Source organism: Staphylococcus succinus (genome assembly GCF_029024945.1).
Taxonomy (GTDB): Bacteria; Bacillota; Bacilli; order Staphylococcales; family Staphylococcaceae; genus Staphylococcus; species Staphylococcus succinus.
In genome coordinates, this window is the sequence record NZ_CP118977.1 from 1 (window position 1) to 45,941 (window position 45,941).

The following is a 45,941-nucleotide window of genomic DNA, read 5'->3' on the forward strand; positions in this document are numbered from 1 at the left end:
TTAACGAGATTTTAGTTCGTCAGTTGTCATCCATTTATGATTTTTAACCATCTCATCGTTTTCTGTTGATTTATAATCCACCATATAAACGGTTGTTTTTTCTACATCATCAATTTGAGCTTCTGCACCTTTCATACCAGGCATATGGTCAGCTTCTAATTTAACTGTATCACCTTTCTTGAATCCATTTTCAGGGGCATCTGCAACTTCCTCATTAACGACCCATTTGTGATTATTAACTTTTTCATCACCATTTGTAGGTGTGTAACTCACGACATAAGCATAGGTTTTGTAAGCACCTTTAACTGTACCTTTAGCATTTTTCATACCAGGCATATGATCAGCTGTAATTGTTATTTTATCGTCCTTTTTATATTTACTGTCATCTGTACTTTTCATATTATCTGGGGCTTTACTTTCACTCTTATGATTCATATGTTTTTCTTGTTTTTGATCTTTAGAATTTTCTTCTTCTTCGTTACCAGTTGAACAAGCTGATAATACTAATCCTGAAGCTACTATAATTGAGCTCAATTTTTTCATCATATTGAATTCTCCTTATAAATTATTTTGTTACTTTTATTTGTCCCATCATTCCATTATCTTCATGCTCAAGTATGTGACAATGGAACATGTATGTCCCAGTATTTTTAAAAACCACTTCTATTTTGGCTTTTTGTCCAGGTTCCAGAGATATAACGTCTTTTTTGCCTCTCATATCTTCTGAAGGTTTCTTCCCATCCACTGATAAAACTTTAAATTGCGTTCCGTGGATATGGAACGGGTGCTTCATACCACCCATTTTATCTTTGACGTTTTCAATTTCCCAAGTTTCTTTCCGGTTTACCTTTTGTGTGAAATCTATTCTGTTAGGATCGAATTTTTTGCCATTAATAGTAACATTATCGTCCATACCTTCTAATTTGATTTTTTTATCTACTTTTGGAGTAGTGTCTTTGTTAGTACTTTTTTCTTTGTTAATAATTGGTAAAATTACTGTTTCATCATTATCAACAAGATTGACTTTTTCTTCTTTCATTTTAGATAAATCTATTACTATTTCTTTTCTTGCTGAAGGAGCTAAATTAATTTCTTTTAACTTTTTAGTCTTTTCTAAATGGCCGCCTTCTGAAGCAATATATTCAAAACTTTGATTATTACTTAGCTTAAGATTTAAATCCCGAGCATTGGAGCCATTTAAAAGTCTCAAACGTATTTTTCCTTCTTTTGTTGTTAATTTAGGATCTACTTTCCCATTCACAAGGACTGTATCACCTTGAGTACCATCTTCATCTTTCGTTTTTGTATAATTTAATTTTTTAGATACAAATGTTTTATCTTGGATTATTATAGGCAAATCATTTTTCCCATAATTGCTAGGATAATTATTCTTTTTGTCATCCTCTATATATAATAACCCTGATAAACCATTATAAACTTGTTTAGCTGTATTTGGGGAGGGGTGGGGATGATACCATAATGTAGCAGCCTCTTGTTTAACCTCAAATTTTATTGTTTTTTCTTTTCCTGGTTTTATAACTTGAGAAGGGCCTCCATCCACTTTTCCATCTATTTCTAACCCATGCCAATGAAATGTTGTATTTTCATCTAAGTTGTTGACTAACTTAATTTTAACCTTATCTCCTTTTTTTAATTTTAAAGTTGGCCCAAGTAAATTTCCATTGTATCCTAAAGTGTTAGAGAAATTACCTTTGTAAAATTCTGTCTTTCCTTTCTGCGCTTTTAATGTATAACTTTTATAACCATTGTTACCTTTTTTAGGATCTAAAACTTTGGGAAATGTTATTTCATTTTTTCCTTGTGAAGAATTCAAATTTTTTCTTTCGTCATGACTTTTCATATCCATCATATCATTTCGCTTTTGATCATTTTCTTTCATGTCCATCATGTTGTGCTTACCTTCTGCAAAAGTATCATTAGGAACCATAAACATTATAGAAAATAACGTAATTAAAATTGTGAACATTTTTTTATACATTATATTTACCTCTTTTATTTTAATTTTAATGTAAATGCATTAATTGCTACGATGATCGTACTTAAAGACATAAGTATTGCACCCACAGCAGGTGATAATATTAAACCAATAGAAGCTAATATACCAGCTGCAAGAGGAACTGCAATCACGTTATATCCTGCACCCCACCATAAATTTTGAACCATTTTTTTCATCGTATTTTTTGAAAGGGACAAAAAATTGATAATATCAGAAGGATTACTTTTAACGAGTATGACATCCCCCGATTCAACAGCTACATCTGTCCCTGCGCCAATTGCCATACCAATATCTGCTCTAATAAGGCTTGGCGCATCATTGATACCATCACCAACCATCATGATTTTGCTACCATTGCTTTGATAATCTTGGATAATACTTTCTTTATCTTCGGGCATCAATTGCGCGTGGACATCACTAATACCTAATTCTTCAGCCACTGTTTGTGCCACTTCTTTATTATCGCCTGTAAGCATGACTGGCGTAATGTTTCTCGATAATAAATCCGAAACCATTTGTTTTGAACTTTCTTTAATTTTATCGCCTTGTGCAATAATACCAATAACTTGTCGGTCATGAATTAGATAACTAATAGAATTCCCTTGTTGAGCGAGATTCGTAAATTGTTCTTTATTATAATCAAAATTGCTTTTATCGAGATAAGAAACATTCACTATTTTGAGTTTTTTATTATCAACTGTGCCTTCTAAGCCTACACCTGGAATATTATTAACTTCTTGAGGAGTAGCATATGAAATATTTTTGCCTTTAGCAAAATCAACAATACCAGTGGCAAGTGGATGATTAGAGTTACTTTCTAATGAAGTAAATAGACTCAATATTTCTTCATTATTTAGCTCGTTCGTAAAACTTTCATAGTGATTCACTGAAAAGTTACCTTCAGTAAGTGTCCCAGTTTTATCCATCATGATGTAATCAATGTGTTGTGCGATTTCTACAGATTCTCTGTTTTTTATGATTAAACCATTATGTGCGCCTATAGAAGTAGAACGTGCTGTAACTAAAGGTATTGCCAATCCCAATGCATGAGGACAAGCAATAACTAATACGGTTACAAGTCGTTCGAGTGCGAAATCAACGTTATTTTGAATAAGCATCCATACAATAAATGAAATCAGCCCAATTCCTACGGCAAAGTAAAACAAATAACCTGCGACTTTATCCGAGAGGAGTTCAGCTTTTGACTTATCGTTTTGCGCTTGGTTAACAAGACCCATAACTTGAGATAGGTAGCCGTTTTCACCCGTAGCTGTCACTTTAACTTGTACTGTGCCTGAACCATTAATTGAACCCCCAATAACATCATCATTATGAGTTTTATGAACTTTTTTTGATTCGCCAGTAACTAATGATTCATCAATTGATGTTTCTCCTTGAACAATGATTCCGTCTGTGGGTATACTTTCGCCTGCTCTGACTTCCACAATATCGTCAATATAAATATCTGATATTTTAACTTCTTCTCGTTGATTATTATCAATCAGTTTCACTGCAGTATTAGGTAAAAGTTCTGCCATTTTCTTCAGTGCATTGCCTGCATTACCTACTGCGTTCATTTCAATCCAATGACCTAATAACATGATTAAAATTAAAGTCGCTAATTCCCAGAAAAAGTCCATTGTATGTGTGGATGAACCACTGAAATTATTCATATAAAAGGCGTATAAACTATAAATATAAGCAACTGAAATACCTAGAGCAACAAGCGTCATCATTCCAGGTTTTTTAGTTGAAATTTCATCTTTAGCCCCTGATAAAAATGGCTTTCCTCCATAAAAGAATAAAATAGTAGCAAGAATTAATACAATCCAATCTGACCCTGTAAATGAAAATTGAAACGGTAATTTAACCCCCATCATGGGTGATAAAATAATAATCGGTATCGCAAAAATCAAAGAAATAAAGAATTTACTTTTAAAATTCCCATGATGATGATGTGCATGATCGCCATGACTAGCGTGATTCTCATGTTCTTGATGGCTATGATTCTCATGATTTTGATGTTTTTCATTATTCGGCAAAATAAAACCTCCTAATTTTATATTTTTAGAGATAGTAATAAGATAATGTGAGTATAACATATACCCCCTGGACGTATATATTATTTAGTATTTTTTATTTTTCAGCGTTCAGAAAATTTGATAGCCATTTAAATAGAAACTTTAGTCTTGGTTTGTCCATCGCCAAAGAAATTGTGGCATTGCATGGGGGAATATTGAAGTTGAGAGCAAACTAGGCAAAGGCGCTGGTTTTATACTTGATATCCTGATTATCATTATGACTGTGGTAAACCGACGTCCAAGAGGTATATTCATATTGCTGGGTTAAATTGCTGTGTTTCCAGGCACATACTTATTTTATATTCGTTTCTTTAGTTGCAAGAAATAAAAACGTGGCACATGGGGGCTTTATCTCCAATGTGCCACTCCTTATATTATTTGGTTTTGTTTACGCGATTTCTTTACAAGCTTCTACACATTTAAAGCACGTCTCTGCACAATTTTGACAATGGTCATGGTTATGCTTCTGACATTCATTACCACATGCTCCGCATACTTTGGCGCATATTGTCGCCAAATCAGAAGCAAATGGTGAATTTCTTGTTAGCGATTGTTCTAAAAATGCACAGATGTCTGCGCATTCACGATCCAGACGGATGCACTCTGCCATCATTGTCATGTCTTTTTCCTTCAAACAGGCATCGTAACAATGATTACACGCTTCCATACATTCATGTAGCGTTTGAACCAGATTGTAATATTGTTTATCAGTCATTTGATACACCTCCAATGAAATCTAAATCTCTTAAATTAATTCCCATTCTATTTAGTAAATAAACCGATAATTGCTGAACTCCATAGAAACTGCGCAGGATTTTAATATCAAATGTACTTCTCTTAATATTTTCTTTCTTTTTTAATTCTGTATATAGTTTGCCTTGTTATACCGACTTTTTTAGCTATCTTACTAATTGACATTTCTTTATTCAGTAGTTCAACAATACGATAATAAACAAGTCTTTTTTGAGGGTCTTTAGCATCGGGAGAATACAGAACAGGTCTTCCTTTATAAATACCTTTTTCTTTGACTACTTTAATACCTTGAGCTTGTCGACGTTTACTTTCATTTCTTTCTTGTTCTGAAATCATTGCCAATATTTGAATGATTAAATCTTTCATAAACTTATCTAGTAATGGATTACCAATCACTTCATTCATCATGGGTAAACTCGTTATCATTAATTGAACTTCTTTATCTTTTAAATAATTAACTGTTTGGATTATTTCATCGTAATTTCTTCCTAGTCTATCAATAGACTCAATAATTAAACGATCTCCCATTCTTAAAAAATTTAATACTTCTTGAAATACAGGTCGATTTTCTATAGATTTCCCTGATTGTTTTTCAGTGAAGATTTTCTCAGCACCAAAAGATTGCAAATTTTCAATTTGTCTATCCAAATTTTGATCAACGGTAGAAACTCTTGCATATCCAACTATCATTTTTAACACCCTTTCTCATACACCCTAATCATACAAACGAATGTAGCATGTCAATTTACTTGCTATATGAGAATTTTTTAACTTTATAAATAAGAAAGAGAAGTACAAATATTAGTTGTACTTCTCTTTCTTATTTATAAAACAATTTGAATAATCGCAATAATAATTAAAATACTGATGATCCACTTTTGTACAAAACTAGGGACTTTTTTACCTAATTTTAAACCTAACGGAGCGAAAATAATACTCCCTATTATTAAAAATAACGCATCTTCTAAAGGAATGTAACCTTGTATAAGTTTAATGATAAAGGCGCCAATTGAAGATATAAAAGCAATTACTATACTATTAGCAACCACCGTATTCATTGGTAATTTGAATAAAACTAATAATATAGGAATAATAATAAAGGCGCCGCCTGCTCCAACTATACCCGAAATGATGCCAACAAAAAGACCCACAATAACCAATAAAGGCTTATTAAAGGAAGATTGGTCTGAACTAGGTTTTACGTTAATAAACATTAATATTAATGCAAGTAAAGCAATGATAATATACACCATATTTACAAATGTAGCATCAAATAAATTTGCTAGCAAAGCCCCTAACATGCTCCCTATAATCATACCTCCTCCCATATAAAGGACCAACTGGGGTGAGAATTCTGGTTTTTTTCTTGCTTTCAAAGAGCCACTTAAGGTACTGAAAAAGACTTGGCTAGAAGTAAGTCCTGATGCGATATACGCGCTATATGCAGGAGCCCCAAATAGTGGCGGTAACAATAAAATGGCTGGGTAAATAATAATAGCGCCACCTATACCTACTAGACCAGATATAAATCCTCCGAACACTCCGATGAGCAACATAATGATAATATTTATAATATCCATTATTTACTTTTCACCAATAAGTTAACAGCTTCATTAATGATTTCTTGTGAATCTTCATTGTTGTCATCAGCTGAATTGACGCATTCAATTAAATTTTCGCTAATAATAATCCCCATTAATCTTTGTAATGAACTTTTTGAAGCACTAAGTTGCGTAATCACATCTTTACAATGCTTTTCTTCTTCCATCATTTTTACAACGCCATTTAATTGCCCTTGTACTCTATTAATACGATTGATCATGTTTTTATCATAATTCATAGTAATTTCCTCCACTTTTAATTGAATAGAGTCATAATAATAAATTAAAACAAGTTTGTCAAATACGTGCGGGGGTATTTGACAAAAAGAGTTATATCTTTTAACATACCCTTATAGGTATTTAACAGGAGGTTATTATGAAACAATATAATGAAAAACATATTAATGATTTAAGTAAATCAGAATTAGAAAAATTAACTTCTCAAGGTCAATTGATTGATGTAAGAACACAAGAAGAATATGAATTGGGGCACATCAATGGTTCCACACTGCATCCTGTAGATGAGATTGAGTCGTTCAATAAAGACAAAAATAAAACCTATTATGTACACTGTAAAAGTGGTAACAGAAGTGCTAAAGCTAGTAAATATTTAGCTGAACAAGGTTATGACGTTGTAAATTTAGACGGCGGCTATAAAGCTTATGAAGAAAAAAACGTCAGCGATGATACAAAAGAAGAAAACACAAATGTAGAAATTAAAGCAGAGCGTAAACAATTAAACTATAGTGGTCTTCAATGTCCAGGCCCTATTGTAAATATCAGTAAAGAAGTAAAAAATATTCAAGAAGGTGACCAAATTGAGGTTACAGTCACAGATCCAGGATTCGCAAGTGATATTAAAAGCTGGGCGAAACAAACGGGACACACATTAGTAAAACTTGATGGGGGTGACAATGAAATTAAAGCGATTATTCAAAAAGAACAACCCAAAGATTTAGAAGTGAGTCATACGTCTAAAGGCACTACAATTGTACTATTTAGTGGAGAATTAGATAAAGCAGTGGCAGCAATGATTATTGCGAATGGTGCTAAAGCTGCAGGAAGAGATGTAACCATCTTTTTCACTTTCTGGGGACTTAACGCGTTGAAAAAAGCGCAAACAGCTAACGTTAAAAAGAAAGGTATCGCAAAAATGTTTGATTTTATGTTGCCAAAAACACCCTTGAAAATGCCACTCTCTAAAATGAATATGTTCGGTTTAGGTAATATCATGATGCGCTACGTAATGAAAAAGAAAAATGTTGATTCATTACCATCACTTATCGACCAAGCAATCGACCAAGATATCAAATTAATCGCATGTACGATGAGCATGGATGTCATGGGCATTAAGAAAGAAGAATTAAGAGACGAAGTTGAGTACGGCGGTGTAGGCACTTATATAGGTGATACTGAAAACGCGAGTCATAATTTATTTATTTAATTAAATCTATTAAAATAAGGAGTTCTTTATATGTTTTTTAAACAATTTTACGATAACAATTTATCTCAAGCATCTTATTTAGTTGGCTGTCAACGCACAGGAGAGGCAATAATAATTGACCCTGTACGTGACTTAACAAAATATATGGAAGTTGCAGATAGCGAAGGTTTTACAATTACACAAGCTGCAGAAACCCATATCCACGCTGATTTTGCTTCAGGCATTAGAGATGTGGCAGAACAATTAAATGCAAACGTATATGTATCTGGCGAAGGTGACGATGAATTAAGTTATCGTAATATGCCAGAACAAACACATTTTGTTAAACATCAAGATATTATTCATGTAGGTAACATTAAATTAGAAGTATTGCATACACCTGGTCATACCCCAGAGAGTATTAGTTTCTTACTCACGGATGAAGGTGGCGGCTCAAGTGTTCCAATGGGTTTATTTAGTGGTGACTTTATTTTTGTTGGTGATATCGGTAGACCCGATTTACTAGAAAAATCAGTTCAAGTCGAAGGTTCTACAGAAGTTAGTGCGAAACAAATGTATCAATCTATAGAAAGTGTTAAAGATTTACCAGATTATATTCAAATTTGGCCAGGCCACGGTGCTGGAAGTCCTTGTGGTAAAGCATTAGGCGCCGTACCAATGTCTACGCTAGGTTATGAAAAAATAAATAACTGGGCATTTAGTGAAACTGATGAAATTAAATTCATTGAAACATTAACATCAAATCAACCAGCGCCACCACATCATTTTACACAAATGAAAAAAATTAACCAATTTGGTATGGAATTATATCAACCATACAATGTTTATCCTAGTTTAAGCAATGAAAGAATAGCATTTGATCTTCGTAGCAAAGAAGCCTTTCATGGTGGTCATACTAAAGGGACAATCAATATTCCTTACAACAAAAACTTTATTAACCAAATCGGTTGGTATTTAGACTATGAAAATAGTATAGATTTAATTGGTGATAAATCTACCGTTGAACAAGCAGCGCATACTTTACAATTAATTGGATTTGATAATGTAGCAGGTTATCGTTTACCAAAATCAGAAATTTTAACCCAATCCATCCATAGCGTTGATATGACTGGTAAAGAAGAATATATACTTGACGTACGTAATGAAGAAGAGTGGAATAATGGGCACTTAGATCAAGCAGTCAATATTCCGCATGGTAAATTATTAAATGAAAATATTCCATTTAATAAAGAGGATAAAATATACGTACATTGTCAGTCAGGTGTTAGAAGTTCAATCGCCGTGGGTATCTTAGAAAACAAAGGATTTGAAAATGTCGTAAATATTAGAGAAGGCTATCAAGATTTTCCAGAATCATTAAAATAATTTAAGAGTGTACAGAAAACAGTTATTTTCTGTACACTCTTTCTTCATAATCCAAAATCTATGAATATCAGTATATAATATGTTCAAAAACTCAACATAAAATCAATGTTCATAAAATGATTTAGATACACCTATAAGAGCCTTAAGTAATATATTTTTTCATAGAGTTTAATCTTTAAGCATCCTATATACTGTAGAACGACTTACACCTGTTTGTTTAGCAATATCTTCGCCAGTAAGTTTTTGCTCATCATATAAGAATTTAATCTCTCTTTTTTTATGATCTGGTAATGATGGTCTTCCACCTTTTCTCCCTCTAGCTCTTGCTGCTTCTAATCCTTTTTTCGTACGTTCGCTTAATAAGTTAGCTTCAAGTTCAGCAAATGCACTCATCATAGTAAAGAACATCTTGCCCATCGCATCTTTGGTTGATACGTTCATATCTATAATATGTAAATCAATACTATTATCATCTAACCATTGAGATAACTCAATTAATTGCTTGGTTGTTCGGCCAAGACGATCTAGTTTATAGATAACTAAAATATCGCCTTCACGTAAATAATCTAAGCATTTATCAAGTTCCGTTCGTTTCGTTTTGCGACCACTCGCTTTCTCGCTAAAGATACGTTCACAACCATATTCCTCAAGTGTATCAATCTGTCCATCAAGACTTTGATCTTGTGTTGATACACGTGCATAACCAATTTTAGCCATTTGAATACCACCTCTTTTAATCGTTTTATGAGTACTTACTAATGAAATCTAGTTCTCGATGCAAATAAACGCGGCTCTCATCGTCTGAAAACTCATATTTTTTGGTATTTATGATACATTGATTATAACACAAGTTTTTAGACTTCGATATCCAAGAAAAACCTCTTAATATTAAGTTAAGAGGTTTTGTATCAAAAACGATCGTTTTTTAAACTTAATTTTACATGTAGTTTTTGTCATATTAAATACTCATTTTATGCACGGATTCTCGAAAATTATAATCTAGTCTAATACATAAAGGAATGACAAGTTCTTTATTAAAAGTAGAAAGAAGGGATTGTAAAGTATGAGAAAAAAGAACCTATTGATAAGCTTGTTTTCTCTAATGATGGTCATTGTTTTATCAGCTTGTACAAGCAATGACGAAGAAGCATCTGTAGAAGATACTAGCAATGAAAAGAATTCAAATGAAGAGATGAACATGAATGAGGACAATGAAGGTTCTATGGAAGAAAATATGAATGGCTCCTCCAGTGAAGGAGATGCACATTATCAATAGTAAAGTACAGAAATTACAGCACAATACTTACCTTTGCTTTAACTACATGTCTTCAATGTTTCTAACATATCATATCTGATGACTTGAAAATACGTAAAAGGGGTAGCGCCATCATTTTGACATAAAACCCACGTTAAAACATTTTTCAGAAGAAAAAAAGACGATTGTCTCTACGCTAAGAGAAGAATCGTCTTTTATAAAAATTTTCATTAACTGAGGAGTATATCAAGGTTTACTGGAAAGGTGATCAACCTGCACAACAAGATAATTTTGATACATCTTTATCAAACGTAAGGGCAGCTAATTTTAATCCCTCTGCCATTGTCAAATATGGAGCCACGGTTTCTCGGAGATCCTCCACGGTTAAACCGAATTTGACAGCCAGTGTCGCCGCATAAATTACTTCTCCTGCATTTTCTGCTACCACATGTGCTCCTAATATCTTCATTGTTTTTGCGTCTGCCACTAATTTAAAAACACCTGTTGTTTCTCGATTAACCAAGGCTCTCGGAACGGCATCTAAAGGCAAGACGGATGTTTTCACTTCATAGCCTTTTTCTTTTGCTTGTTGCTCCGTTAAACCAACGGTTGCAATCGCTGGAGCTGTAAACGTAACCCCTGGAACCACTTCTAAATTCAGCTTTTTATTCAGTCCTCCGATGGCATTTCCTGCTGCAATTCCACCTTGATAAGCTGCCACATATACAAATTGAGGGCCAAGCGTCACATCTCCTGCCGCATAGATGCTTGAATTCGTTGTTTTTGAATACTCATCGATTATAATTTCACCACGGGAGCCTACTTCAACACCTGCTACCTCTAAATTCAAAGTCGTCGTATTTGGTGTTCTTCCAGTGGCAACTAGTAATTGATCTGCTTCAATGATTCGCTTCTTGCCATTGACTTCAACATGAACCTTTTTAACGTCTCCGTCCTGTTCGATTCGTTCAAAGGATGCTCCTGTTACTAAATTAATCCCTTGTTCTGTTAATGCTTGCGTGATCGCTTCTGACACTTCAGGATCGTATTCCTTTAACAGTCGTGGACTTCTTTGCATCAACGTTACTTCTGAACCCAAATGATGGAATAGTTGTCCCAATTCCATACCGATATATCCTGAACCGATGACTGTAAGACGCTTTGGAACCTGTTTTAATTCAAGTAATGTTGTACTTGTTAAATAATCTACCTCTTCTAATCCAGGAATCTTTGGTACAGCAGGTGAAGCACCTGTCGCGATTAAAAATCGTTTGGCTGATAACTGCTTGCCATTCACTTCGACGGTTTTTTCATCCACGAATTTCGCTTCACCTTTTATTAATTCAAAGCCGTAGTCATCAATTAAATCAACATATTTCGAGTTTCGAAGATCCGTCACCAAATCGTTTTTCTGCTTAATCAATGGAGCCAAATCGACATTGCCTGCTGACGTGTGCAATCCTAAAAACGGATTGTTTTTTGCTATGTGATTGATTTCTCCAGCTCTTAACAGCGTCTTTGAAGGAACACATCCGATGTTCACGCATGTTCCACCCACTGTGCCACGTTCGATGATTGCCACGTTCGCTCCGTATTTCGCGGCTTCAATGGCAGATGAAAAGGATGCTCCACCAGAACCAATGATAATGTAGTCATAATCGCCTTCATCTCCAAGTTGCACCGTTTCTTGCTGTTGTACTTCTTCTGTTTCTCCTGTCTGGTATTTGGCTTCAGAAATCGCCTTTTTCGCTCTTTCCACCTCCACGTCATTCGGAAGCTCAAATACAGCTTCTTCGCGACGAAAATCCACTTCAATCTCTTTTGCACCCATGTTTTCAAGAGCAACAGCAACATGCTCTTCACAACCCGTGCAAGTCATCCCTTGAACGTTTACTCGATACTTTTTCATATTAATATTCCTCCTTTTACTCGACTCCAAGACCGAAATCCGAAATTGCCGTCTTAATTAACTGTAAATCCGTTTTCCTATCATCAAAGGAAACCGTTACTTCGCCCGTGCTTCCACTGACTTTAATGGCTGTTTTGCCAACGCCTTCTACCTGTTTCACCTCTTATTTCTTCATCAGTGTTTCAATAATGGGGCATTCGTAAATATCTTTGTTTTCGGGACATCTTTCTTTAAGATCCACCAGCATTTGTTCAATTCTTTTGAGACCTTCAATTTTACGCTGGATGTCCTCTAACTTAAGAACAGTGAAATCATACATATCACGGCACTTCGATTCATTGCGATCGACGACTCCTAATAATTTGTCAATTTCATTTAATGTAAAGCCTAGTTCCTGCATCCTTTTTATGAAATTCAATCGATCGATAATTTGTTGTGAATACATGCGGTATCCTGATTCCGTACGATCAGGTTCTGAAATTAAGCCTATACGTTCATAATATCGAATAGTCTCTTTATTAACGCTGCACTTCTCAGCCAGTTCTCCAATACGAAATTGCATTTATCTCACCTCATATAAAGTATAAACCCTGTACCATAGTACAGGGTCAAGGGAAGTATTATTTACTATATTATCGATTTGCTTTCTTATACCAAAGTGTCCCGTTATCCCAACGAGAAAAACAGAAGTTCAGATTATCAATGCACTTCTGTATTAAAATTAGAGATACATCTTAGGATGCACAATGCTGCTAAAATAGCTTGCCATGTAATATTTGAACTTGATCCTTTAATTGTTTGTTTTCTTCTTCTAGTGCCTTTATACGGTTTTTTAAGGTCTTTATTAACACATCCTCTGAACGGGGGCTTTTACTTTGTTTACGGGGGACTAACTCACTTATTTGCATCCCTCTTAATGTCTCTACTCTATTTCTAATATCTTTTTGTTTGTAAAGCCATGACTTTGAAACATTTGCCTTTTGTGCAACGGAGTTAAAATTAATCTTCTCTTTTTTCAATGCCATCTCTGAAATTGTCTTTTCAACCCTAATTCTTGTTTTCTCCGACTTTTCTTTTGATAGTTGAATTATGGCAGTTGTGTTACTCTTTCTAGTCATCTTAATTCGTCCCCTTTAACGAATGAATAATCTGCTCTAATCTATTTTTCACACGTTCGTTAGTTTCAACCTGACGCTGCCATTGGTTCTGTTTAGCCCTATTTAGTATTTCTTTAGTTCGGTCTAAGTGCTCTTCATGTTCATTTAGAAATTGTTTACTTGTACAGAAGTTCGTACAATCTAAACAAGCATTTGCGTGGGGACAAGGTCCGGCAATTACTGGTAAACGACAATAGCCTTTAGGAAGTGCTTGTGCATTGATATTCTTTCTTATCCACGACAATACCGTTTTTATTGATTGCTATTGTCGTCGGCAGTGGTCCGACTTGATAAGCTTTAGTCACATCTCTGTTTCGATCCAATGCGATTGGAAAATCAAGTTTTTCATCTAAGCTGGATAAGAACTGATTAATCTGCTGCCCATCCTCCGAAACATTTATTGCAATGATCTCATAATCATCATGTCCCTCATTATAAATTCGGTTCATATCAGGCATTTCTTCACGACACGGTTTACACCAAGTCCCCCAGAAATTCAAAATAACACTTTTTCTAAATTGACATCTGATAATTGTATTGGACCACCTTTCAACGTCTCTAGTTGAAAATCTATTGCTTCATCCCCTACTTGTACAGTTTTTTTATCAGAAGTTAAATTGAACCACAAAGTGACCCCTAATAAAATAATGATACTTAGTATAATACTTACTCTAAGAATACTTCTTGTTGTTTTTTTCATAATATTATACCTCCTGTAACGATTCCTTTCATCGAACAAATCATGCATTTTTGGTTGGCTTTGAAAGATAATTTTTGTTAAAAATAAAAGTTCATTCTCACACCAATCTAAGTACAAACTTTAACTGTTAAGAAAAATTCACTCCTAATTATTTAGCTTAAGCTAAATTTTCAAAGAAACTGTGCAGTTTCTTAAGTATTTAATGTGACATTTCATATCATTAAGAGATTTTATTGGAACTCGAGAATTAGACTAATAAAATTAGCAGTTATAAGAAGTTCTCTTTACTCTTCAAATAAAACAATATTAGTCTTTAACTCGCATCAGTCTTATGTCATTCAATGTTATTAGTAATCTTTCACCTATGCTAGGATGTATAGCAATACACAATACCACATTAACTGAGAATTTGATTATAATAATCAAATTCTCAGTTAATGTGGTATGCAAAAAAATCTATAAATATATTTTTAATAATGTATGTTTTGAGCAGACCCTAAATAGACATTATATATGTATTGATATGCTTAGCTTGTCACTTTAGGAGTTATTTTGCACCTATTTTAATCGTTATTTTGCATTACAAGTTAATAAGGTTAGAGTCAGGAGGTATATAGAAGTCCAATTTCTCAGTTCTAAAATTAAGAAATTGGACTTCTATCGTGACTCCCAAAAGGCGGTCTTATATGTCAAACGAGCGCTGATTCTTATTAGAGAAAGCGTTCCGATTGTTAAAGAAATGAGAATAAAGCGTTAAATGTACCATTTTCAAACAATATATAAATCCCTAACCCAATGAATACAATAGGTACAATCCAACGTTCATATTTCTCAATTTTTTCTGATACAAAATCTAAGGAAGCTAAGCGATAGCTGACATAACATAAAACAGCAACCATAATCAAAAAGACAATAACAGCAATAAAGATTTCAGACATATTTAAGGTCGTGAAGTACGGTATATAAATCGAAAAGTCATCCGCACTGGAAGCTAATACGATGAAAGTCATCGTCAAAAATAACTGATTAAATTTTCCAGAGGAGAATAAAGATAAAATACTACTTTCATCTTCATCCTCTTCTCCTTTAATCCACATTTTCACACCTAAGTAAAGTGGTAAAAGTCCAAGTAGTCCGATAACCCATTGCTGAGGAATTAAATTTACAACCCCCTGTGCAACTAAAAGACTTGCTCCTATAACAATTGCAGTCCCTATATATTGTCCTATCCAAATATGTTTCACCTGACCTTTTTTTACTTGCGAAAACAAAAGAATTAATATAACGAGATAATCAATTCCTGTTGCTACATATACCGCAGCTGCTGTAAGTATCGTTGCGATCATTTTTCCATCTCCAATATTTTATATTTTAGGGGTAGGACTTTTCTTCAAATTGAAAAGCCCCCTTGAATTGCGCACAGCGTGACCTTACTATTCTGTTTTCTACCTATTTATCCTTCACTCTCATCAGTCGTAAACTATTTAATGCTACCAAAATAGTAGCTCCCATATCGGAAAGAATCGCTATCCAAAGGGTTAACCATCCCGGGATAACTAATAGTAAGGCAATTATTTTAATTCCGATAGCAAAAGTGATGTTAGCTTTAATGATATTTAAAGTTTTTCGACTGAGTCTTACTGCAAATGGAAGCTTACTTAAATCATCTCCCATTAATGCAATATCAGCTGTTTCAATTGCAGTATCCGTTCCAGCACCGCCCATTGCAATTCCAACAGTAGATGCAGCAAGTGCTGGAGCATCATTAACGCCATCGCCAATCATAGCTACATTATCATACTCCGATTGCATTTTTTTAATATAATCTAATTTATCCTGTGGCATCAATTCAGACTGAATATCAGAAACGCCTACATGTGTACCGATTGCATTTGCAGTACCTTGATTATCACCTGTCAGCATAATTGTTTGCTTGATACCTAACTGATGAAGTTTTTGAATCACATTTTTACTTGTTTCACGAACCTCATCTGCAACGGCAATTACGCCGAGAATTGTTTTTTCCGTTCCAATAATCATGGCTGTTTTTCCTTGGTTTTGTAGGATTTTCACATTGTTTTCAAACCCAAGGCTAAAATCGGAAACATTTAATTCCTTGAAAAGTTTTGGGCTTCCAATATAGTAAGTAGTTCCGTTTACAATCCCTTTTATACCTCGCCCAGTAATCGAAGTGAATTCTTCCACTTGTACATTAGAATAAGGGATATTATCTTGCTCTGCCTTTTTCATTATTGCTGAAGCAAGTGGATGTTGTGAACGATATTCTAAAGCTGTAATGGTAGAGAATAGCTCTTTTTCTTCCACTTGGTCATTTAATACTTCAAAATCTGTTACCACTGGTACACCTTTTGTCAGTGTTCCTGTTTTATCAAATGCGACTGTCTTAATGGCTCCTAATTTCTCGAGATAGACACCACCTTTAACCAACACACCTTTTTTCGCTGCATTTCCAATTGCCGAGACAATCGAGATTGGAGTAGAAATAACTAATGCACAAGGACATCCAACTACAAGAACTGCTAATCCTTGATAAACCCATGTATCCCAACTGCCACCAAAGAATAGGGGTGGAACGACTGCAACCAAGGCTGCAATAACCATAATGATCGGAGTGTAGTATTTCGCAAATTTATCAACGAATGCTTGGGCTGGAGCACGCTCCCCTTGTGCTTCTTCAACAAGATGAATAATCTTGGCAATGGTTGTATCTTCTACGTATTTGGTGATTTTTACTTCAATTAGTCCCTCTTCGTTAAGCGTACCTGCAAATACTTCGTCATCTACCGCTTTGGAGACGGGAACAGATTCTCCTGTTATAGCTGCCTGATTGACAGCCGACAAGCCATTCACAATGATTCCATCCATGGCAATTTTCTCCCCTGGTTTGACAATCATGATATCACCCACAGCGATATCGTCCACATGGATTATTATTTCCTGACCATTTCGTCTAACTAGTGCTTCTTTTGGGGCGATATCCATCAATGAACGTATGGATTGTCTTGCTCTGTCCATAGAGAAGCGTTCAAGTGCTTCACTGATTGCAAAGAGAATAACAACAATAGATGCCTCTGCCCATTCACCAATAATGGCAGCTCCAATAACGGCAACGGTCATCAGGGTTTTCATGTCGAAATCAAAGCGTATCAAATTTTGAAAACCGACTTTAAATAATGAATATCCGCCAATTACAATAGAACCTACAAATAACATGGAAGTTACGAGGTTATCTTCTCCATTTACAAAGTGAGAAAGGTAACCAAAAGCAATTAGTAGTGTGGCAAACAGCAATGTACTATGTTTTTTATAAAATGGTGTTTTCTCTTCTTTATGAGCCTTAGTGTCATCTTTAACCCTTTGTATCGTTTGATTCGCTAGTTTTTCAGGAGATACTTTTAGATTCTCAAAAGCACCTGCTTTTTCAAGTTCTTCAACCGATGCATTTCCATATACATCAATTTTAGAAGCGCCAAAGTTTACTTTTGCATCCTCAACTCCAGCTATTTGTTTTACATTTTTTTCAAACTTCCCCGCACAATTTGCGCAGGAAAATCCTTCCACACGGTAAACGTTTTTATCTTTAATTACCACAGGTTCTACCCGTCTTTTAGGTTTCTCTGGTGCCACTTTAAGATTTTCAAAAGCACCAGCCTTTTCTAGTTCTTCAACAGTTGCACTGCCGAAGACATCAATTTTTGAAGCTCCAAAATTTACTTTTGCGTCCTGAACGCCTGGAATCTTTTTAACATTTTTCTCAAACTTTCCTGCACAATTTGCACATGAAAATCCTTGGACCCGATAGACGTTCATTTCTTCTTCCATTAGTTTAACCTTTTGTTCAGACATTGACCTTCACTTCTTTCTTATGTGCTAGGGCGATCATCATTATCTGCCTGATATGTTCATCATCTAAAGAATAGAAAGCTAGTTTTCCTTCTTTTCTAAAGTTGACCACCCCTTGCTTATAAAGCGTACGTAAATGATGAGATGCATTTGCTATCGTAATACCTAAGATATTTGCTATATCACAAACACACAACTCTTCATCCTGACACAGAGCGTAAGTAATTTTTGCTCTATTTTCATCGGCAATAGCCTTTAACATTTGGCTAACACCAGAAATATCAACTGTTTGTAAATCCCCTTGTATTCGATTAACCTTTTCTTCGTCATAACAAAAAATTTCACAAGTATCTTTCTTTTTCATATTATCATCCCATCTTCATTCAAATATTTATTTGAATATATTATAAGCATTTTCGACTCATCATGCAAGCAAATATTTGAATGAAAATAAAAGAAGTAAGTAGGGCATAAAATTCTAGTCTCAAAAACGAACAAAAAAAGAAAATCGAAACCCATACAAATGAAATTGTTGAAGAAATTCATGCTAATAATAAAAATAGAAATGAATTAGATGTTCTTTTAAGCAAGAAACTAGTGACGGGTGATAAGTTATATATTACGGATTTATGTATACTTGCAGATTCTACGAAGCATTTAGTAGATATATTAGATTATCTTTCACAAGAGGAAATATCTTTATATGTAATCAATTTAAATCGATATATTTATAAAGATATCAAAGGGGAATTTCTAGAAATATTACATAATATTACAGACTTTCAAAGTGACATCGTTAAATTTAGAACACGAGCAGGATTAGAAAATTACGCAAAAAAAGGAAAAACTTTAGGTAGACCCAAACGCGATGATAATAACCTTAGAGATGCTATTGAGATGTATATGAGCAAAAAATACACTTTAGATGAGATAAAAGAACAGACAAATATAAGTAGAGCAACCTTGTATCGTCATCTAGATAAATAAGAGGTGATGAACGTTGTTAAAACAAGATTTAGTGTATAATGTACTGTTATCGATTAGAGAAGAATAAAGTGTAGATTTTAAAACTTTAGATGTAAGCGAAAAAATTTTTTATTAGCACTTGAAAGCATAGCGAGGCAAGATTTAGCAAAAAATATAGAGTTATTCTACAATGGGTGTTTTCCTATATGTGGCACAACAATATATGCAGAACTAACAGAAAAAGGTAAGCAGCAAATATCATTATATAAAACAGAGGATAAGCACATATAACAATGCTTATCCTCTGTTTTTGAATTTTATATTAACTTAATTATCATAAAATTGCTTGATCTTTTGACCTATTTCATCTCTTACACGTTGAAATTCTGACCAAGATTTACCTGCTGGGTCATCAAAGCCCCAATGTTCTTTTTTTACATTAGGCGGGATGACTGGACAATTCTCATCAGCATCACTACAAAGTGTAACAACTAGGTCTGATTGTCTTAAAATTTTATTATCAATTAAATCAGAAGTATGGTTTGATATGTCAATATCCATTTCTTTCATAGCTTCTATCGCCTTAGGATTTACGCCATGCGTTTCGATACCTGCTGAGTAAACATTCCATTCTTCGCCGAGTATTTCTCTTCCCCAGCCCTCAGCCATTTGACTACGACAAGAATTACCAGTACATATAAAGTAAATTGTTTTCTTATCCATTTATTATTACCTCTCTTTTAAAAAATTATTAGTGTTAAATATAGACCTAATAGGGTTACAAATAAAACAGGGATTGTGATAATAATTCCGGTCTTAAAATAGGTTCCCCAAGAAATCTTGACACCTTTTTGAGTTAGTACGTGTAACCAAAGAAGTGTGGCTAACGAACCAATTGGTGTTATCTTAGGCCCCAAATCAGATCCGATAATATTCGCATAAATCATACCTTCTTTTAATATTCCTGTAGCACTCGATTGACCAATTGCTATTGCATCTATTAAAACGGTTGGCATGTTATTCATAATAGAGGATAGGAATGCAGCTACAAAGCCCATACCCATAATGCTGCTAAATAAGCCATAACTTGAAATGTTTGTTAGTACATCACCAAGAAGTGTTGTAATGCCCACGTTTTTCAAACCAAATACGACGAGATACATACCAATGGAGAATAAAACAATATTCCATGGCGCACCTTTAATTACTTGTTTCGTATGCACGGCTTTAGATTTACGCGCTAATAATACAAATATTAAAGCAATGATACCAGCAATAATGGATACTGGAATATTTATAAACTCACTTATTAAATAACCAATGAGTAATATACCAAGTACGATCCACGAGATGTTAAAAAGTTTTTTATCTTTAATCGCTTCTCTTGGTTCTCTAATGTTTACTGCATTAAATGTTTTTGGAATAGACTTTTTAAAATATAACCATAAAACAAGAATACTTGCGATCAATGAGAATATATTAGGTATAATCATTTTACTGAAGTATTCAATAAATCCAATATCGAAATAATCTGCGGAAACAATATTAACTAAATTACTGACAATGAGCGGTAATGATGTAGAATCAGCTATAAAACCACTAGCAATAATAAATGGAAATATCGCTTTTTTATCAAATCCTAAACTACGAACCATAGCTAAAACAATAGGAGTAAGTATTAAAGCTGCTCCATCATTTGCGAAGAAAGCTGCTACAACTGAACCTAATAGCATGATAAAGATAAACATTTTCAATCCGCTACCTTTTGATGCTCTCACCATATGTATAGCAGACCATTCAAAGAAGCCAATTTCATCTAATATGAGTGAAATAAGAATAACTGCAACAAAAGTTAAGGTCGCATTCCAAACAATTCCAGTAACTTCTAGTACGTCTGAAAAGCTTACAACGCCAGTGATTATAGCAACTACAGCACCAATTAATGCAGTAATACCAATATCTAGACCTTTAGGTTGCCATATAACAAAAATTAACGTTAATACAAATATTGTGATTGCTAATATCGTCATCATTAACACTCACCTTTCTCTACTGTTTCACATATACATGGGACAGTACTGGAACTCAATAGAGTCAGTCGTGATGTAACGTCATCCAATACGTCATGATTCAATTTGTATAAATTTTTATTACCATCTTTTCTGGATGTAATTAAATTATTGTCTTTTAATACTTTCATATGATGACTTAATGTGGGTTGAGAAAAAGAAAAATGCTCTAATAAATCACAAGCGCATAATTCACCACAAGATAACAAATCTAATATTTCAAGACGGCTACTATCAGCAATCACTTTCAAGTATTGTGATATCTCATTATAATTCAATTTTTCTTCTCCCTTTCTACTTGAAATCTTTTATATCGTTGATAATTTTTATTGCCACCTGATAAATTATATACTTGTTTAAAGCCTAAATTAATAAGTACGTTTTGTGCAGCATTACCAGTAGTACCTTTATTACAATAAGTCACGATTGTTTGATTTTCATCTAACGTTTTTGCATAACTTCTCAACGTTTTCAATGGGACGTTAATCGCTCCATCAACATGATCAACTTCAAATTGCTTTGGAGAACGTACATCTAAAATCAATAAATCATTTTTTTGTTTTACGACTTCTTCAGGCGTTATAATTTTACGTCCCCGAGTAATATTGTGACCAATCATCCCTGTATAAATAACAGGATCTTTAGTTGTAGAAAAAGGAGGTGCATATGCTAAATCTAAATGAAATAAATCTTCTGCTTTGGCACCAAATGTTATAGCAGTAGCTAGTACATCAATTCTCTTGTCTACGCCCTCATACCCAACTATTTGCGCACCAAGTAATTTAGAATTATTTTTATCAAATATAGCTTTAATTACCATTTCTTGACCTTGCATATATTCTGGACGATTCGGTTTCACATTGTGTAATACATCAATATCAATTTCTAACTCAACAGCTTCTTTTTCGGTTAAACCTGTCTGGGCAATTGTCATATCAAAGATACGGACAATGCCTGTGCCTAAAATGCCTTTATGTTCTAGATTTCCACCAGTTAATCGATCTCCTAAAATACGACCCATTTTATTTGCTGTAGAACCTAGCGGTCTATATATAGGATTACCAGTAATTAAATTATAACTTTCTGCTGCATCACCAATTGCATATATATGAGGAATATTTGTTTCCAAATACTTATTGGTTTGTATTGCTCCAGATTCTCCAATATTAATACCAATTTCTTTAGCTAATTTAGTATTTGGTGTGACACCAATCCCAATAATGATTAAGTCTGTATCAATTAATTCGCCAGTTTTTAAGCTGACTCTATTTATCGTATGATTCTCATCATAATCAATAATGTCAATTTCATTATAGGTATATACGTTAGCTTTATCTTCAATATATTCTTGAATCATAAAACTCATATCGTAGTCTAAATGAGGCATAAAAGTGTTACGTTGAACAATTGAAGTGTTGTAATTAGATAATTGTTCTAACATCTCTAAACCAATAAATCCACCGCCAACGATTGTTATATTCTGAACATCATGGTCATTAATATAATTATAAATTGCTTTGGCATCATTAATATTTTTAACTTTAAACACATTATTATATTCTTCGCTATTTAATTGAGGGAGTTCTTTAGGCGATGAACCTGTTGCTAATACTAATTCGTCATATTTTTGAATCATCTTTTCATCATTTACTAAATTAGTAACTGTTATTGTTTGATCACTATCATTTATCTTATTCACTTCATATTCTGTATAAATATCTATATTAAAGCGTTCTTTAAACCATTTAGCATTTCGTGGCGTGAGTTCATCAATATCAGATACATTACCTCCTATATAGTAGGGGATACCACATACGGAATACGAAATATCACTACCTTTATCAAAAACGGTAATTTCAACATCTTCACTATTTCTTCTTGCTTTAGCCGCGACACTCGTACCGGCAGCAACTGAACCAATGATAACAATTTTTTTCATTATTCTAACCCTCCATAAGGTATGACAAAGTAATTATTAAGACTTTCATTTTTAATCTTGTTTATCCAAATCGATTCATCTTCTTTTTTGTTACTAAAAAGGTCATCACGTTGATTTAGCGTAACTAATGATTGATTAACGACCCACCAATTATGTCCTATATCGGCTCTATTTAAATCTTCTACTAAACGTTTAGATTCTAAATAAGGTGTTTTTTCTGCTAGTGTTACGATTATCATCTGTGTTAAATCTTGATTTTGAATTTTAGGTAATAACGTTTCAACATTACTGGTAGTTTGAGTTGATTTTTTCTTTAGTTCTTTATGGTGATTTTCACTAGAATCAAGTAACAACAAGGTATGGCCTGTAGGAGCTGTATCTACAATTACGTAATCCATGTCTTCTTGATTCTCCATAATGTCACTAAAGGCTTTGAAAAATGCTATTTCTTCTGTACAAGGTGATTTTAAATCTTCCATAATATAATCAATATCGTCTTGTGGTGTATCATCATTCACTGTGGCTAATATTTCTTTTTTATACTTTTCTAATGCTTGTTCTTCATCAATATAAGCAGTATTTAAATTACTTGTGGTTTCAACATTAATTTCTTTAGTAGGGTCAGTCGTTGCTAAAAGAATACGATGTCCTTTATTAGATAATTCTGTAGCTAATTGCGTTGCTACTGTCGTTTTACCAACGCCACCTTTTCCCATTGTAAATAAATATTGAACTTTACTATTTTCAATTTCATCTATTAATTTATTGAATTGCGGATGATCTTCAACAATAAAGTCATCATTTTCAATTAAGTTATCATCATTTAATAGATTAGTTAAACTTTCTATACCTTCTTCTTTCTGCTTTTTATATGGAACGTAATAAGCATGATTGTTATTTAACCATTCAGTAAAATGATTAATGTTTTTATCTTGTTCTGATTTCATCTGACTCGAAATTAAACCGTGACTTTCTTCTATATAGTTGTTAATGACTACTTTGAATTTAGAAATTGATAGTTGTTGTAATTCTTGTTGCGCTCTTTGAATTTCATATATAGAAGAGTGGTTAGGTTTCGCAACTAAGATCATGGTCGTATCGTCTTGGTTACGTAGTTTTTCAAGTGCTGAATTATATTTACCTCTATTTTCATTTAAACCCGATAATTGACCTAAGCAAGAAGCGTCATTACTCGTTGTATTTAAATAATCTGTCCATGCAGAAGGTAATTCAAGCATTCTCAAGGTGTGACCTGTTGGAGCTGTATCAAATATAATGAAATCAAATTCTTGTTCTAAAGTTTTATCGGATAAAAAATTTGTAAATTCATTAAATGCTGCTACTTCAACTGTACACGAACCACTTAACTGTTCTTTCATCTCAGAAAGCACATCTTCTGGTAGAATACCCTCATAAGGTTCTATAGCTTGTGCTTTATAATCGTCTGCAGCAGCAATCGGGTCAAAATTGGCTATAGAGAGATTAGGTATAGGTTGATATGTAGTTAATTTATTAGATAATTCCATTTGAAATACATCTTGTAAATTACTAGCTGGATCAGTACTTACTAAAGCTACTTTCTTTCCATTCTCTGCTAAGTTTAAAGCAATAGAACTTGATATCGTCGTTTTGCCTACGCCACCTTTACCAGTAAAAAACAAATATTTTGTTAACTCAACATTATCTAAATTCAATTTATTTAAGTATTTAACAGCATCCATCTCCACCACAGCATCCTCCATTTCTCATCTGATTAACCGTAATAATTTCATCGGCTTCTTCTTGGGTAATATAAGTACCCGTTTTAGCTATATTGCCTTCTATAAAAGTGATTGGTAAAACTTCATTACCTTTTTCTTGAATTAAACGAATAGCTTCTTTATTTTTAATAAATTCATTCGGATTATTACTCATATTATAACGTTGAACTTCTATTTGATTTTGTTTTAAATATTCATTGATTTGGTTCGTCTTTATTAGTGTTTCATCCGGTTCTGGACCACATACGCCAGTAGAACAGCACATAGCTTCTTCGTATATTTCAATATTTAACATTATACTCACCTCATTAATTATTTTACTACCATAGATTAGCATCTATATAGATTAGTGTCTATGTATTGATTTGGATTTTTAAAATTTAACTTAATTTGAGTTTCTAATAATATAGTTAGGAAGAAAATATTTTTACTATTGCTGTGGAGCATGTCTAAGTTTATGTGAAATTATAGTTTTTTAATCTTGCAATAATGTATATATTGATTTATATTTAATATATCAAAAAAAATTGATATATTAAATGGAATAAAATTATTTAGACAATAAGGAGGTGTGCCTGATTGCGAGTAAACCACGCAAGTACTTTATCTGTTGGTTACTTTGTAAGTTATTTAAATCTTGTTATGGTATCAAGAGAAGTCACTTTAAAAGAAGCTACAATATATATGGAGAAGGAGTTCTTTAAAGGTAATATTCATCAGTATGGTGAATCAACAGAAAATAACTACAAACAAGCAATACAAGAATTGAAATAAAAATAATATAAACTCTAATCAAATATTATAAAAAAGGGGTGTTCTTTTTATGGAAGTTATTAAAGCAAAAACTGATATGAATGAAGATGAACAATTAGCTTTTTATGAAAGCATGTTTAATGCACTTGCTGACAAAAATAGATTAAAAATACTTAATCAAATTAGTCAAAGCCCTAATAAATCACTATGTGTATGCGACTTAGAGGAGTTATTAGATTTAAAACAATCTAAAATTTCATATCATTTAAAAAAACTAGTAAGTGCACAGATTTTAATACCTGAAAAATACGGTACTTGGAACTACTACAAAATCAATGAAGCACAAATTCAAGTTGTATTAACTGAAGATACTTGCTGTAAAATATTATAGGATTTATCTTATTACACATCATATTAATCAACTTTTTTTAATTTATATATCAAAAAAAGTTGATTAAATAAATTCAGAGGAATTATACTAATGACAGATTCAATCATAGAATTCATAAAAACATTTTTAATGTTATTTTTTGAATTGTTAGCATTATTTATAGTTGTAAGTTTTATTGTAAGTTTAATTCAACAAGTAGTATCAGAAGATAAAATACAAAAGCTTTTAAGCAAACCAAATAAAGCAACCAACTATGTATTAGGAATGATTTTTGGTGCTATAACACCATTTTGTTCTTGTTCTACTATTCCTATACTTGCAGGTTTGTTAAACTCTAAAGTTCCGTTTGGTCCAGCTATGAGTTTCTTAATCGCTTCGCCACTCATGAATCCACTCATGATATTTATGCTATGGATTTTATTAGGGTGGAAAGTTGCTGTTGTTTATTTTGTTGTATTAGCGATATTCAGCATTTTAACTGGCCTTGTTTTTTCAAAAGTGAATTTAGCAGAGAGTTATAAAGGCGTTAATGTCAAAGGTGATGGATTTTTCACTAATAAATCAGGATCTCGTGTTAAGCAAGCGCTAAATGATGCTTGGGCTTTCCTATATCCAATGTTACCTTATTTAATTATTGGTGTATTTATCGGTGCATTTATTTATGGATTTATTCCAGAAAGCTTTATAACACAATATGCGAGTGGCGATAGTATTATCTCTGTTATTATTGCTTCTGTTATTGGTATACCTATGTATATTAGACCAGAAACAATGCTTCCTATAGCTGAAGCTTTAGTATCTAAAGGTATGTCACTGGGAACAGTCGTAGCATTAATTATAGGTGGCGCAGGAGCAAGTATTCCTGAAGTTGTATTGTTATCTAAATTATTTAAAAAGAAATTTGTAATATCTTTTGTTATAGCAATTTTAGTCGTAGCTATTGCTACTGGTCTAATTGTTAACTTAATCATTTAAGGAGGTGAAGTAAATGGGTATCAAAGACGCATTAAAAAAATTAAAACCTCAAGAACAGTCATGTTGTTCAGTTGAAATTGAAGAGAAAACAGACAAAAAAGACGAAAATAATGAGAAAAAAGAAAATGGTAATAAAAATTGTTGCTAACATTAAAAAAGTTCTGTTTGATTTTGCATTTATTAACATAATCGATGATTATCAGAAGTTCGATTCACATAAAAAAGCACGACAAGTTCATAAACTTGTCGTGCCTTTTTAATTACAATTAGTTACCAAATAAACGACTCCAAAACCCTTTTTTAGGGGGCTGTTCTCCCCTATCCTCATTCTCACTCTCTATTTCTTCAGATGGTTTATCATCTTTTGCTAATACTTTTTCGTTTGTACTGTCATCTTTTTTCTCTTCAGCTACATCTTTATGTTGTACTTCTGTTGGCTGTTCATCTTCTTCTTCTTGATTAATATCTTTAGATTCTTCGGTAAATGTTGCTTCTTGCGCATTAACGTTTTGTCTATCATTAACAGATGTATCAAAGGAATAATTAAGCTGTCTTTCTTCCTCTAATTGATTCTCCAATTTTTGAATCTTCTTATTACTCTCTAATGCCAATACTTGCTGATTCTCAAGTAATTTTGATCTTTCCTGCAACTCTTTTCTGTAGAATTCAATTGTTGTTTCATGACGATTTTCTTGTTTTTCAATTTGATCATTCAAAGTATCAATCTGATTTTTAAGGATTTCTACTATTTGAGTATCACTTTTGGATTCAACATTAATATTATCTGACTCTTTTTTTTGTTTGTCTTCAGTAGTACTTTCAAAACCATATTTCTTTTTATTTTCATTTACTCTTTGAATAATTTTTTCTATATCGGTATCTTCTTTAATAAACGAAGTGTTTTCCTGTTTTATTGTCTCTATATTCAATCGTTTAATGTTATTGAAAATTGTTTGCTTACTAACCCCTAATTCTTCACTCAATATTTTCACGCTTTTCATATCATCAACCCTTTATAAAATGTTTATAAACCCTTTATAACATATTACAAGCTTGTTATGCTTCATAATAAAGTAATTGGTAAATCAAAAATATACAACCATCAACCCTTTTATCAAGTGTTTATAAAGGGTTGATGGTTGTTGTCAAGGGTTTATAAACCCTTTATCAACCCTTGACAAACCTACATTTTCCCTTTTATAAGCTTATTCAAAGTGCTATAATAACCTTAATACAACAAAAACCCCAACTACTGGTAATAGTCGGGGTTTGGTAATAAAACGTTGCAGCACGTTTATAAATATTTTGATATCTGTATTATATACAACTATATCATCAAAGTGCAAGCAAAAAATTTATGTGTTCTTGTAATGTTTTATTACCTCTATCCAAAATTTGAATAGGAAAGGGGTTTTTATTATGTCTAGAAAAAACATAAAAAATCAGGCCAGTCAAAATTTCTATATGCTACATAAAGTATTATTTATCAATGAAAAATATAAAAAGTTAAGTGATAGTGCAAAAGTTACCTATGCAATTCTTAATGATAGAGTAAGTTTATCTATTAAAAATAATTGGATAGATCAAAATGGAGATATATATTTTATTTTCACAAATGAAAATCTTCAAGAAGTGTTAGATAAAAGTAAAAATACAATAACCAAAATTAAAAAAGAATTACAAGAAGTGGGTTTATTAGAACAAGTTAAAACTGGATTTAATCGACCAAACAAACTATACCTTCATGAAATTGAAACAAATATAAATATTGAAAAAGAAATACAAAATAGCACTTCAAACAATGACGAATCAAGTGATAGCAAGGAATCCCAAATAATGGGAGTCCAGAATCCCAAACAATGGGAGCCCAGAATCCCAAACAATGGGAGCCCAGAATCCCAAAACTTAGACTCTAATGATACTGACTTAAGTAATACTGATTATATAGAGACTGAGAATAATGATACGCATGATATGAATGATACATACAACAATTCAATAAACAATAATCATTCGAATCATACAAATCATCAACAAACCGAATTTAATAATGATGCGCTTAAGTTTCAAGTCCTCGAAGAATTGCCTCAACAACTTCAAGACTATTTAAGTAAATTTGAAATTAGAGAAATTCGGATTATTAAAAGTGTATTACTCAAAGGTAAAAAATCATTTAATAATGCACATGATACGTATTACCGTTTAGAAGATGTTGAGTTTGAAATTGTAAGTGTGTTGAAACGTTTTAAAGCGATGCTGCTACAAAAGAATGAAACGGTTGAAGCGATGCAAGGGTATTTAATGCAATCCATTAAAGCTGAATTCGAAGAAACACATGCACTTTATATGCGACGTCAAAACATGAAACAACATAATATCTTTAATCAGTAATTCAAATAATCTATAGCAATCAAAGAGGCCTCAAAATATCCGATTAAGTCATCGGATTATTTAACTGGATATAGTAAAAAAAATTCAGGTTAGTAATTTAAAACAAGGTTTATATCGAAAACGTATGTTGAGTTATGGTGGTTTGCTTAAACAAAAACATAAAATTTTAAATTTAGACGATGCCGAAGATGGTAATTTAATTAATACAAGTGACGAAGATAAAACAACAGACGAAGAAGAAAAAGCACATTCAATTACTGCAATTTGGAATTTTGAAAAACAAAATTATTACTTAAAAGATTTGAAACGTTAGCTTAAAAGCTAGCGTTTTTTTATGTATTTTTGCCCCTGCGGGAACTATAGCGTTCAACCGGCATGGTTGCCCAGTTTTACTATGAAAATTTTAATTTGCATGTAGATGGGCAGTGTCTTAAAAATCAACACTGGATTTATTAGAAATTTATGTATGGTTTATCTGCAAAATAAAAATCATAAAGTTTAAGAAATTCGAAATCAGTATCAGAGATATTTTCCATTTTCATAATTTGAATTGTTTTTCTAATTCTTTGGTCGTTTGGAATATCACATAGATCAGAAATTTCTTGTGATGTTTTATCAAATACTGAAAATGTAAATTCAAAGTTTATTGTCATAAAGAACACCTCTTATTTGGCTCATATTTGCGTTTTAAGAAATAAAGACGATTATACAGATATAAAACTATATAAATTTAGAGTTTGCTCTAAATACCCCCTTAAAATGCAAAATAGATATATTAGATTATCAAACGCAAATATGATTTTAGAACGACACCTTTTAGGTGTGTAAGTGCGCCCTTGGATATATAAAATAAAAAGCCAATCCACATAAAAATGGATTGGCTTTTGCAAAGTAGATTATAAAAAACTACTGTTAATAAGCGCCTAAACGTTATAGCCATATTATAACAAGAACACGCATTTATGCCGAGAAAATTTATTTATGTTGAGAAGAACCCTTAACTAAACTTGCAGACGAATGTCGGCATAGCGTGAGCTATTAAGCCGACCATTCGACAAGTTTTGGGATTGTTAAGGGTTCCGAGGCTCAACGTCAATAAAGCAATTGGAATAAAGCATCTATGATTATTTAAAAATATAAGTTACAATATATTCAAAAATATTTTTGAATGAGGTGTATTATGATTCAAACGGTTGTTACTGCTGCTGTTCTTTATATTGCTACAGCAGTTGATTTATTAGTAATTTTATTAATATTTTTTGCTAGAGCAAAGACTAGAAAAGAATATAGAGATATTTATGTTGGTCAATATTTAGGGTCTATTATTTTAATATTAGTTAGTTTGTTTTTAGCTTTTGTATTAAATTATGTTCCAGAGAAGTGGATATTAGGTTTATTGGGTTTAATACCAATTTATCTTGGAATTAAAGTGGCTATTTATGATGATTGTGAAGGAGAAAAGAGAGCTAAAAAAGAATTGAATGAAAAAGGATTGTCTAAATTAGTTGGTACGGTTGCAATTGTTACGATAGCAAGTTGTGGTGCTGATAATATTGGTTTATTTGTTCCGTATTTTGTGACATTAAGTGTTACTAATTTATTAATTACTCTGTTTGTCTTTTTAATTTTAATTTTCTTCTTGGTATTTACTGCACAAAAATTAGCTAATATTCCAGGAGTTGGAGAAATTGTTGAGAAATTTAGTCGTTGGATTATGGCTGTTATTTATATAGCTTTAGGTTTATTTATTATTATTGAAAATGACACTATTCAAACAATTTTAGGATTTATATTTTAATTTAGGGTGTGATTTTATATGAGTTATGAAAATGCTTGTGATGTGATCTGTGTACATGAGGATAAAGTTAACAATGCTTTAAGTTTTTTAGAAGATGATAAATCTAAGAAATTACTTAACATTTTAGAAAAAATTTGTGATGAGAAGAAATTGAAAATCATATTATCTTTGATTAAAGAAGATGAGTTGTGTGTTTGTGATATTTCTTTGATATTGAAAATGAGTGTTGCTTCAACTTCACATCATTTAAGGCTTTTATATAAAAATGAGGTACTTGATTTTTATAAAGATGGAAAGATGGCATATTATTTTATTAAAGACGATGAAATAAGAGAGTTTTTCTCTAAAAATCAGGAGGGTTTTTGAAACGAGTTTCTTCTTGTCTTGATACTATATAGAAATAACTCGATTTTTAAATTATAGCCATAATCCTTGATGCGTAAGGGATTATGGCTCCTTTTATAGTATCTTTTTAGTTTTTATCCTTCTTAGCACGTTGTTTTTACTTTGGAGTTATAGTATCTCTTAAAACAACAAGTATAAAAAATAAACTCCAATAAATAATTGACCCTATAGTTCCAACATCAATAACAAATATTAAAACTATATACCAAATAAGATTGATTACTATAATGAAATTAAAAATGGATCTTGACTTAGGTTTTATCATTTTTATCTTCACCATCTTTTATTTGTTTTCTTGATTCATAAATATTGTAATGTGGCTTTTAAATATAAAGATAAATTAAACCAAAACTAAAATGATCAATATTAAACCCAAAATACCAAGTATCCAACCACTCTTTTTCTTTTTCAAAATTTCTGGGATAGATGCGATTGTAAATGCTATAAGAGAAAATAACATAGGTAAATCGCTATTATCCGAAAGTATAACCATATAAAAAATGGCGATAATTAATAATATAGCAACTAAGATATTAATCGCTTTAGTTAAAAAACTATATTTTTCTTCTTGTTTCAAAAAATCACTTTCGATGTTTAATATTCTTCAAAATTTTCTAAGATATATAAGCAGCTAATTGCTTATATATAACTATATTCCAAGTAGAGATAGAACATATAAAATAAAGAAAAGACCAAAAAAGATCGTTAATATAACACGTTTCTCTAAAGTATATGCTAAGGACCCCATACCAAAAGCTATAGCTATTAAAATATCATTAGTTTTTCAAGAGAGCTTCCACCATAAAAATAATCAATTATTAGACGAAATATAAACAATAATATAGCTAATATTACAAATATCCCACCTAAAATTTTTAAATTACTCGTTAGTTTCGTTTCGTTATTAGTTTTGTTCATTTTATAACCTCTTTTAAAACTATCAATTTTGAAAACTAAATCTATGTTGCTAAAATTACTATCTAAATTAACTTATTAATTGTTAGTCAATATGACTCAAAAATATTTAGAATTATTTCATATGGTAAGCAATTAATGAGATTTTTTCAAAGTAATCGTAATAAATTCTTTGGTTAAAATCATATTTAGGAAATGAAACCCTATCTTGTTTATTAATTAAATTTAAATGAAGTATAAGTGTATAAAATTGATGAATGTATGTTCTATTTTCATCAGGTAAATGACAATGTTTCATAATTTTATTGTGGAGATAGTCAGTGAAATCTTGATTATATTCAGACCATTTTTTATCTATTAAATCTCTAATAGTTAAATTAAAAAAGAAACACATTTCGTCAACGACTTCAAACTTCAATGATTCTTCATTATTTTCTATAATTCCAATTTTTCTTTCCGTATAATAATCTTTCTTCAGTAATTCATTAAGTGAATTTGCTAAACTTTCTCTAGATAATCTTCTATTTAGACGCTCCATTTTTAACTTGTGATTCAATTGCATTGTTAAACATTCCTTTAAGACTTTATATAAAAACCATAGTATAAAATCATGGAATTTAAACCCTGGATGTCGTAGGATTTTTCTACATACTTAACATAAAAATATAAATATAGAAATCATAAAAAGAAGAAAGTATTATATAAAAGAAAGTATATGCTAAATCATGTTGCACAAGCTGTTGTACACGAGTAAAGAGCATAAGGGATATATGCCACCACTTTTTGTGGTGGGTCTGGCGAAGCCAGACATATCAAGGATTTAAAGATTATACCAGTGCCGTCACTTTTTTTCTTTGTTGCACAGGTTGTTGCACCTGTATATAGTGTTGTTGCACATCATGTTGTACCTATATATGGTATTGTTGCACACATTGTACAACATAGTAAAAACAAGAAAATAGTATTATTTGCAGCGATTAATGAGGGAATTACATATGTATTTATTTGGAAATTTTTCTTTAATAATTTCAAAAAGTATAAAGAAAAACATAAGGATTTATTATCCCAAGTGGACTAATTTTAAAATATTTTAAAATATCTTTAAGCTTTTTTATTAGAAATTGGATTGATTTTGTTAGCTCGTATTTGTATGAATTGAACTATCGAAAAGGGTCTTGAATATGCAGTTGAATTTGATAAAAAATAATTCGAAAAGTTTAAATAAAAAGGAGTTTTATTATGAAAAATGCTTTATTTCTTTTGATTTCGTGAATTAAATTTTACACATGTAAGTGATCAAAAATTGATGAACATTAGCAACCAGCATTTTTGGTTGTTTGGGTTTAGAGTTTTGGAATTATTAGGGGTTCCGAGATACAACGTCAATAAAGCAATTGTGTATTGTGGTTTAAATAAAAAGAGGAGTTTTCATTGAGTAAACTTTTATAGGAAATTTGTTGAATGTTATTTTATTATTATGCTTGTTAATGGAATTTATTTATTTAAGAAAGGTGTAGAACAAAAAATAATTCGTATTTTTTATGAGTAAAAAGGGGTTACATTTCTAAAATATTTTTGTTGTGTTTGAAACGAGTATAAACAATTTTCTTCTGGACTTGATATTCTATAAAATAAAAAACTTATGTTTTATATAACGCTGTTAAAAGGCTTGGTCAAAACAGGTTAAAACTTTTCCTTTACTTAATCATCTTAATTTGTTTACTTAAATAAATTAAAGGTATTAATATAATAGCCACCTCGGCTTAACTCTTTGTTTCACACTTACTACTGTTAGCATTAATTGCTAGCAGTAGTTTTTATTTTAATTCTAGAATGATCTTAAAATTTTAAGAAGCACTTTTTGCAATTAAATATTAAATTATGATTTTCACACTTTTTAAGTACTCTTTATTATTTTAAATTGATTTATTAAGTTTTTTTCTGATCTACTTAGAGTGTTTATTCCTTTTGTATTAGCAGTTTATGTTAATAGTTTGGAGCTTTAATTAACATAGTTCAACTTATCGGAAGTACATATGCTTCAAAAGATACAGATGGTATAATAGTGAGGTCGCCTTAACTTCCGGCGGTATTTTCGGCGGAAGGAGGTGAGCATCTGTGGACTTTTTATTCGTAACGGTTATTGCACCTGTGATAACTGGATGTATTGTAGCTTGTTTTACCTATTGGTTAAACCAACGCAATAAATAGGCGACTATCCATATCACATAAAGAGCCCCAACCTACGGCAATAGGTTGGGGCTCGGTGTATATCTATGGACTTTCTATTCGTTACTTGTATTATAACATCATAGTGGAGAGGAATGCAAAATAAGAACAAATATACATAGTTTAAATAAAAATCAATTTACTTGGTTTTACCCCACCTAGTTCATTCACTACTAGTATAGCTCGCGCTATGTCTTCAGCAGTGAATTCATCACTTAAATTAGAAAAAGTATTGTTAGTATCTTTTGCTAATTCTTCTACTTTTATTAAGTTCTTAAAAGAAGCGTCGTGTAAACACATATTACTTAAACTTGTGATCGTTTCTAAGAATTTATAACTAATATCGCTAGATTTAAAACTCTCATTTATGTCTTTGTGTGTCAATGAAAATTTTTGGTATAATTAAGAAAAATGAAGTAGCACGTCGTTTTAAAAATAGGCGGATTTAATTTATAACTTATACATCTGTTAATTTGTATGAAGTTATTTTCTACGTAATTTACATTATAATTTTAAAAACATTTTTAATAAGGGAGACAACATGAATTATAAAAAAGAGATAGAAAAGATGGGCTGGAATGAAGAAGAAATAACCAAAAGGATGAACAGTTTAGCAGATGACGACCCATATTTTAATACAAATGATATAACTCTAAACGCAGAGGATTTGAAGAAACGTTATAAGAATTTCATTGAAACAGATGAAGAGCAAGAATTAGCAGATGTTTTTTTTAATCAAGAAGACAAATGACATGAGTATGTAAAAAGCACCTAAAAGGGTGTTTAAAACAAGGTGTATTCCTCTTGTCCATGTTTATCTTTTTTAGCAAGGGGCAGGGGTTGCAGTCAAAAGATAGGTAATAATAAAATCTTGTTAATGGGTACTATAATCAAAGAATTGACGCTAATGTGAGAAATTTCTGGATATTATTATAAATATTACGTTTTGGCTAAACAACCGCAATAAGTAAGGCGACAGAGCCTTACTATTAAAAGCCCCCCATTCACCAGCCATAGATTGAGGGTCCGGTGATTGATGAGTCTAATATTCATCTCTATTTTAGCTGTTTTATTACTTGTATTATTATTTGGTTTTGTATATGAAGGATATTATCAACATTATTCGTATTTATATAGAAATAGTATGTAAATTTAAAGGCTTGGGCTATGAAATTAAAAAAGATCTTATTAGTATAACTGTTAAAGTATTAACCATTATTACTATAATGTTGACAGGTATAAAGGGGTTTATAGATTAGTCATTTAATAAGGATGAGCTTTCTGGATACGTCTTTATTGCCTTTAGTATTTAAAATTATTGAGTTTGCTTTGCTTTATAAAAACAAACTTATAGGCATTTTTCCGAAGAAGAGTGTTCAATAAAATTGGGGATTTACTATATACATATGATTATAATAATGTTTATTTTGTTTTTAGTTATGCTAAAAAGAGCGATAACTTGAAGTTTTAAATTCGTTAGATGAAACTAGTGACATACTCTAATTAAAGAGATATTAAAATATATTGCAATTTAAAATAATGTATCTTAAGGGGTTACTCTAATCATATAATAATTTAGAAACACTATATAAAAAGGTTAGTTTATTTGAAAGTAATTTTTAAGAGGAATACTATTAAATTAATTAAAAGAAGGAGGTTTTATCAATGAAAGCAGCAGTTTGGTATGGTCAAAAAGATGTACGAATTGAAGACCGAAAATCAAAAGAGTTACAAGATAATGAAGTTAAAGTTAAAGTGTCTTGGGCTGGGATTTGTGGTACAGATTTACATGAATACTTAGAAGGGCCTATATTTATTTCCACAGACAAACCAGACCCGTTACTTGGTCAAAAAGCGCCCGTTACATTAGGCCACGAATTTGCAGGCGTAGTAGATGATATTGGTTCTAAGGTTACAAAATTTAATAAAGGCGATCGTGTTGTCATTAATCCTACAGTTTCAAATCATGAAAAAGAAGAAAATATTGATCTTTATGATGGTTATTCATTTATAGGTTTAGGTTCTGATGGTGGATTTGCAGAACTTACAAACGCCCCAGAAGAGAATGTTTATAAATTACCAGATAACGTTTCTGATAAAGAAGGAGCCCTTGTAGAACCGATGGCTGTTGCAGTTCAAGCAATTAAAGAAGGTGAAGTTCTATTTGGCGACACTGTTGCTATTTTTGGTGCAGGGCCAATCGGTTTGTTAACAGTCATAGCAGCTAAAGCTGCAGGTGCAAGTAAGATATTTGTTTTTGATTTATCAGAAGAAAGATTGAATAAAGCTAAAGCGATTGGTGCTACTCATACTATAAATTCTGGTGAATCAGATCCAAGTGATGTTATTAATAAACATACAGATAATGGAGTTGATGTAGCATTTGAAGTAGCTGGTGTAGCACCAACACTTAAATCTGCTATAGACGTTACTAAAGCAAGAGGTACTGTCGTTATAGTGTCTATATTTGGTCATCCTATTGAATGGAATCCAATGCAATTAACAAATACAGGTGTAAAGCTCACTTCGACAATTGCTTATACACCTACTACATTTCAACAAACAATAGATTTAATTAACGAAGGTAATTTAAAAGTTAAAGATGTCGTTACTGATGAGATAGAGTTAGATGATATTGTGGAGTCAGGATTTAAACAACTTGTAAACGATAAATCACAAGCAAAAATTCTCGTTAAGTTATAAAAGCTAATAAAAGAGCCAATCTAAATCAGAGTGGCTCTTTTATTAGCTAAAATATAGTTTTATTTAGTCAAGTGATTTTTAAATTTTTATAATTTGTTAATCTAAGCATTCTTAATGAACTTATTATTTAATAATTGTATTATTAAATACAAAACCAGGTTCAGCACCTAAAATGATAAGAAATATTTGTGAGTAGTCCACATTTTGGAATTTTAACATCATATCTTTTAAAAACACAAAATCACTATCTTTTTTAACTTTTGCTACTTCTTGTTCATATAATTTTAAAACAGATTCTCTTATTAAAATTGGTCTCTCATTTTGAATATTTTCACGGTTATCTGAAAACATAAGTGCTCCTAAATATTTATAATGGATACTTAATTGTCTTGTCAAACTAGCTATATATTCTAACTTTTCATACATACTAGGAAATTCGTTTCTTAGTTTTTTCAAATCTAACTTAATTTGGTTTAATTCTTCCATTTCATTAATCATTTTATCACTACTCCAATTCCCATGGCTTATTGATATCAAGAGAGTCAATTATATTTTTAGTTTGTGATCTTTTAATTTTTCGCATTTTAGCTCTTGCTTCGCCATCCATAAATAATAATTTTTCTTCTTTGGACTGAGGAGAGATTTTGGGTATTTTAATTGGTTTTTTCTTTTCATCCAAAGCTACAAAAGTAAGAAAAGCTACAGCAGCAATTTTTCTTTCTGCAGTAATCATATCTTCTGAAATGACTTTACAAAATATTTCCATAGATTTTTCTCCTGTATAAACTACATAAGATTCTATACAAACTGAATCAGATTGGGTGATTGGATATAAAAATTCTACTGAATCTGTAGAAGCTGTAACACATTCTTTAACTCTTGCATGTCTTCTAGCTGATAGTGTGGCGTTATTATCAATTTTTTTCATTAACACCCCCCCAAATAGTGTATTATAATTGTTTAAATCATTAATTAATACTTGGTCCGTACTGACAATTTTACTATCACTAGGAACTTTATAATTTTCCATAAAAAACTCCCGTTTCTATAATGTTTTACGTTCTAATTATAGAGCGAGAGTGTATAAATATAAAATATCCTTTTTTTATATAGCTATAAATTTCTCAAATGCTTTTATATTTAATAGTTAATTAAGAATTTTTCTTGGAGAAATTTAATCCAATTTTTTGTTAAAGAATCAACTATAATATCTTTTCTCCAAATAATAGTAAGTTCCCATTTCATGGAAGGTTTATTAATATCGATGACTTGTAAATTATTATCTAATAAGTCTAGTATTCCTTCGGGTAATATACATATCCCTAGATTATTTAATAATATTTCTTCTATGAAGCTCCATTGGGTGGTTTCAAAAATTATATTAGGATTAAAGCCATAATTTCTACATGTATTTTTGATTTTATCGTTTAAATAGAAATCAGAATTAAATAAAATAAATTCTTGTTCTTGTAAATCTTCAATATCAATCTTTGTTTTTTTAGATAATTCATGATTTTTATGAACGACCAGTTTTAATTTTTCTTCTAAAAAAGAGAATATATCAAAGTTTTTATTATTTGTAGGAAGTACAGTAATTCCCATGTCCAAATCGCCATAATATACATCGTTTTCAATTTTTTTACTACCATTTTCAAAAAGTTGAAAAGTTATATTAGGATACATTTCATGAAATTCTGAAATTAAGCCAATTAATATCCTTATATTAATAATAGTAGGGATTCCAATTTTCAAATGTCCCTTTTTTAATTCTAATAAATTACTTAACTCATTAGGGATATTATCATACATTTTAAGCATTTCTTTACATTGGAAAAAGAAAGCTTCTCCTGCGTCAGTTAAGTATATTTGGTTTTTATACCTATTAAATAAATTTACATCTAATTCTTCTTCTAATAATTTAATTGTATTACTAATTGTGGGTTGTGTGATAAAAAGATTAGATGCTGCTTTGGTCATACTTTTTTGCTTTACGACTTCTACAAAATACTGCATATGTCTAAGTTCCAATAAATTTCCTTCCTTTTTATTATTTCTTCACGTTACCAGTTTTTTAAACTAATTATTTTTTATTATTCTGTATACCGTTGAACGACTAACATCTGTCTGTTTAGCAATCTCTTCACCTGTAAGCTTTTGTTCATCATATAAGAATTTAATCTCACGTTTTTTGTGGTCAGGTAATGAAGGCCGTCCACCTTTGCGTCCTCTTGCTCTCGCAGCTTCTAAGCCTTTTTTAGTACGCTCACTTAATAAGTTAGCTTCCAGCTCTGCAAATGCACTCATCATGGTAAAAAACATCTTGCCCATAGCATCTTTGGTCGATACATTCATATCAATAATATGTAAATCAATGCTGTTTTCATCGAAGATTTACAAGAAAATAATTGGAATATTGTCCAAAGTAATGGTAATTCAGGTGAAGCAGATTTCGCTGATGACACCGTTATATTTTCTTCTTCTAATATTTTATCAATAACAACAGCTTATCAATATACATTAAATGAAGAAGAAACAGAAATAACATTTACACTTAATAAATCTAGTTATACTGGAAATAAATCAGAAGAAGTAGTTATGAAATATACTATTGAGAAAAAAGATAATGAATATTTACTTACTTTAATTAGTGATAGTTCAGAATATTTTGAAAAGGGGTTTACAATTATATTAATCCCTCAAGAATTAGAAAGTACAAGTTAAAAACAATAATAAAAAGAAAACGGCTAGCATTGCGACTGCTAGCCGTTTAGAGAATAAGCTTAAGATGAATGAGCATTTGAGCTATAAAAAGGAATTAAATGCTAACAAAAATTATATGAAAGAGTAAATAGTCAATAATAAAAATAATTAGGTCATGAGTATATGTCCTAGTTATTTATATATATCTATCTGTTTAAGCCTAAATATTATTCGCTATATTTATTAGATAAGATTGATATAGGTCAAGTTTATATTTCTTAAAAACGAATACACTATGGTTAAACTAAAGTGTAGGAGAGGTTTATATGCAACAGACTATTTTGAAACATAAAAATCATATTACTGTTATTAGTGGTTTACTTATTATTATAGGTTTTATTGCACATTTTATCTTTAGTAATATGGTTATCTTTAATAGTGCTTTTATAATTGCTTCTATATTGGGTGTTATACCAATCGCAATACAGGCTTATCAGGCTATGAAAGTAAAAGTAGTGAGTATTGATGTTTTAGTAACTATAGCGGTTATTGGTGCTTTCTTTATTCAAAATTACGAAGAGTCAGCTATTGTTACTTTCTTATTTTTATTTGGATCATATTTAGAACAGCGTACACTTAAGCAAACACGGTCTGCTATTAAAGAGTTGACGGAAATGGCTCCAGAGACTGCTTTTAAGCAATTGTACGACGGACAATTTGAAGAAGTAGATATTGATGAAGTAGAGGAAGGAGATATTCTCATAGTAAAAACTGGGGCTAAGATTCCAGTAGATGGTAGGGTAACTACTGGAAAAGGACATGTAAATGAGGCTAATATCACCGGTGAATCTTTACCTCTAAAGAAAGAGAAAGGTGATGAAGTATTTGCCGGTACCATTATGGATAATGGGACTATTCAAATAGTTGCTGATAGAATTGGGGAAGATTCTACATTTGGTCGAATTATTGAGTTAGTAGAAGAAGCACAAGATTCTAAATCGGAAGCTGAACGATTTATTGACCAGTTCTCTCGTTGGTATACACCTGTAGTACTTATCATTGGGCTATTAGTTTGGGTATTAACTAAAGATACAGCACTTGCAGTTACTGTATTAGTACTTGGTTGCCCAGGGGCCTTGGTCATTGGTGTACCTGTTTCAAATGTCGCGGGTATAGGAAATGGTGCAAAGAATGGTATTTTGTTTAAAGGTTCTGAAGTGATTAGTCATTTTGCGAATGTAGATACAGTCCTATTTGATAAAACAGGTACCTTAACTGAAGGAAAGCCTGAAGTTAGCGAATTCGTTTACTATGGAAATAATCAAGAGGAGGATTTATCTTTATTATACTCGATTGAAAGGGAATCTGACCATCCCTTAGCTGTCGCTATTACAAATAAATTAGCGCAATATAAACTAAGACCTGTAGAGAGTACACAGGTTATAAAAGGTGGGGGTATAATTGCTCACGTTGACGGACACATTGTTGCAGTAGGGAATAAAACCTTAATGGAACAAGAAAGTATTCCACTATCTAATGATGTTCTTAAAGAATTAGATAAATTAGAAAGAGCCGGTAGTTCAATTGTATTAACGGCAGTTGATCGTCAGTTAATCATTTTAATGGAAATCCGTGACCAAGTTCGACCAAGCGTTAAACAAGACCTACAAAAATTAAAATCACTTGGTGTTAAAAATCTCATTGTATTATCAGGGGATAATCAAGGTACAGTTAATTTAGTTAAAAAGGAGCTAGGATTAACCGAGGCCCATGGCGATATGCTACCAGAGGACAAGCAAGCATTTTTAAAAGAAAGACAGTCTACTGGTGAAATTGTTGCTTTTATTGGTGATGGTGTGAATGATAGCCCTTCTCTAGCTATTGCAGAAGTAGGGATAGCTATGGGAAATGGGACAGATGTGGCTATTGAAAGTTCAGATATTGTTCTAATGAATTCCAATTTTAATCGTCTCCCCCATGCTTTAGGTTTAGCTAAAGGGACATACGCGAATATGCAACAAAATATTCTCATTGCTGTTGGTGTGGTGATAATATTATTGGGTAGTTTAATATTTAGTGAATGGATGTCTATGTCAATTGGTATGTTAGTTCATGAGGCAAGTATTTTGGTCGTTATTTTAAATGCAATGAGATTAAGAAGTTATCAATTAAGATAATTGATCCGTGTCAATTATTTTTAAAAAAATACCTTATATAATTTATTTAAAGGAGTGATAGATATGACTAAAGCAACATTAAAATTAGAAACATTAACTTGTCCATCATGTTTACAAAAAATTGAAAGTGGTTTAAAACAGACTGCTGGTGTAGAAAAAGATTCTGTAAAAGTGCTGTTCAATGCAAGTAAGGTAAAAGTGGATTTTGATGAAGAACAAGTCAATTTGAATACAATTGAAAAAGCTATTGAAAACTTAGGATATTCCGTTATTAGTTCAAAAGTAAAGGAAGGCGTATAAAATGACAACAGTAAATGAAAGACAAGAAAAATTAGCTGCTGAACAAGCCTATAAAGAACACATTCATCATACTAAGATTAATGCAGCAGCTGTTACAGATCATGTACTGGCTAATATTCATACCTTGCATGTAAAATTACACCAATATCATTGGTATGTAAAAGGCACAAATTTTTATTCATTGCATGAGGTATTTGAAAAACTATATAATGAAAATGAAACATGGTTTGATAAAATTGCAGAACGTTTACTAGCTTCAGGATTTAAGCCAGCATCAACAACTACCGAATTCCAAAAATTTACAACGATTTCTGAAGATCTGTCTGAAAAATATTATTCTGCTGAAGAAATGGTCTTACAGTTAGTAGAGGATTTTAGATCTAACCGTGAATTTACCATTCGTGCAATGCGTTTAGCCCAAGAAGAAGCAGATGATGCGTTAGAGGATTTACTAATTAGTTATAAAGATTATTTAGATGTAAATATTTGGCAACTTCAAGCCTTTGTTAACAAGGATGCGCTAGAAGACGATGACTATATAGATAATGATTAATTAGGAGGAAAGTTGTATGGCACACCATCATCACCATAGTCATGTAGATTGTATACGTTTAGTTCCGATTTTTAACCACCTAAATGAAGAACAAATGAGTTTAATTGCACAATCAGCGCATGAAGTACATTATGAAAAGAATGCGTTGTTATTTGGAAGTGGTGATAAAGATGACACACTATATATCGTAAATAATGGGCGTGTACGTATTTATAACTTAAATGAATCCGGTCGTGAACAAACTGTACGCATACTAAATCCTGGTGATTTTATGGGAGAAGTGGCTATTTTTCAAACTGAAAGTTACCATTCTAATTATGCTGAAGCAATATCAGAAGTAAGTATATGTAGAATTCATAAAAAGGATATGAATGACTATTTAGATGCTTACCCAGAAATTATGAGAAGAATCCTATCAGACGTTACGAAACGTTTACAGGTATCAGAAAAGCAAACGATGCAGGTTGGTATGGAGCAAGTAGAGTCTCGTATTATTGATTTTCTATCAGAATACGTTGAGAATGAAGAAAATCATACTTATGTGACCTTACCAATGTCAAAGAAGGATCTAGCTTCTTATTTGGGTACAACTCCTGAAACAATAAGTCGAAAGTTTTCAGCATTGGAAGAAAAAGGTTTAATTAAACAACATACGCATAAATATATTGAGATATTTGATTTAGATGAATTATTATTTTCATCAAGTTAAAGTGCCGAAAAAACCGTAAGAGGATAATACTCTCACGGTTTTTTGGGTATACAAAAAGGCCATGAAATCCTAAAATAAAGTAAATTACCACAATATACTTGAAAGCAGGAAACATTATAGAGGATCGAAAACAGCAGTCGTTAATTCGGTATTTCCATCGCTATTCTAAAGAAGCACGAGCTGCAGTAAAGACGATTTCAATGAACTTATATTCTCCATATATAAGTGTTGTTAAGGCTTTTTTCCCTAATGCAAAAATTGTTATTGATCGTTTTCATATCGTACAATTACTAAATAATACAATTAACTCAATGTGGATTGCAGTCATGAATGAAATCAAAAAAAGTCGCCCTACAGATTATCGAAAACTAAAAAATCAATAGAGATTGATATTAAAAAATGCTGATTATCTCGATTTTTCAAACTATTATTATCATCGCCTATACCATGAAAAGATGACTGAGCAACGTATGGTAGATTATTTATTAAGTCTTTCTCCGAAATTACAACAAGCTTACCAAGTGATGAATGACCTTAAATTTGCGACAGAAACTAGAGACTACAGTTACTTATTAGCCACTTTACAAGATTTAAAGAAAGTCAGATTAAATAAAAAGGTAAGAAAAACGATTAATACACTGGAAAGATTCTTACCATATGTCGAAAATGCTTTAATTTATCGTGTTTCTAACGGTCCTACCGAAGGTATGAATAACAAGATTAAGTTAATCAAACGTACAGGATATGGCTACGCAAGCTTTAGAAATTTCAGAGCCAGAATTCTATTACAATTTAAACTGATCTTTAAACCATCTAATCCACTACCTGCGACTTTCCAACCAGTTGCAGCTTAAATATTAGACGATGACACTTGTTAGCTTTCATTATTAATTATCCAACTCTTGATCCGACTTTCTCGCCTAAGGGCGAGAAAAGGGTCATGCTTATCTTGAAAATAAACATGGCCTTTCAGTTATTAAAAATTTCATTTAAATCTTAACTGTGATTATTTACTTTTGGTCCCCAACACTATTTGACACAGAACCTTTCTAATTAATTATCATTTACGGTTTTAATTTCAACAATATCAGATAAAATTTGTATTCTATCTTCTTGCGTTAATACATTCATTATCTATCCCACCTTTAATAAAATTCCCCTATAACGGCCTTATAAAAATATTATTATATTAAAAAATAAAATAATATTTTATTACTATTTTATATACTTATAAACCTTTAAATTTTACAATGTAAAATTTAAGTTTGGTCAGCTTGCTGGTGAATATTCCCAATTCCTTTAGGATTTTTTCTAAAGAAAAAATAGAGACTTAATAAAATTTGGATCAATTATAAGAGAACATAGAATGAATTTATCTTTAAAAAAAGATACAAGGAGTTATTTCTTAGATGATCGAGTAAGACAAGGATTAATAGAATATGAAGATCTATCTGTAAAGACTTTAACTAATATTGAAAATGGATATAATTTACCTAGTTTATCAACTTTGAAAATATTATCAACTGCTCTAGAAATTGACTTCTTTCAAATATTAGCAGAGGTGTATGACTATATTCCAAGGCAATGAAATGTGATTATACTCAATTATATTTCATTGCCTTTCTATTTTTTTGATTTCATTTGTTTTTGAATGAAGGGATCATAAAGATAAAAGCTATTAATGGACTCTACTTTATCGTATAGAAAATAAATATATTAACTTCGAGAAGTTTATCTATTTAAGGTAAGCCCTAATCAGTCAGTAATGAATGTTTGTGACTTTACCTGCTAATTTAGAATAACTTTTCTTGATAAATGATAAAGCTCAATATATTCACTATTCCATTTTTTATATTTTTCGAAATTCCATTGATAAATTATAAAAGATCCCCTCATTTTCATTAAAATCATTTAATTTTTCTAAACAAATGGCCACTCTCATTATTGTGGATATGAGAGTGGCCATAAATTTTATTTGTTTACTTGTCTATTTAACAAAGGGGATTCTCATTGCATTTGTGAATAACTAACTAAATACTTTAAAGCTTTAAAATGATAGACA

General features: G+C 31.6%; 50 protein-coding genes and 5 pseudogenes. 23 read left to right on the forward strand and 32 right to left on the reverse strand.

What is annotated here, in order from left to right; translation table 11 throughout:
- The 7 genes from PYW31_RS13270 to cstR all read right to left on the reverse strand — a co-directional run bounded on the left by PYW31_RS13270 (nucleotide 1) and on the right by cstR (nucleotide 6,691).
- Nucleotides 1–546 (reverse strand): YdhK family protein, encoded by a 546-nt coding sequence (locus PYW31_RS13270; RefSeq protein ID WP_002510756.1) that lies wholly within the window; start codon nucleotides 544–546, stop codon nucleotides 1–3.
- A gap of 19 nt (nucleotides 547–565) precedes the next feature.
- Nucleotides 566–1,999, reverse strand: a complete 1,434-nt coding sequence (gene mco / locus PYW31_RS13275; RefSeq protein WP_046836467.1) for a multi-copper oxidase Mco — start codon at nucleotides 1,997–1,999, stop codon at nucleotides 566–568.
- Between the two features lie 14 nt (nucleotides 2,000–2,013).
- Entirely contained in the window at nucleotides 2,014–4,059 is a 2,046-nt protein-coding gene (gene copB, locus PYW31_RS13280; RefSeq protein ID WP_080947926.1) for a copper-translocating P-type ATPase CopB, read from the reverse strand.
- Nucleotides 4,060–4,486: 427 nt separating this feature from the next.
- Nucleotides 4,487–4,813, reverse strand: coding sequence for a four-helix bundle copper-binding protein (locus PYW31_RS13285; protein ID WP_031917994.1), 327 nt, complete (start codon nucleotides 4,811–4,813; stop codon nucleotides 4,487–4,489).
- A gap of 122 nt (nucleotides 4,814–4,935) precedes the next feature.
- Entirely contained in the window at nucleotides 4,936–5,541 is a 606-nt protein-coding gene (locus PYW31_RS13290; protein ID WP_031917995.1) for a recombinase family protein, read from the reverse strand.
- A gap of 134 nt (nucleotides 5,542–5,675) precedes the next feature.
- Nucleotides 5,676–6,431 carry a sulfite exporter TauE/SafE family protein gene (locus tag PYW31_RS13295; RefSeq protein WP_031863945.1) on the reverse strand — a complete coding sequence of 252 codons (756 nt, stop codon included), beginning with the start codon at nucleotides 6,429–6,431 and terminating at the stop codon, nucleotides 5,676–5,678.
- Nucleotides 6,431–6,691 carry a persulfide-sensing transcriptional repressor CstR gene (cstR, locus tag PYW31_RS13300; RefSeq protein WP_031863946.1) on the reverse strand — a complete coding sequence of 87 codons (261 nt, stop codon included), beginning with the start codon at nucleotides 6,689–6,691 and terminating at the stop codon, nucleotides 6,431–6,433. Before cstR ends, PYW31_RS13295 begins: the two co-directional genes overlap by 1 nt.
- A gap of 137 nt (nucleotides 6,692–6,828) precedes the next feature.
- On the opposite strand from cstR, the gene cstA reads away from it, so the two are divergent.
- Together cstA and cstB are read left to right on the forward strand one after the other, a co-directional pair.
- Nucleotides 6,829–7,896, forward strand: coding sequence for a persulfide response sulfurtransferase CstA (gene cstA, locus PYW31_RS13305; protein ID WP_012816716.1), 1,068 nt, complete (start codon nucleotides 6,829–6,831; stop codon nucleotides 7,894–7,896).
- 30 nt (nucleotides 7,897–7,926) lie between these two features.
- Complete coding sequence (cstB, locus tag PYW31_RS13310; protein WP_031863947.1) at nucleotides 7,927–9,261, forward strand: persulfide dioxygenase-sulfurtransferase CstB; 1,335 nt, start codon at nucleotides 7,927–7,929, stop codon at nucleotides 9,259–9,261.
- Between the two features lie 168 nt (nucleotides 9,262–9,429).
- On the opposite strand, the gene PYW31_RS13315 is transcribed toward cstB, so the two are convergent.
- Nucleotides 9,430–9,978, reverse strand: coding sequence for a recombinase family protein (locus PYW31_RS13315; RefSeq protein ID WP_046466193.1), 549 nt, complete (start codon nucleotides 9,976–9,978; stop codon nucleotides 9,430–9,432).
- Between the two features lie 346 nt (nucleotides 9,979–10,324).
- Here PYW31_RS13315 and PYW31_RS13320 point away from each other — a divergent pair, with 346 nt between their 5' ends.
- The gene (locus tag PYW31_RS13320; RefSeq protein ID WP_046836468.1) at nucleotides 10,325–10,537 is read left to right on the forward strand and encodes a hypothetical protein; all 213 of its coding nucleotides are present in this window, start codon (nucleotides 10,325–10,327) and stop codon (nucleotides 10,535–10,537) included.
- A gap of 247 nt (nucleotides 10,538–10,784) precedes the next feature.
- On the opposite strand, the gene merA is transcribed toward PYW31_RS13320, so the two are convergent.
- From merA to cadC, 9 genes and pseudogenes are all read right to left on the reverse strand, one after another.
- A complete protein-coding gene (gene merA, locus PYW31_RS13325) occupies nucleotides 10,785–12,425 on the reverse strand; it encodes a mercury(II) reductase (protein WP_046836469.1) in 1,641 nt (546 codons plus the stop codon).
- Between the two features lie 163 nt (nucleotides 12,426–12,588).
- Entirely contained in the window at nucleotides 12,589–12,987 is a 399-nt protein-coding gene (gene merR1, locus PYW31_RS13330) for a mercury resistance transcriptional regulator MerR1 (protein WP_046836471.1), read from the reverse strand.
- Nucleotides 12,988–13,177: 190 nt separating this feature from the next.
- The gene (locus PYW31_RS13335) at nucleotides 13,178–13,543 is read right to left on the reverse strand and encodes a DUF6262 family protein (protein ID WP_046836472.1); all 366 of its coding nucleotides are present in this window, start codon (nucleotides 13,541–13,543) and stop codon (nucleotides 13,178–13,180) included.
- Nucleotide 13,544: 1 nt separating this feature from the next.
- Nucleotides 13,545–13,826: pseudogene (locus PYW31_RS13340) on the reverse strand (transposase); the annotation flags it as partial.
- On the reverse strand, nucleotides 13,783–14,040 hold the full coding sequence (locus tag PYW31_RS13345) for a redoxin family protein (RefSeq protein WP_234446432.1): 258 nt from the start codon (nucleotides 14,038–14,040) through the stop codon (nucleotides 13,783–13,785). The pseudogene PYW31_RS13340 and the gene PYW31_RS13345, both read right to left, overlap by 44 nt.
- A gap of 38 nt (nucleotides 14,041–14,078) precedes the next feature.
- Entirely contained in the window at nucleotides 14,079–14,282 is a 204-nt protein-coding gene (locus tag PYW31_RS13350; RefSeq protein ID WP_228070300.1) for a thioredoxin domain-containing protein, read from the reverse strand.
- Nucleotides 14,283–15,013: 731 nt separating this feature from the next.
- Complete coding sequence (locus PYW31_RS13355; RefSeq protein WP_013730037.1) at nucleotides 15,014–15,628, reverse strand: CadD family cadmium resistance transporter; 615 nt, start codon at nucleotides 15,626–15,628, stop codon at nucleotides 15,014–15,016.
- Between the two features lie 103 nt (nucleotides 15,629–15,731).
- Complete coding sequence (locus PYW31_RS13360) at nucleotides 15,732–18,149, reverse strand: cadmium-translocating P-type ATPase CadA (RefSeq protein ID WP_019467776.1); 2,418 nt, start codon at nucleotides 18,147–18,149, stop codon at nucleotides 15,732–15,734.
- Entirely contained in the window at nucleotides 18,142–18,510 is a 369-nt protein-coding gene (cadC, locus tag PYW31_RS13365) for a Cd(II)/Pb(II)/Zn(II)-sensing metalloregulatory transcriptional repressor CadC (protein ID WP_002510811.1), read from the reverse strand. Before cadC ends, PYW31_RS13360 begins: the two co-directional genes overlap by 8 nt.
- Before the next feature lie 125 nt (nucleotides 18,511–18,635).
- Between cadC and PYW31_RS13370 the strand changes: the two are divergent.
- Nucleotides 18,636–19,133, forward strand: a pseudogene (locus PYW31_RS13370) (recombinase family protein); the annotation flags it as partial.
- A 306-nt stretch (nucleotides 19,134–19,439) separates the two neighbouring features.
- Here PYW31_RS13370 and arsC read toward each other — a convergent pair.
- The 6 genes from arsC to arsD are packed head-to-tail and all read right to left on the reverse strand — an operon-like array spanning nucleotide 19,440 to nucleotide 25,175.
- Nucleotides 19,440–19,835, reverse strand: coding sequence for an arsenate reductase (thioredoxin) (gene arsC, locus PYW31_RS13375; protein ID WP_046836473.1), 396 nt, complete (start codon nucleotides 19,833–19,835; stop codon nucleotides 19,440–19,442).
- A 17-nt stretch (nucleotides 19,836–19,852) separates the two neighbouring features.
- Entirely contained in the window at nucleotides 19,853–21,145 is a 1,293-nt protein-coding gene (gene arsB / locus PYW31_RS13380; RefSeq protein WP_082104705.1) for an arsenite efflux transporter membrane subunit ArsB, read from the reverse strand.
- Entirely contained in the window at nucleotides 21,145–21,459 is a 315-nt protein-coding gene (locus tag PYW31_RS13385; RefSeq protein ID WP_002509693.1) for an ArsR/SmtB family transcription factor, read from the reverse strand. The genes arsB and PYW31_RS13385 overlap by 1 nt, the downstream gene beginning before the upstream one ends.
- Nucleotides 21,456–23,120 carry an FAD-dependent oxidoreductase gene (locus tag PYW31_RS13390; protein WP_046466206.1) on the reverse strand — a complete coding sequence of 555 codons (1,665 nt, stop codon included), beginning with the start codon at nucleotides 23,118–23,120 and terminating at the stop codon, nucleotides 21,456–21,458. Before PYW31_RS13390 ends, PYW31_RS13385 begins: the two co-directional genes overlap by 4 nt.
- The gene (arsA, locus tag PYW31_RS13395) at nucleotides 23,120–24,841 is read right to left on the reverse strand and encodes an arsenical pump-driving ATPase (protein ID WP_173020196.1); all 1,722 of its coding nucleotides are present in this window, start codon (nucleotides 24,839–24,841) and stop codon (nucleotides 23,120–23,122) included. Before arsA ends, PYW31_RS13390 begins: the two co-directional genes overlap by 1 nt.
- Complete coding sequence (gene arsD / locus PYW31_RS13400; protein WP_013730043.1) at nucleotides 24,828–25,175, reverse strand: arsenite efflux transporter metallochaperone ArsD; 348 nt, start codon at nucleotides 25,173–25,175, stop codon at nucleotides 24,828–24,830. Before arsD ends, arsA begins: the two co-directional genes overlap by 14 nt.
- 284 nt (nucleotides 25,176–25,459) lie before the next feature.
- Here arsD and PYW31_RS13405 point away from each other — a divergent pair, with 284 nt between their 5' ends.
- From PYW31_RS13405 to PYW31_RS13420, 4 genes are all read left to right on the forward strand, one after another.
- Complete coding sequence (locus PYW31_RS13405) at nucleotides 25,460–25,654, forward strand: hypothetical protein (RefSeq protein ID WP_002509689.1); 195 nt, start codon at nucleotides 25,460–25,462, stop codon at nucleotides 25,652–25,654.
- A 49-nt stretch (nucleotides 25,655–25,703) separates the two neighbouring features.
- Nucleotides 25,704–26,024 carry an ArsR/SmtB family transcription factor gene (locus PYW31_RS13410; RefSeq protein WP_002509688.1) on the forward strand — a complete coding sequence of 107 codons (321 nt, stop codon included), beginning with the start codon at nucleotides 25,704–25,706 and terminating at the stop codon, nucleotides 26,022–26,024.
- 90 nt (nucleotides 26,025–26,114) lie between these two features.
- The gene (locus PYW31_RS13415) at nucleotides 26,115–26,999 is read left to right on the forward strand and encodes a permease (RefSeq protein WP_002509687.1); all 885 of its coding nucleotides are present in this window, start codon (nucleotides 26,115–26,117) and stop codon (nucleotides 26,997–26,999) included.
- Nucleotides 27,000–27,012: 13 nt separating this feature from the next.
- Nucleotides 27,013–27,147, forward strand: coding sequence for a hypothetical protein (locus PYW31_RS13420; RefSeq protein ID WP_002509686.1), 135 nt, complete (start codon nucleotides 27,013–27,015; stop codon nucleotides 27,145–27,147).
- Nucleotides 27,148–27,265: 118 nt separating this feature from the next.
- Here the strand turns inward: PYW31_RS13420 and PYW31_RS13425 are convergent, their stop codons facing one another.
- Entirely contained in the window at nucleotides 27,266–28,000 is a 735-nt protein-coding gene (locus PYW31_RS13425; RefSeq protein ID WP_046466204.1) for a DUF536 domain-containing protein, read from the reverse strand.
- 418 nt (nucleotides 28,001–28,418) lie between these two features.
- Between PYW31_RS13425 and PYW31_RS13430 the strand changes: the two genes are divergently transcribed.
- Both PYW31_RS13430 and PYW31_RS13435 read left to right on the forward strand, forming a co-directional pair.
- Nucleotides 28,419–29,390 (forward strand): replication initiator protein A, encoded by a 972-nt coding sequence (locus tag PYW31_RS13430; protein WP_002508634.1) that lies wholly within the window; start codon nucleotides 28,419–28,421, stop codon nucleotides 29,388–29,390.
- Between the two features lie 15 nt (nucleotides 29,391–29,405).
- Nucleotides 29,406–29,703, forward strand: a pseudogene (locus PYW31_RS13435) (protein rep); the annotation flags it as partial.
- Nucleotides 29,704–29,842: 139 nt separating this feature from the next.
- Here PYW31_RS13435 and PYW31_RS13440 read toward each other — a convergent pair.
- A complete protein-coding gene (locus PYW31_RS13440; RefSeq protein WP_046836462.1) occupies nucleotides 29,843–30,043 on the reverse strand; it encodes a hypothetical protein in 201 nt (66 codons plus the stop codon).
- 527 nt (nucleotides 30,044–30,570) lie between these two features.
- Here PYW31_RS13440 and cadD point away from each other — a divergent pair.
- Nucleotides 30,571–31,188: a cadmium resistance transporter CadD gene (gene cadD, locus PYW31_RS13445; RefSeq protein WP_002508636.1), complete on the forward strand. Its 618-nt coding sequence runs from the start codon at nucleotides 30,571–30,573 to the stop codon at nucleotides 31,186–31,188.
- An 18-nt stretch (nucleotides 31,189–31,206) separates the two neighbouring features.
- Complete coding sequence (locus tag PYW31_RS13450) at nucleotides 31,207–31,554, forward strand: ArsR/SmtB family transcription factor (RefSeq protein WP_002508637.1); 348 nt, start codon at nucleotides 31,207–31,209, stop codon at nucleotides 31,552–31,554.
- A 379-nt stretch (nucleotides 31,555–31,933) separates the two neighbouring features.
- Here PYW31_RS13450 and PYW31_RS13455 read toward each other — a convergent pair whose 3' ends face one another.
- Nucleotides 31,934–32,170 (reverse strand): hypothetical protein, encoded by a 237-nt coding sequence (locus PYW31_RS13455; protein WP_002512576.1) that lies wholly within the window; start codon nucleotides 32,168–32,170, stop codon nucleotides 31,934–31,936.
- Between the two features lie 453 nt (nucleotides 32,171–32,623).
- On the reverse strand, nucleotides 32,624–33,070 hold the full coding sequence (locus PYW31_RS13460) for a hypothetical protein (protein ID WP_235602289.1): 447 nt from the start codon (nucleotides 33,068–33,070) through the stop codon (nucleotides 32,624–32,626).
- A gap of 273 nt (nucleotides 33,071–33,343) precedes the next feature.
- Here PYW31_RS13460 and PYW31_RS13465 point away from each other — a divergent pair, with 273 nt between their 5' ends.
- Nucleotides 33,344–33,586, forward strand: a complete 243-nt coding sequence (locus PYW31_RS13465; protein WP_046836463.1) for a hypothetical protein — start codon at nucleotides 33,344–33,346, stop codon at nucleotides 33,584–33,586.
- Between the two features lie 1,040 nt (nucleotides 33,587–34,626).
- Nucleotides 34,627–34,719 (forward strand): type I toxin-antitoxin system Fst family toxin, encoded by a 93-nt coding sequence (locus tag PYW31_RS13470; protein WP_107519008.1) that lies wholly within the window; start codon nucleotides 34,627–34,629, stop codon nucleotides 34,717–34,719.
- A 141-nt stretch (nucleotides 34,720–34,860) separates the two neighbouring features.
- Here the strand turns inward: PYW31_RS13470 and PYW31_RS13475 are convergent, their stop codons facing one another.
- Nucleotides 34,861–35,121, reverse strand: a complete 261-nt coding sequence (locus PYW31_RS13475) for a hypothetical protein (RefSeq protein ID WP_201035635.1) — start codon at nucleotides 35,119–35,121, stop codon at nucleotides 34,861–34,863.
- A 157-nt stretch (nucleotides 35,122–35,278) separates the two neighbouring features.
- Between PYW31_RS13475 and PYW31_RS13480 the strand changes: the two genes are divergently transcribed.
- Complete coding sequence (locus PYW31_RS13480) at nucleotides 35,279–35,488, forward strand: hypothetical protein (RefSeq protein WP_002508677.1); 210 nt, start codon at nucleotides 35,279–35,281, stop codon at nucleotides 35,486–35,488.
- A gap of 914 nt (nucleotides 35,489–36,402) precedes the next feature.
- On the forward strand, nucleotides 36,403–37,440 hold the full coding sequence (locus PYW31_RS13485) for a 2,3-butanediol dehydrogenase (protein WP_002508679.1): 1,038 nt from the start codon (nucleotides 36,403–36,405) through the stop codon (nucleotides 37,438–37,440).
- 123 nt (nucleotides 37,441–37,563) lie between these two features.
- On the opposite strand, the gene PYW31_RS13490 is transcribed toward PYW31_RS13485, so the two are convergent.
- The 4 genes and pseudogenes from PYW31_RS13490 to PYW31_RS13505 all read right to left on the reverse strand — a co-directional run.
- Nucleotides 37,564–37,938 (reverse strand): hypothetical protein, encoded by a 375-nt coding sequence (locus PYW31_RS13490; protein ID WP_046836464.1) that lies wholly within the window; start codon nucleotides 37,936–37,938, stop codon nucleotides 37,564–37,566.
- Nucleotides 37,939–37,945: 7 nt separating this feature from the next.
- Entirely contained in the window at nucleotides 37,946–38,470 is a 525-nt protein-coding gene (locus PYW31_RS13495; protein WP_046836465.1) for an acyl-CoA thioesterase, read from the reverse strand.
- Between the two features lie 110 nt (nucleotides 38,471–38,580).
- Nucleotides 38,581–39,468, reverse strand: coding sequence for a LysR family transcriptional regulator (locus PYW31_RS13500; protein ID WP_046836466.1), 888 nt, complete (start codon nucleotides 39,466–39,468; stop codon nucleotides 38,581–38,583).
- 48 nt (nucleotides 39,469–39,516) lie between these two features.
- Nucleotides 39,517–39,828, reverse strand: a pseudogene (locus tag PYW31_RS13505) (recombinase family protein); the annotation flags it as partial.
- Between the two features lie 207 nt (nucleotides 39,829–40,035).
- Here PYW31_RS13505 and PYW31_RS13510 point away from each other — a divergent pair.
- From PYW31_RS13510 to PYW31_RS13540, 7 genes and pseudogenes are all read left to right on the forward strand, one after another.
- Nucleotides 40,036–40,161 (forward strand): hypothetical protein, encoded by a 126-nt coding sequence (locus PYW31_RS13510; protein ID WP_011867727.1) that lies wholly within the window; start codon nucleotides 40,036–40,038, stop codon nucleotides 40,159–40,161.
- Between the two features lie 305 nt (nucleotides 40,162–40,466).
- Nucleotides 40,467–42,317 carry a heavy metal translocating P-type ATPase gene (locus PYW31_RS13515; RefSeq protein ID WP_025904410.1) on the forward strand — a complete coding sequence of 617 codons (1,851 nt, stop codon included), beginning with the start codon at nucleotides 40,467–40,469 and terminating at the stop codon, nucleotides 42,315–42,317.
- A gap of 63 nt (nucleotides 42,318–42,380) precedes the next feature.
- The gene (locus PYW31_RS13520; protein WP_011867729.1) at nucleotides 42,381–42,617 is read left to right on the forward strand and encodes a heavy-metal-associated domain-containing protein; all 237 of its coding nucleotides are present in this window, start codon (nucleotides 42,381–42,383) and stop codon (nucleotides 42,615–42,617) included.
- A gap of 1 nt (nucleotide 42,618) precedes the next feature.
- Nucleotides 42,619–43,170, forward strand: a complete 552-nt coding sequence (locus PYW31_RS13525; RefSeq protein WP_015728978.1) for a Dps family protein — start codon at nucleotides 42,619–42,621, stop codon at nucleotides 43,168–43,170.
- Between the two features lie 16 nt (nucleotides 43,171–43,186).
- Complete coding sequence (locus tag PYW31_RS13530) at nucleotides 43,187–43,879, forward strand: Crp/Fnr family transcriptional regulator (RefSeq protein WP_011867731.1); 693 nt, start codon at nucleotides 43,187–43,189, stop codon at nucleotides 43,877–43,879.
- A gap of 98 nt (nucleotides 43,880–43,977) precedes the next feature.
- Nucleotides 43,978–44,733, forward strand: a pseudogene (locus tag PYW31_RS13535) (ISL3 family transposase).
- A gap of 512 nt (nucleotides 44,734–45,245) precedes the next feature.
- Entirely contained in the window at nucleotides 45,246–45,467 is a 222-nt protein-coding gene (locus PYW31_RS13540; protein WP_015387309.1) for a helix-turn-helix domain-containing protein, read from the forward strand.
- Nucleotides 45,468–45,941: the final 474 nt, after the last annotated feature.

What these genes read in the sequence shown, in the direction of transcription:
- PYW31_RS13345 (WP_234446432.1), bottom strand. Translation starts at nt 14,040, where the DNA reads ATGCCTGATATGAACCGAATTTATAATGAGGGACATGATGATTATGAG.
- PYW31_RS13515 (WP_025904410.1), top strand. Translation starts at nt 40,467, where the DNA reads ATGCAACAGACTATTTTGAAACATAAAAATCATATTACTGTTATTAGT.
- PYW31_RS13410 (WP_002509688.1), top strand. Translation starts at nt 25,704, where the DNA reads ATGGAAGTTATTAAAGCAAAAACTGATATGAATGAAGATGAACAATTA.
- cstA (WP_012816716.1), top strand. Translation starts at nt 6,829, where the DNA reads ATGAAACAATATAATGAAAAACATATTAATGATTTAAGTAAATCAGAA.
- PYW31_RS13295 (WP_031863945.1), bottom strand. Translation starts at nt 6,431, where the DNA reads ATGGATATTATAAATATTATCATTATGTTGCTCATCGGAGTGTTCGGA.
- PYW31_RS13355 (WP_013730037.1), bottom strand. Translation starts at nt 15,628, where the DNA reads ATGATCGCAACGATACTTACAGCAGCTGCGGTATATGTAGCAACAGGA.
- PYW31_RS13425 (WP_046466204.1), bottom strand. Translation starts at nt 28,000, where the DNA reads ATGAAAAGCGTGAAAATATTGAGTGAAGAATTAGGGGTTAGTAAGCAA.
- PYW31_RS13430 (WP_002508634.1), top strand. Translation starts at nt 28,419, where the DNA reads ATGTCTAGAAAAAACATAAAAAATCAGGCCAGTCAAAATTTCTATATG.
- PYW31_RS13490 (WP_046836464.1), bottom strand. Translation starts at nt 37,938, where the DNA reads ATGATTAATGAAATGGAAGAATTAAACCAAATTAAGTTAGATTTGAAA.
- PYW31_RS13480 (WP_002508677.1), top strand. Translation starts at nt 35,279, where the DNA reads ATGAATTATAAAAAAGAGATAGAAAAGATGGGCTGGAATGAAGAAGAA.
- PYW31_RS13420 (WP_002509686.1), top strand. Translation starts at nt 27,013, where the DNA reads ATGGGTATCAAAGACGCATTAAAAAAATTAAAACCTCAAGAACAGTCA.
- PYW31_RS13360 (WP_019467776.1), bottom strand. Translation starts at nt 18,149, where the DNA reads ATGTCTGAACAAAAGGTTAAACTAATGGAAGAAGAAATGAACGTCTAT.
- arsD (WP_013730043.1), bottom strand. Translation starts at nt 25,175, where the DNA reads ATGTTAAATATTGAAATATACGAAGAAGCTATGTGCTGTTCTACTGGC.
- PYW31_RS13525 (WP_015728978.1), top strand. Translation starts at nt 42,619, where the DNA reads ATGACAACAGTAAATGAAAGACAAGAAAAATTAGCTGCTGAACAAGCC.
- PYW31_RS13510 (WP_011867727.1), top strand. Translation starts at nt 40,036, where the DNA reads ATGAAATATACTATTGAGAAAAAAGATAATGAATATTTACTTACTTTA.
- cadD (WP_002508636.1), top strand. Translation starts at nt 30,571, where the DNA reads ATGATTCAAACGGTTGTTACTGCTGCTGTTCTTTATATTGCTACAGCA.
- arsC (WP_046836473.1), bottom strand. Translation starts at nt 19,835, where the DNA reads ATGGATAAGAAAACAATTTACTTTATATGTACTGGTAATTCTTGTCGT.
- PYW31_RS13460 (WP_235602289.1), bottom strand. Translation starts at nt 33,070, where the DNA reads ATGCAATTGAATCACAAGTTAAAAATGGAGCGTCTAAATAGAAGATTA.
- PYW31_RS13530 (WP_011867731.1), top strand. Translation starts at nt 43,187, where the DNA reads ATGGCACACCATCATCACCATAGTCATGTAGATTGTATACGTTTAGTT.
- cstB (WP_031863947.1), top strand. Translation starts at nt 7,927, where the DNA reads ATGTTTTTTAAACAATTTTACGATAACAATTTATCTCAAGCATCTTAT.
- PYW31_RS13315 (WP_046466193.1), bottom strand. Translation starts at nt 9,978, where the DNA reads ATGGCTAAAATTGGTTATGCACGTGTATCAACACAAGATCAAAGTCTT.
- PYW31_RS13495 (WP_046836465.1), bottom strand. Translation starts at nt 38,470, where the DNA reads ATGGAAAATTATAAAGTTCCTAGTGATAGTAAAATTGTCAGTACGGAC.
- PYW31_RS13540 (WP_015387309.1), top strand. Translation starts at nt 45,246, where the DNA reads ATGAATTTATCTTTAAAAAAAGATACAAGGAGTTATTTCTTAGATGAT.
- merA (WP_046836469.1), bottom strand. Translation starts at nt 12,425, where the DNA reads ATGAAAAAGTATCGAGTAAACGTTCAAGGGATGACTTGCACGGGTTGT.
- arsA (WP_173020196.1), bottom strand. Translation starts at nt 24,841, where the DNA reads ATGGATGCTGTTAAATACTTAAATAAATTGAATTTAGATAATGTTGAG.
- PYW31_RS13450 (WP_002508637.1), top strand. Translation starts at nt 31,207, where the DNA reads ATGAGTTATGAAAATGCTTGTGATGTGATCTGTGTACATGAGGATAAA.
- merR1 (WP_046836471.1), bottom strand. Translation starts at nt 12,987, where the DNA reads ATGCAATTTCGTATTGGAGAACTGGCTGAGAAGTGCAGCGTTAATAAA.
- PYW31_RS13350 (WP_228070300.1), bottom strand. Translation starts at nt 14,282, where the DNA reads ATGAAAAAAACAACAAGAAGTATTCTTAGAGTAAGTATTATACTAAGT.
- PYW31_RS13285 (WP_031917994.1), bottom strand. Translation starts at nt 4,813, where the DNA reads ATGACTGATAAACAATATTACAATCTGGTTCAAACGCTACATGAATGT.
- PYW31_RS13415 (WP_002509687.1), top strand. Translation starts at nt 26,115, where the DNA reads ATGACAGATTCAATCATAGAATTCATAAAAACATTTTTAATGTTATTT.
- PYW31_RS13335 (WP_046836472.1), bottom strand. Translation starts at nt 13,543, where the DNA reads ATGACTAGAAAGAGTAACACAACTGCCATAATTCAACTATCAAAAGAA.
- PYW31_RS13320 (WP_046836468.1), top strand. Translation starts at nt 10,325, where the DNA reads ATGAGAAAAAAGAACCTATTGATAAGCTTGTTTTCTCTAATGATGGTC.
- PYW31_RS13290 (WP_031917995.1), bottom strand. Translation starts at nt 5,541, where the DNA reads ATGATAGTTGGATATGCAAGAGTTTCTACCGTTGATCAAAATTTGGAT.
- PYW31_RS13270 (WP_002510756.1), bottom strand. Translation starts at nt 546, where the DNA reads ATGATGAAAAAATTGAGCTCAATTATAGTAGCTTCAGGATTAGTATTA.
- PYW31_RS13485 (WP_002508679.1), top strand. Translation starts at nt 36,403, where the DNA reads ATGAAAGCAGCAGTTTGGTATGGTCAAAAAGATGTACGAATTGAAGAC.
- mco (WP_046836467.1), bottom strand. Translation starts at nt 1,999, where the DNA reads ATGTATAAAAAAATGTTCACAATTTTAATTACGTTATTTTCTATAATG.
- cadC (WP_002510811.1), bottom strand. Translation starts at nt 18,510, where the DNA reads ATGAAAAAGAAAGATACTTGTGAAATTTTTTGTTATGACGAAGAAAAG.
- cstR (WP_031863946.1), bottom strand. Translation starts at nt 6,691, where the DNA reads ATGAATTATGATAAAAACATGATCAATCGTATTAATAGAGTACAAGGG.
- PYW31_RS13520 (WP_011867729.1), top strand. Translation starts at nt 42,381, where the DNA reads ATGACTAAAGCAACATTAAAATTAGAAACATTAACTTGTCCATCATGT.
- PYW31_RS13440 (WP_046836462.1), bottom strand. Translation starts at nt 30,043, where the DNA reads ATGACAATAAACTTTGAATTTACATTTTCAGTATTTGATAAAACATCA.
- PYW31_RS13390 (WP_046466206.1), bottom strand. Translation starts at nt 23,120, where the DNA reads ATGAAAAAAATTGTTATCATTGGTTCAGTTGCTGCCGGTACGAGTGTC.
- arsB (WP_082104705.1), bottom strand. Translation starts at nt 21,145, where the DNA reads ATGATGACGATATTAGCAATCACAATATTTGTATTAACGTTAATTTTT.